This window comes from Streptomyces sp. NPDC025638, assembly GCF_055558775.1.
The window spans coordinates 1-56,302 of record NZ_JBVHLX010000003.1 but is presented as its reverse complement, the minus strand read 5'-3'; the positions used below and the strand labels follow the sequence as shown (position 1 = coordinate 56,302).

Annotated in this window: 47 protein-coding genes and 6 pseudogenes (1 of these 53 cut by a window edge); 28 read left to right on the top strand and 25 right to left on the bottom strand. The window is 70.5% G+C overall.

Annotated elements, in window-relative coordinates; translation table 11 throughout:
* Window positions 1-227: the 3' end of a Dyp-type peroxidase gene (locus tag ACZ4EG_RS08240; protein ID WP_467790023.1), read on the top strand. 730 nt of this gene lie to the left of the window's left edge; 227 of the gene's 957 nt are visible here — the last part of the coding sequence; the start codon falls outside the window, past its left edge; the stop codon is at window positions 225-227.
* Between the two features lie 58 nt (window positions 228-285).
* The gene (locus tag ACZ4EG_RS08235) at window positions 286-399 is read left to right on the top strand and encodes a hypothetical protein (RefSeq protein WP_467790022.1); all 114 of its coding nucleotides are present in this window, start codon (window positions 286-288) and stop codon (window positions 397-399) included.
* Between the two features lie 94 nt (window positions 400-493).
* Here the strand turns inward: ACZ4EG_RS08235 and ACZ4EG_RS08230 are convergent, their stop codons facing one another.
* Window positions 494-2,098, bottom strand: a complete 1,605-nt coding sequence (locus ACZ4EG_RS08230) for an adenosine deaminase family protein (protein WP_467790021.1) — start codon at window positions 2,096-2,098, stop codon at window positions 494-496.
* Between the two features lie 148 nt (window positions 2,099-2,246).
* Window positions 2,247-2,492, bottom strand: a complete 246-nt coding sequence (locus ACZ4EG_RS08225) for a hypothetical protein (protein WP_467790428.1) — start codon at window positions 2,490-2,492, stop codon at window positions 2,247-2,249.
* Between ACZ4EG_RS08225 and ACZ4EG_RS08220 the strand changes: the two are divergent.
* Window positions 2,383-2,800 (top strand): annotated as a pseudogene (locus tag ACZ4EG_RS08220) (carboxymuconolactone decarboxylase family protein). The gene ACZ4EG_RS08225 and the pseudogene ACZ4EG_RS08220 sit on opposite strands and share 110 nt — an antisense overlap.
* Window positions 2,801-2,840: 40 nt before the next feature.
* On the opposite strand, the gene ACZ4EG_RS08215 reads toward ACZ4EG_RS08220, so the two are convergent.
* A complete protein-coding gene (locus ACZ4EG_RS08215) occupies window positions 2,841-3,479 on the bottom strand; it encodes a TetR/AcrR family transcriptional regulator (protein WP_467790020.1) in 639 nt (212 codons plus the stop codon).
* A gap of 326 nt (window positions 3,480-3,805) precedes the next feature.
* Here ACZ4EG_RS08215 and ACZ4EG_RS08210 point away from each other — a divergent pair, with 326 nt between their 5' ends.
* The 3 genes from ACZ4EG_RS08210 (at window position 3,806) to ACZ4EG_RS08200 (ending at window position 6,516) form a co-directional block, all read left to right on the top strand.
* A complete protein-coding gene (locus ACZ4EG_RS08210) occupies window positions 3,806-3,955 on the top strand; it encodes a hypothetical protein (protein ID WP_453546696.1) in 150 nt (49 codons plus the stop codon).
* 278 nt (window positions 3,956-4,233) lie between these two features.
* Entirely contained in the window at window positions 4,234-5,931 is a 1,698-nt protein-coding gene (gene ctaD, locus ACZ4EG_RS08205; RefSeq protein ID WP_453546858.1) for an aa3-type cytochrome oxidase subunit I, read from the top strand.
* A gap of 3 nt (window positions 5,932-5,934) precedes the next feature.
* Window positions 5,935-6,516, top strand: coding sequence for a hypothetical protein (locus ACZ4EG_RS08200; RefSeq protein ID WP_467790019.1), 582 nt, complete (start codon window positions 5,935-5,937; stop codon window positions 6,514-6,516).
* A 36-nt stretch (window positions 6,517-6,552) separates the two neighbouring features.
* On the opposite strand, the pseudogene ACZ4EG_RS08195 reads toward ACZ4EG_RS08200, so the two are convergent.
* A pseudogene (locus tag ACZ4EG_RS08195) lies at window positions 6,553-7,109 on the bottom strand (membrane-associated oxidoreductase); the annotation flags it as partial.
* A gap of 69 nt (window positions 7,110-7,178) precedes the next feature.
* Window positions 7,179-7,430 carry a hypothetical protein gene (locus ACZ4EG_RS08190; protein WP_467790018.1) on the bottom strand — a complete coding sequence of 84 codons (252 nt, stop codon included), beginning with the start codon at window positions 7,428-7,430 and terminating at the stop codon, window positions 7,179-7,181.
* Window positions 7,431-7,742: 312 nt separating this feature from the next.
* Between ACZ4EG_RS08190 and ACZ4EG_RS08185 the strand changes: the two genes are divergently transcribed.
* Entirely contained in the window at window positions 7,743-8,186 is a 444-nt protein-coding gene (locus ACZ4EG_RS08185) for a VOC family protein (protein ID WP_467790017.1), read from the top strand.
* 76 nt (window positions 8,187-8,262) lie between these two features.
* Window positions 8,263-9,750, top strand: coding sequence for a dihydrolipoyl dehydrogenase family protein (locus tag ACZ4EG_RS08180; RefSeq protein ID WP_467790016.1), 1,488 nt, complete (start codon window positions 8,263-8,265; stop codon window positions 9,748-9,750).
* A gap of 73 nt (window positions 9,751-9,823) precedes the next feature.
* Here ACZ4EG_RS08180 and ACZ4EG_RS08175 read toward each other — a convergent pair.
* The 8 genes and pseudogenes from ACZ4EG_RS08175 to ACZ4EG_RS08140 all read right to left on the bottom strand — a co-directional run.
* Window positions 9,824-9,997, bottom strand: a pseudogene (locus tag ACZ4EG_RS08175) (TIM barrel protein); the annotation flags it as partial.
* Window positions 9,978-10,265: pseudogene (locus ACZ4EG_RS08170) on the bottom strand (Gfo/Idh/MocA family oxidoreductase); the annotation flags it as partial. The pseudogenes ACZ4EG_RS08175 and ACZ4EG_RS08170, both read right to left, overlap by 20 nt.
* Window positions 10,266-10,287: 22 nt before the next feature.
* Window positions 10,288-10,518 (bottom strand): MFS transporter, encoded by a 231-nt coding sequence (locus ACZ4EG_RS08165; protein ID WP_467790408.1) that lies wholly within the window; start codon window positions 10,516-10,518, stop codon window positions 10,288-10,290.
* A gap of 5 nt (window positions 10,519-10,523) precedes the next feature.
* A pseudogene (locus tag ACZ4EG_RS08160) lies at window positions 10,524-10,640 on the bottom strand (aldehyde dehydrogenase family protein); the annotation flags it as partial.
* A 63-nt stretch (window positions 10,641-10,703) separates the two neighbouring features.
* Window positions 10,704-12,791, bottom strand: coding sequence for an NAD-dependent DNA ligase LigA (ligA, locus tag ACZ4EG_RS08155; protein ID WP_467790015.1), 2,088 nt, complete (start codon window positions 12,789-12,791; stop codon window positions 10,704-10,706).
* A gap of 423 nt (window positions 12,792-13,214) precedes the next feature.
* A complete protein-coding gene (locus ACZ4EG_RS08150) occupies window positions 13,215-14,228 on the bottom strand; it encodes a VOC family protein (protein WP_467790014.1) in 1,014 nt (337 codons plus the stop codon).
* On the bottom strand, window positions 14,225-15,070 hold the full coding sequence (locus ACZ4EG_RS08145) for an alpha/beta fold hydrolase (protein ID WP_453546860.1): 846 nt from the start codon (window positions 15,068-15,070) through the stop codon (window positions 14,225-14,227). Before ACZ4EG_RS08145 ends, ACZ4EG_RS08150 begins: the two co-directional genes overlap by 4 nt.
* 35 nt (window positions 15,071-15,105) lie before the next feature.
* On the bottom strand, window positions 15,106-16,704 hold the full coding sequence (locus tag ACZ4EG_RS08140) for a bifunctional 3-(3-hydroxy-phenyl)propionate/3-hydroxycinnamic acid hydroxylase (RefSeq protein WP_467790013.1): 1,599 nt from the start codon (window positions 16,702-16,704) through the stop codon (window positions 15,106-15,108).
* Window positions 16,705-16,826: 122 nt separating this feature from the next.
* Between ACZ4EG_RS08140 and ACZ4EG_RS08135 the strand changes: the two genes are divergently transcribed.
* The 4 genes from ACZ4EG_RS08135 (at window position 16,827) to ACZ4EG_RS08120 (ending at window position 19,594) form a co-directional block, all read left to right on the top strand.
* The gene (locus tag ACZ4EG_RS08135) at window positions 16,827-17,462 is read left to right on the top strand and encodes a TetR/AcrR family transcriptional regulator (RefSeq protein ID WP_467790012.1); all 636 of its coding nucleotides are present in this window, start codon (window positions 16,827-16,829) and stop codon (window positions 17,460-17,462) included.
* Window positions 17,459-18,070, top strand: coding sequence for a 2-keto-4-pentenoate hydratase (locus tag ACZ4EG_RS08130; RefSeq protein WP_467790011.1), 612 nt, complete (start codon window positions 17,459-17,461; stop codon window positions 18,068-18,070). Before ACZ4EG_RS08135 ends, ACZ4EG_RS08130 begins: the two co-directional genes overlap by 4 nt.
* A 129-nt stretch (window positions 18,071-18,199) precedes the next feature.
* Window positions 18,200-18,643 carry a universal stress protein gene (locus ACZ4EG_RS08125; protein ID WP_453546717.1) on the top strand — a complete coding sequence of 148 codons (444 nt, stop codon included), beginning with the start codon at window positions 18,200-18,202 and terminating at the stop codon, window positions 18,641-18,643.
* Between the two features lie 87 nt (window positions 18,644-18,730).
* A complete protein-coding gene (locus ACZ4EG_RS08120) occupies window positions 18,731-19,594 on the top strand; it encodes a pyridoxamine 5'-phosphate oxidase family protein (protein ID WP_467790010.1) in 864 nt (287 codons plus the stop codon).
* An 11-nt stretch (window positions 19,595-19,605) separates the two neighbouring features.
* Here the strand turns inward: ACZ4EG_RS08120 and ACZ4EG_RS08115 are convergent, their stop codons facing one another.
* On the bottom strand, window positions 19,606-20,334 hold the full coding sequence (locus ACZ4EG_RS08115) for a CBS domain-containing protein (RefSeq protein ID WP_467790009.1): 729 nt from the start codon (window positions 20,332-20,334) through the stop codon (window positions 19,606-19,608).
* Between the two features lie 300 nt (window positions 20,335-20,634).
* On the opposite strand from ACZ4EG_RS08115, the gene ACZ4EG_RS08110 reads away from it, so the two are divergent.
* The 3 genes from ACZ4EG_RS08110 to ACZ4EG_RS08100 all read left to right on the top strand — a co-directional run bounded on the left by ACZ4EG_RS08110 (window position 20,635) and on the right by ACZ4EG_RS08100 (window position 23,542).
* The gene (locus ACZ4EG_RS08110; RefSeq protein ID WP_467790407.1) at window positions 20,635-21,537 is read left to right on the top strand and encodes a universal stress protein; all 903 of its coding nucleotides are present in this window, start codon (window positions 20,635-20,637) and stop codon (window positions 21,535-21,537) included.
* Window positions 21,538-21,583: 46 nt separating this feature from the next.
* A complete protein-coding gene (locus tag ACZ4EG_RS08105) occupies window positions 21,584-22,474 on the top strand; it encodes a universal stress protein (protein WP_467790008.1) in 891 nt (296 codons plus the stop codon).
* A gap of 66 nt (window positions 22,475-22,540) precedes the next feature.
* A complete protein-coding gene (locus tag ACZ4EG_RS08100) occupies window positions 22,541-23,542 on the top strand; it encodes an Acg family FMN-binding oxidoreductase (RefSeq protein WP_453546728.1) in 1,002 nt (333 codons plus the stop codon).
* Window positions 23,543-23,565: 23 nt separating this feature from the next.
* Here the strand turns inward: ACZ4EG_RS08100 and ACZ4EG_RS08095 are convergent, their stop codons facing one another.
* From ACZ4EG_RS08095 to ACZ4EG_RS08075, 5 genes are all read right to left on the bottom strand, one after another.
* The gene (locus tag ACZ4EG_RS08095) at window positions 23,566-24,546 is read right to left on the bottom strand and encodes a GerMN domain-containing protein (RefSeq protein ID WP_453546730.1); all 981 of its coding nucleotides are present in this window, start codon (window positions 24,544-24,546) and stop codon (window positions 23,566-23,568) included.
* Window positions 24,547-24,669: 123 nt separating this feature from the next.
* Complete coding sequence (locus tag ACZ4EG_RS08090) at window positions 24,670-27,120, bottom strand: SpoIIE family protein phosphatase (protein ID WP_467790007.1); 2,451 nt, start codon at window positions 27,118-27,120, stop codon at window positions 24,670-24,672.
* 160 nt (window positions 27,121-27,280) lie between these two features.
* Window positions 27,281-29,968 (bottom strand): bifunctional acetaldehyde-CoA/alcohol dehydrogenase, encoded by a 2,688-nt coding sequence (gene adhE, locus ACZ4EG_RS08085; RefSeq protein ID WP_467790006.1) that lies wholly within the window; start codon window positions 29,966-29,968, stop codon window positions 27,281-27,283.
* 181 nt (window positions 29,969-30,149) lie between these two features.
* On the bottom strand, window positions 30,150-30,551 hold the full coding sequence (locus ACZ4EG_RS08080; protein WP_467790005.1) for a hypothetical protein: 402 nt from the start codon (window positions 30,549-30,551) through the stop codon (window positions 30,150-30,152).
* A gap of 98 nt (window positions 30,552-30,649) precedes the next feature.
* Window positions 30,650-31,354, bottom strand: coding sequence for a response regulator (locus ACZ4EG_RS08075; protein ID WP_453546734.1), 705 nt, complete (start codon window positions 31,352-31,354; stop codon window positions 30,650-30,652).
* A 212-nt stretch (window positions 31,355-31,566) separates the two neighbouring features.
* Between ACZ4EG_RS08075 and pflB the strand changes: the two genes are divergently transcribed.
* From pflB to ACZ4EG_RS08030, 9 genes are all read left to right on the top strand, one after another.
* Window positions 31,567-33,825, top strand: coding sequence for a formate C-acetyltransferase (pflB, locus tag ACZ4EG_RS08070; protein WP_453546736.1), 2,259 nt, complete (start codon window positions 31,567-31,569; stop codon window positions 33,823-33,825).
* A 5-nt stretch (window positions 33,826-33,830) separates the two neighbouring features.
* Window positions 33,831-34,559: a pyruvate formate-lyase-activating protein gene (pflA, locus tag ACZ4EG_RS08065; RefSeq protein WP_467790004.1), complete on the top strand. Its 729-nt coding sequence runs from the start codon at window positions 33,831-33,833 to the stop codon at window positions 34,557-34,559.
* A gap of 175 nt (window positions 34,560-34,734) precedes the next feature.
* Window positions 34,735-35,640, top strand: coding sequence for a universal stress protein (locus tag ACZ4EG_RS08060; protein ID WP_467790003.1), 906 nt, complete (start codon window positions 34,735-34,737; stop codon window positions 35,638-35,640).
* Window positions 35,641-35,664: 24 nt separating this feature from the next.
* Window positions 35,665-36,687 carry an alcohol dehydrogenase AdhP gene (gene adhP / locus ACZ4EG_RS08055; protein ID WP_453546742.1) on the top strand — a complete coding sequence of 341 codons (1,023 nt, stop codon included), beginning with the start codon at window positions 35,665-35,667 and terminating at the stop codon, window positions 36,685-36,687.
* A 5-nt stretch (window positions 36,688-36,692) separates the two neighbouring features.
* The gene (locus ACZ4EG_RS08050) at window positions 36,693-37,565 is read left to right on the top strand and encodes a universal stress protein (RefSeq protein WP_467790406.1); all 873 of its coding nucleotides are present in this window, start codon (window positions 36,693-36,695) and stop codon (window positions 37,563-37,565) included.
* A gap of 69 nt (window positions 37,566-37,634) precedes the next feature.
* The gene (gap, locus tag ACZ4EG_RS08045; RefSeq protein ID WP_467790002.1) at window positions 37,635-38,648 is read left to right on the top strand and encodes a type I glyceraldehyde-3-phosphate dehydrogenase; all 1,014 of its coding nucleotides are present in this window, start codon (window positions 37,635-37,637) and stop codon (window positions 38,646-38,648) included.
* Window positions 38,649-38,772: 124 nt separating this feature from the next.
* Entirely contained in the window at window positions 38,773-41,469 is a 2,697-nt protein-coding gene (locus tag ACZ4EG_RS08040; protein ID WP_467790001.1) for a bifunctional acetate--CoA ligase family protein/GNAT family N-acetyltransferase, read from the top strand.
* Window positions 41,470-41,483: 14 nt separating this feature from the next.
* Window positions 41,484-42,212, top strand: coding sequence for a CBS domain-containing protein (locus ACZ4EG_RS08035; RefSeq protein ID WP_467790000.1), 729 nt, complete (start codon window positions 41,484-41,486; stop codon window positions 42,210-42,212).
* Between the two features lie 16 nt (window positions 42,213-42,228).
* Complete coding sequence (locus ACZ4EG_RS08030; RefSeq protein ID WP_453546750.1) at window positions 42,229-42,726, top strand: flavodoxin domain-containing protein; 498 nt, start codon at window positions 42,229-42,231, stop codon at window positions 42,724-42,726.
* Between the two features lie 51 nt (window positions 42,727-42,777).
* Here the strand turns inward: ACZ4EG_RS08030 and ppdK are convergent, their stop codons facing one another.
* Together ppdK and ACZ4EG_RS08020 are read right to left on the bottom strand one after the other, a co-directional pair.
* Window positions 42,778-45,465 carry a pyruvate, phosphate dikinase gene (gene ppdK, locus ACZ4EG_RS08025; RefSeq protein ID WP_467789999.1) on the bottom strand — a complete coding sequence of 896 codons (2,688 nt, stop codon included), beginning with the start codon at window positions 45,463-45,465 and terminating at the stop codon, window positions 42,778-42,780.
* 168 nt (window positions 45,466-45,633) lie between these two features.
* Window positions 45,634-46,299: a CBS domain-containing protein gene (locus ACZ4EG_RS08020; RefSeq protein ID WP_453546754.1), complete on the bottom strand. Its 666-nt coding sequence runs from the start codon at window positions 46,297-46,299 to the stop codon at window positions 45,634-45,636.
* Window positions 46,300-46,887: 588 nt separating this feature from the next.
* Here ACZ4EG_RS08020 and ACZ4EG_RS08015 point away from each other — a divergent pair.
* Together ACZ4EG_RS08015 and ACZ4EG_RS08010 are read left to right on the top strand one after the other, a co-directional pair.
* Window positions 46,888-47,097, top strand: a complete 210-nt coding sequence (locus ACZ4EG_RS08015) for a hypothetical protein (protein ID WP_453546756.1) — start codon at window positions 46,888-46,890, stop codon at window positions 47,095-47,097.
* A 166-nt stretch (window positions 47,098-47,263) separates the two neighbouring features.
* Window positions 47,264-48,139 carry a universal stress protein gene (locus ACZ4EG_RS08010; protein WP_467789998.1) on the top strand — a complete coding sequence of 292 codons (876 nt, stop codon included), beginning with the start codon at window positions 47,264-47,266 and terminating at the stop codon, window positions 48,137-48,139.
* Window positions 48,140-48,144: 5 nt separating this feature from the next.
* On the opposite strand, the gene ACZ4EG_RS08005 is transcribed toward ACZ4EG_RS08010, so the two are convergent.
* The 4 genes and pseudogenes from ACZ4EG_RS08005 to ACZ4EG_RS07990 all read right to left on the bottom strand — a co-directional run.
* Window positions 48,145-49,452 (bottom strand): sensor histidine kinase, encoded by a 1,308-nt coding sequence (locus ACZ4EG_RS08005; protein ID WP_467789997.1) that lies wholly within the window; start codon window positions 49,450-49,452, stop codon window positions 48,145-48,147.
* 7 nt (window positions 49,453-49,459) lie between these two features.
* The gene (locus ACZ4EG_RS08000) at window positions 49,460-50,113 is read right to left on the bottom strand and encodes a response regulator transcription factor (RefSeq protein WP_467789996.1); all 654 of its coding nucleotides are present in this window, start codon (window positions 50,111-50,113) and stop codon (window positions 49,460-49,462) included.
* 420 nt (window positions 50,114-50,533) lie between these two features.
* Complete coding sequence (locus ACZ4EG_RS07995) at window positions 50,534-52,816, bottom strand: helix-turn-helix transcriptional regulator (protein ID WP_467790405.1); 2,283 nt, start codon at window positions 52,814-52,816, stop codon at window positions 50,534-50,536.
* A 129-nt stretch (window positions 52,817-52,945) separates the two neighbouring features.
* Window positions 52,946-53,398 (bottom strand): annotated as a pseudogene (locus ACZ4EG_RS07990) (ATP-binding protein); the annotation flags it as partial.
* Between the two features lie 573 nt (window positions 53,399-53,971).
* Here ACZ4EG_RS07990 and ACZ4EG_RS07985 point away from each other — a divergent pair.
* A complete protein-coding gene (locus tag ACZ4EG_RS07985) occupies window positions 53,972-55,120 on the top strand; it encodes a ParB/RepB/Spo0J family partition protein (protein WP_467789995.1) in 1,149 nt (382 codons plus the stop codon).
* Between the two features lie 217 nt (window positions 55,121-55,337).
* Window positions 55,338-56,302, top strand: a 965-nt coding sequence (locus ACZ4EG_RS07980) for a condensation domain-containing protein (protein ID WP_467789994.1), incomplete at its 3' end; no start/stop codon positions are given.

Genomic DNA, 56,302 nt, shown 5'->3' with positions numbered 1-56,302 from the left:
TCGGGGAGGGTGAGTTCGGCACGTACTTCATCGGCTATGCCCGTACGCCCGACGTGACCGAAGAGATGCTCAGGCACATGTTCCTCGGCGACGGCGGAGCCAAGCACGACCGCATCCTCGACTATTCGACCGCGGTCACCGGATGCCTGTTCCACGTGCCCACGGTCACCTTCCTCGACGACCTTCCCGCGGCTCCCGTCACGGAAGCTGCGGAGGTGGTCGGGTGACCTGCGCCGAATCGCGTCACCGTGGGCTCTGTGGAATCGTGGGTGGTCGGAACGCAGGATGCTTTCTGATGCGCCGTATCCGTGGGAGGTGGCCATGTCCTCGAAGCGACGCCGGAAGAAGAAGTCCCGTCGTAAGCACGCCGCGAACCACGGGCGCCGTCCGCAGTGCTAGTGAAGCAGTGGCGGTGACAGGGTAGGGGTGGGCCGGGTGCACACCCGTCGGCGTGCACCCGTGTGGGGTGGGCGTGCACCCGTGTGGGTGGGCGTCAGGCGCCGTTGCGGCGGAATGCGCGTTCGAAGGACGCGAAGGCCGCCTCCTGGCGCCACTCGACTGCTGCCTTGGGGCTGGACGCGAGCAGGTCACGGCAGCGCCGGCTGGGCACGGGAGTGCCGAGCACGTCCCCCTGGCAGGCGGCGACGGGGCGGTAGCCGATGGCCGTCGGGTTGCCCCGCCACAGGCCGGCGCCGCGCAGGAAGGCGTACTGGACGGAGGCGCGGGCCAGGTCCTTGAGCTGGGGGTAGGACAGCGCGTAGGTGTCGTGGGCGTACTGGTATTCGTGGCTGATGTCGATGCGGGAGACGCCGGGGTCGTCGGTGGCCAGGACGACGGGGACGCCGTAGGCGCGATACGTCTGGAAGGGGTGCTCGGCGCCCTTGATGCCGAGGATCTGCGCGTTGCTGGAGAAGGGCACCTCGACGGCCACCTGGCGAGCGGCCATGGTGCGGGCGAGCGCCTGCCAGTCGTTCTCGTGGACGAAGTCGACGCCGTGCCCGATGCGCTCGGCGTGGGCGACGTTCACGGCCTCGTCGATGTGGAACGTGAGGTCTTCCGGTTTGACCAGGCCGGGCCGCAACTCACCGGCGTGCAGGGTGACATGGGCGTGCGGGTACTGGGTGCGGAGATAGGCGATCATGCGCATCTGGAGGCTGTAGTCGCGCAGCGCGATCTCCCCGTCCTCGGGCTGGACCAGGTTGATGGCGACGAACCGTCCGTCGCGCTCGGCCAGGCGCATGCCCAGGGCGATCTGGGTGAAGACCCGCTCGGGCGCGGTGCCGCGCGAGACCTGCGAGATCCACCGCACCGTCAGACGGCAGCCGGGCCTCGGGCGATCGGTGCCGCAGCGCTCCTCGGCGCGGAACTCGGCGTCGGCGTCGTCGGCCTCCTTGCGCGCGTCGGCGACCACCTTGTCGAGCTTGCCGGCCGCGACGAGCTTGCTGTGCAGGCGGGCGAGGTCGCTGTCCCAGCCGACCTCGGCGGCGAGCCGGCGGGCGCCGTCGGAGGCGGGGGTGACCATGGTCTCCAGGTAGAACTGGTTCTGATCCACGATGCCCTCGGCGACCTGGGCGAGCTGCTTGCCCCGATGGCTCCCGGTGACCGCGCCGAACTTGCCGAACGTGGCGAAGAAGTGGTCGTGGCCGCTCTGGTCGGGCGGGAAGTCCTGCATGGACCACGCCCTGATCACTGCCTGACGGAAGGCGGGGTCGGTGCGGGTGTCTGCGGCAGGGCGGGTGCCCGGTCCACAGGGCGGCTGCACGGCGGTCATCGTGGCTGTGTCGATGCACAGGCCCTCCTCGGCGGCGAGCTGGAGGAGGTACTCGGTCGCCACCGCGCCGGAGAGGTGGTTGTGCAGGTCCGCGCCCTTGGGCAGGTGCCGGAAGAAGTCCCGCTGCAGGCCGGGGTTGCCGTCGATGGAACGCAGGTAGGCGTCGGTACGGAACTCGCCGACCGTCACCGGCCGCGGCGGAGGCGGAAGGTCGACGCGTGCGGTGGTGGGCCGGGCGGCAGCGGGAGCGGCCGACAGCGGGGCAAGGAGCGCGGCCAGGGCGACCGTGCCCAGCCCGACGGGGAGAAGGGCCCGGTGCCGGTTCATGGTGGGGGGCGTTGGAGGGATCACCCCGGCATCATGACCAGCGCGGCGGCCGGATTCCGGTAGGACCAGGGGTGTTTGGGCCACAGTCACCCGGTAGGGGCGGCGCACGGAGGCGCATTGCCGGCCCGGCGTAGAGGGGAGACGCAGGTCACATCCGCTCGTGTCGCAACTGGGGGAGCTGTTCGGTCCAAGGGGTGTAGCCATCGACGACGACGCAGGAGTGAACCATGGAAGCTCGTCTGAACGTCATGGCCGACCCCGCCGCGGCCAAGGCCTTCAAGCACATCATCGCCGCGAGCAAGTCCCTCGCAAAGTCGACGCTGCCGGCCTCGACGCGTGAACTGGTCTCGCTCCGAGTCAGCCAGATCAACGGCTGCGCCGGATGCATCGACATGCACACCAAGGGGGGCCGCGCACGCGGGGGAGACGGCAGTGCGTCTCCACCTGGTCGCGGCCTGGCGGGAGGCCACGGTGTTCACCGAGGCCGAACGCGCCGCCCTGGAGCCGGCCGAGCAGGGCACCCGCATCGCCGACGCGGCCGGTGGTGTCACCGACGAGGCCTGGGAGAACGCCGCCAAGCACTACGACGAGGACCAGCTCGCCGCCCTGGTGACCCAGATCGCCCTCATCAACGCCTTCAACCGCGGCAACGTCATCACCCAGCAGCCCGCCGGTGACTACCAGGTCGGCCAGGTGCACTGACCGGCACACCATGGCCGCCGGTGTCGTCCGGCACCGGCGGTCATCTGTGCGGCTGCGTCCTCGCCGTCATCAGGGCCGCCGCGTCGTGGAGCAGCCGCGCGTGCAGCTCGAACAGCGCGACCAGGTCGACGGCGTCGCCCTTGATCTCCCGGTGCACGAACAGGCCGTCGGCGCCGGCGATGGCGTAGACGGTGAGGGTCTGCACGTCGTCCTGGTCCAGGTCCGGGAACAGGGTCGCGAGCACTTCGGCAATCCTCTGGTGGGCGATGCCCCGCACCTGGAGGAACACGGCCCGGCCACGCGGCTCGGTGGGCCGCCGCTCCAGGGCGAGCATCAGGCCGAGGCGCAGGAAGTCCCGGGCGTCGACCAGTGACTTGGCCACGTTCGCCGCCATGGCAGTGGCCCGCTCCAGCGGCGTGCCCGTCTCTTCGCCGGGCAGTTCCACGGCCGTCAGCCAGGTCTCGAAGCTCCGCTCGATGACTGCGGCGATCAGGTCGTCCTTGTCCTTGAAGTGCCAGTAGATCGAGCTCGCCGGCAGGCCGCACTTGGCGCTGACCGCCGCGATCGAGGTGCCCTCGTAGCCGCGCTCGCCCGCGATCTCGACGGCGGCGTCGAGGATACGGCGGCGGGACTCCACACCGTTGGCGCGCTGCTTCCGCCCCGTATGCCCCCTGGTCATGTGCGCGCCTCTCCGATCCGTGCGGTGCCCTTGACCGTCGTAGGACGGCCACCTGCTGATCAAGCGCCCAGCCTAGTTGGAGCAGCCGCTACAGCAGGAGCGGGGCTCGGCTCAGCCGGCGATGGGGTCGACGAGATCGAGGTCGGGCAGTTCGAGCGAGCAGAGTCGCGCGGCCTCGTCGGCGGGGATGCCGAACTGCCGTAGCAGACCGCAGGCGACCAGGTCCGCGGACTTGGCGTCGTCGCGGTCGGGCTGTGTGCAGCAGCGAGCCCAGTGCGAGTGCGGCGCCTGCCGTCACCGCCAGTGCGAGGTAGGAGGTCACCGGGGTGAGCGTCGACGCCGAGTCCGGGACGGTGACGGTCACCGTGACGCTCCGTGCCCCGGCAGCGGCCGGCGTCATGGCCGAGGTGGAGCGCGGGGTCGGCCATTTCGCGGTGCCCTGCCGCATCGTCACCCGGCACCGAGGTGACGACTGACGTACCGCAATGCGCGGTCGACAACTCACGACGGAGCCCTGCGAATCGGGCAGTGCGCCGATAACGTCGTAAACGTTGGTAGGTTGCCTCTCCGTTCTCCAGAAGTGGGCCACCTGGCCCTAGTCGCCGACGGTTCTGGGACTGTTCGGCCCTATCCGGCCCCGGCACCCCTCCGACGATCATGAGGCGGCGGCCGGGAAGGCCCGGTACCCACCCGCACTGTGGCACTTCCCGGTCGCCTTCACATGACACGAGGAGGGCACCGTCCGGTGGGCGAGATGCAGGAACAGCAATTGGAGACGTTGCGGCCGGCGGCCGCGCCGGTCTCCACGGCCGGAGTCATATCCGGGGACACGGAGCAGACGGCCGGCCGGCGGTCGACGTGGGCGGAGTGGCTGACGACCACCGACCACAAGAAGATCGGGACGATGTACCTGGTGACCGCCTTCGTGTTCTTCATCGTCGGCGGTGTGATGGCACTGCTGATGCGCGCCGAACTGGCCCGCCCCGGCCTGCAGGTGATGACGAACGAGCAGTTCAACCAGGCGTTCACCATGCACGGCTCGATCATGCTGCTGATGTTCGCGATGCCGCTGTTCACCGGCTTCGCGAACTGGATCATGCCGCTCCAGATCGGCGCCCCGGACGTTGCCTTCCCGCGCCTGAACATGCTCGCCTACTGGCTCTTCCTGTTCGGCTCGTCGATCGCGGCGTTCGGCTTCCTCACCCCGGGCGGAGCGGCCGACTTCGGGTGGTTCCTGTACGCGCCGCTGTCGGACGCCGTGCACTCGCCGGGCCTCGGCGCGGATCTGTGGATCATGGGCGTCGCGCTGTCCGGGTTCGGATCGATCGCCGGTGCGGTCAACTTCATCACGACGATCATCTGCATGCGCGCACCCGGCATGACGATGTTCCGTATGCCGATCTTCGTGTGGAACGTGCTGCTGACCGCGCTGCTGATCCTGATCGTGTTCCCGGTGCTGGCCGCGGCGCTGTTCGCGCTGGAGTGCGACCGCAAGTTCGGCAGTCACATCTTCGACGCGGCCAATGGCGGGGCACTGCTGTGGCAACACCTCTTCTGGTTCTTCGGCCATCCAGAGGTGTACATCCTGGCGTTGCCGTTCTTCGGCATCGTCTCCGAGGTCATCCCGGTCTTCTCCCGCAAGCCGATGTTCGGCTACCTGGGACTGATCGCCGCGACGATCGCGATCGCGGGTCTCTCGGTGACGGTGTGGGCCCACCACATGTATGTCACCGGCGGTGTGCTGCTGCCGTTCTTCTCCTTCATGACCTTCCTGATAGCCGTGCCGACCGGGGTGAAGTTCTTCAACTGGATCGGCACCATGTGGAAGGGCTCGCTGTCCTTCGAGACACCGATGCTGTGGACCACCGGCTTCCTGATCACATTCCTCTTCGGCGGCCTGACGGGCGTGATCCTGGCGTCACCGCCACTGGACTTCCACCTCTCCGACTCGTACTTCGTCGTCGCCCACTTCCACTACACGGTCTTCGGTACGGTCGTGTACGCGATGTTCGCCGGCTTCCACTTCTGGTGGCCGAAGATGACGGGCAAGATGCTCGACGAACGCCTCGGCAAGATCACCTTCTGGACGCTCACCGTAGGATTCCACGGCACGTTCCTGGTCCAGCACTGGCTGGGGGCCGAGGGCATGCCGCGCCGTTACGCGGACTATCTCGCGGCCGACGGGTTCACCGCCCTGAACACGATCTCCACGATCAGCTCGTTCGTGCTGGGCCTGTCGATCCTGCCGTTCTTCTACAACGTCTGGAAGACCGCCAAGTACGGCAAGCCGGTCGACGTCGACGACCCGTGGGGCTACGGCCGCTCGCTGGAGTGGGCGACCTCCTGCCCGCCGCCGCGCCACAACTTCGTCCGGCTTCCGCAGATTCGCAGCGAGTCCCCGGCGTTCGACCTGAACCACCCGGAGATCGCCGCTTTCGAGGCGGCGAGGTAGGCCATGCCACAAGCCGTCCTCGCCATGGGAGTCGCAGTCACCACCGCGTCCGGCTGTGTCTGGTACGTACCGGCACTCGCCGACCTGCGCGCCGGCGCCGACCGGCCCGTCTCCCGGCGCAGTGCCGCCGCGGCCTGCCTCATCGGCTGGGGCACAGCAGGGTGCGTCGCGGTGCTGTTTCTCGTCGCCGAGGGATGGTGGATTCCGTCCGTCGTGGCCGCGCTGGGCATCGCGGTCACGGCGGTCCTGCGGATACGCGCGGCCGTGCAACGGCGCCGGGAGCGGCACGAGGTCGCGCGCCAGTGGACGGAGCTGCGTCACGATCAGCCCCCGCCCGACCCCGGTCGTGCCCGAAAGGCCGTTGCCGTCCTCATCGGCTGCGGGCTGACGGCGGCTTCGGTCCCCGTCTGCCGCTGGGCGGTCGCGAGCCCCGGGGCCGGCACGGGCTGGTGGGCGCTGGCCGCCGTGCCGTCCACGATCGGTCTGTCCCTCGTCATCGCGGTCACGTACATGCACGTGGTCCGGCGTCCTTCGGGGACTTCACCCACCCTCGTCGGGAGGGACCGCCGACCACCGCGCCGATGACGTCACGGCTCTCACGGGTGCCGGCTGCTCCGCGTCTCACTGGCGGCTGATGGTCCGGGTCATGCCGGCGACGACCGTCGTGGCAAGGATCCAGCCGGCAATCACGAGGGCGTAGGACAGTGTCCGGTACCAGCCGTCCGGAGCGAAGGCGCCCTCCTGCCCGAAGGAGATCACGGGGAGCAACAGGTCGAGGGTGAAGAACACCGGGTTGAAGTGCGGTGCCTCGGACGCCTTGAGAGGACGGGGATGGTGCAGGGCGTAGGCGACCGACCCGACCGTCAGCAGGGACAGCAGCCACGCGCCCGCGAGGAGGGGGCGGTAACCGTAGCCGACGGTTGCTTCCTGGAGGTGGCCCAGGCGCGGGCGTACCAGGGCAGGGTGCCACGGTGCCTGCGTAACTCGGCGAGTTGGACGACACGAGCACCGTGGTCGTCGCCGACGCGGCGGTAAGCGGCCGTCAACTGCTCGTAGGCATGGGGGAGATAGCCATCGCCGTCCCTGCGCAGCATGGGCGGGCGGCGCTCGGCGGGTTCGTGCGGGGACAGGGTGCTGTAGCCGAGGTTGTTGAGGAGCACCTCGCCCGGTACGACCTCCGCAGTCGGTATCCGTAGAGGTCGGGAGCCGCTTCGAAGTAGCAGTGCTCAGCCGGACGGGCTGGTCGATCACCCCGATGCGAGATTCGGTGTCCCGGTGACGCGGACGCCGCGGATTCTGAGCGCGGCGATCTGCCCGTCCTCCTGCGGCGTACTCACCAGCAGTGCCTTCAGCACCGACGCACGGATGGTCCGCTGGGGCCCCCAGTCCGCTCCGGCGCCGGGATCCTCGCCCTCCGCCGCTCGGAAGCCCACTGTTTCGCCGCGGGAATACGCCCTCCGCACCTGTTCCTCGGCCGGCGCCAAGTCGTCGAAGTCCATCAGCGGGGACTTTGACTTGACGCGTCGCCCTTGTCAACTGGTTTCTGATGTAAAGGAATTGAGCACGCGGACCAGCGACGGCACCCGCGCAACCGAAGGAGCCGCGCAGGGCCCGGACGTGTGTGTGTCGCCGGGCCGACGCCGCGGGCCGGCCTGCCCGGGGACCCCCGGTGGGTACAGGCCCCCGCCCGCACCGCTCGCCGGACAGGTCGACCCGCGCGACAATGAGCAGGTGTCGTGGTGCCCGGTGCGACCCACGCTGCGCGGGCTTCGGCAGGCCCAGCCGCCGCGTGTCCAAGGGAGCGGTCATCGATGGACATGAAGTTCGAGGTCGTGGTGATTCCGGTCGCCGACGTCGACCGGGCCAAGGGCTTCTATCAAGCGCTCGGATGGCGTCTCGACGCCGATTTCCCCGGCGAGGACGGCTTCCGGGTCGTGCAGTTCACCCCGCCCGGCTCGCAGGCGTCGGTCATCTTCGGCCAGGGCGTCACCGCGGCGGAACCGGGTTCCCTGCAGAACCTTTATCTCGTCGTCACCGACATCGACGCGGCCCGCGCCGAACTCGTCGACCGCGGGGCGGATGTGTCCGAGGTGTTCCACGACGCCGGCGGGATCTTCCATCACAGCGGATCCGAGAAGCGCGTAGCCGGCCGCGCACCGGCACCGGGCGACTACGGCTCGTTCGCCACGTTCAGTGACCCCGACGGCAACACCTGGTTCCTGCAGGAGGTCAAGACCAAGGCACCCGGACGTTGACCGTGCCCACGACAGAGGTCCCGCAGTGTACGGGCCGGGGAGCGGAACCGCCTGCGGAGGACGCCGGAGGAGCTACATGAGTGCAGCCGTGGACCCCGACCGGACCGAATGGGACGTGATCGTTCTGGGCGCCGCCGCCGCCGGGGAGAACGCCGCCCAGTACGCCACGCAGTTCTCGGGCCTGGACGCGGTGCTGGTCGAGGCGGAACTCGTCGGCGGTGAGTGCTCGTACTGGGCGTGCATGCCCAGCAAGGCGCTGCTGCGGCCCGGCGAGATGCTGGAGAACTCCCGGCACGTGCCGGGGGTGGCCTCCCTGATCGCCCGACGCGGGCTGGACGTGTCCGCGGTCCTTGCCCGCCGGGACCGGGTCGTCAACGGACTCGACGACAGCTCGCAGGTCCAGTGGGCCCTGAACACCGGCATCGACGTGATCCGCGGCTACGGACGGCTCGACGGTGAGCGCACCCTGCGGGTCACCGCTGCCGGTGGCGACGAGCGCACCCTGACCGCACGGCACGCCGTGGTGATCGACACCGGCTCGTGCACGGCGGTGCCGCCCCTTCCCGGTCTGGCCGACGCCCGGGCCTGGACCTCGCGCGACGTCACCAATCTGCACGAGGTGCCGCGCAGCGTGGTGATCCTGGGCGGCGGTGTGGTCGCCTGCGAGTCCGCCACCTGGCTGCAGTCCCTCGGCGTCGAGGTGACCGTCGTCTACCGCGGTACGGGTCTGATCCGACGCGTCGAGCCCTTCGCCGGCCGGATGGTCGCGGACCGGCTGCGGGAGGCCGGGGTGAAGCTGGTCCCCGGCCGGTCGGTGAGCTCGGTGTCCCGGAAGAACCCGCGGGACACGGGAGTCGGCATGGTGCACGGCGGACCGGTCACCGTGGTGCTCGACGACAACGGCGAGATCACGGCGGACGAACTGGTGCTCGCCACCGGACGCACCCCCAACACCCAGGACATCGGGCTGTCCACCGTCGGTCTGCCCGACGGCGGCTTCCTCACCGTCGACGACGAACAGGCCGTACAGGGCGTGGACGGTCAGTGGCTCTATGCCATCGGTGACATCTGTGGGCGCGCGCTGCTCACGCACATGGGCAAGTACCAGGCGCGGATCGCCGGTGAGGTGATCGCGGCGCGCGCCGAGGGACGCATGCACGCCGACCCGCTGACCACCGCGGACGGTCACCGCGGCAATCCGCAAGTGACGTTCACCGAACCGGAGGTGGGCTCGGCGGGCCTGACCGAGCAGCAGGCCCGTGCGGCGGGCCTCGACGTCGAGACCGTCGAGTACGACATGGCCGGCCTCGCCGGCACGTACGTGATGCGCGAGGACTATGTCGGCCGCGCCAAACTGGTCGTCGACCGGGCCACGGACACCATCGTGGGGGCGACCTTCGTGGGGTCCGGCATCGCGGACCTCGTGCACTCCGCGACGGTGGCCATCGTGGCGCGCGTACCGCTGTCCGTGCTGTGGCACGTCGTCCCGAGCTATCCCACGGCCGCCGAGGTCTGGCTGCGCCTGCTGGAGGGACTGCGCGCCCAACGCCACGCCGCGTCGTGACGGCCGGCCCACGGCAACCGGGCATCACTGTGGTGTCCGCCCTCGGCGAGGACGGACACCACGGTCAGTACCGCTAGGCGGCGGGGAGTTCCTTGGTGATGCGGTCGAGCATGAACGCCGAGGAGTCGTGGGCGCGTTCCTCCCACGCGAAGACGCACGCGGTGGCGACGCCGTCGAAGCCCAGCTCGCGCAGCGTGCCGAGGAACGCGTCCCAGTCGACCTCGCCCTGGCCGATGTCCAGGTGCCGGCCTGCCGGCCGCGACGGTGTTCAGGACGTGCTCGGCGTGGGTGGGCCTTTAGGAGGTGACGAGGACGGCGTCCACGTCGGGCGAGGCGATCAGATCGGCCCCGGTGGGAAGGGCGGTGGCGCCGACCCGGGCGGCGACCTCGGTGGCCCGGGCCGCGTCGATGTCGGTCACGGCGGTGACGGTCGGCCCGGTGACGACCTCGGTCAGGCGTCGTATGTGGTCCTGGCCGATCATTCCGGCGCCGATGACGCCTACACGTACGGTCATGGTCGTATTCCTTCGAACGAGGTCAGGAGAAGCGCGCCCGGAGTTCGGCTTCGAGGGTTTCGAGGGTGCGGCCCTTGGTCTCGGGGACGGAGAGCTTGACGAAGGTGAACGAGAGCAGGCCCGCCACCACGAAGAGGAAGAACGTGTTGGAGACCCCGATGCCGGAGACCAGGGACGGGAAGACCATGACGGCGAGCGCGGAGACCTCGCTCAGTTCGGCCTCGGCCCGCTGCTGGGACCGGACCTGCTTCAGGACCTCTTGCCGTGCTCGGCGGAGATGATCCGGGCCAATTGCTCCTCGTGCTCGACGAGCAGCTGCCGGAAGGCGAACATGACCCGCGTGCGCCGGGTCAGCGAGGACTCCGACCAGGTCTGTCAGGACGTTCCGACAAGGCGCCCCGAGAGGGGGGCGCCGACAGACAGGGGCGGGCGTCGAGGTCAGTCGAGGTGGTCGGCGACCAGTACGGCGAACTCGTCGGGTGTGGCGAGGCGGATGCCGAGGTCTTCGGCCTTGGCCCGCTTGGAACCGGCGTTTTCGCCGGCGACCACCAGACCGGTCTTCTTGGAGACGCTGGAGGACGAACGGCCGCCCGCCCGCTCGATGAGTTCATTCATCTGGTTGCGGCTCAGCCGCTCCAGCGGCCCGGTCATCGCGCCGGTGACCACGACTGTCATCCCGGCGAGCGGGCCGGCGGCGGGAGCGTCGGTCGTGGCGCCGGTCTCCGTGTCGGCTTCGGCGCTCGGCGGGGGAGTGGCGCCGGGTTCGGTCATGTTCACCCCGGCCGCGGCGAGCTTGTCGATCAGCGGGGCGAGTTCGGCCAGTTCGGCGACGATGGACGGCGCCTTCTCGGTGCCGATGCCCTCGACCTGTTGCAGCGCGTCGGCGTCGACGGTGCGGATGTTGTCCATGGTGGCGAAGTGCCGGGCGATGCGTCGCGACATGGACCGGCCCGTGCCGCGGACGCCGAGTGCGCACAGTACCCGGGACAGCGGCCGCGTCCTGGCCGTGGCCAGGGCGGCCAGCAGGTTGTCGGTGCTCGTCTCGCCCATGCGGTCCAGCGCGAGGAGCTGGTCGCGGGTGAGCGTGAACAGGTCGGCGAGATCGCCGACCAGACCGGCCTCGACGAGCTGCACGATGCGGGTGGTGCCAAGGCCTTCGATGTCGAGCTGGTCGCGGCCCACGGCGTAGGAGAGGGCGGCGACGAGGTGACAGTTGCGGCCCTGTTCGCAGCGCCAGCGTTCCTGGCTGGTGTCGATCCCCGATCCGCAGCGCGGACACGCCTCGGGGAACGCGATCGGCTGCTCGGCGCCGGTGCGCAGCTGGGCGACAGGGGCTTCGACGCGGGGGATCACGTCGCCGGCGCGGTGGACCATGACGTGGTCGCCCAGGCGCAGATCACGGCGCGTGATGTCGGCCGGGTTGTGGAGCGTCGCGTAGGTGATGGTGGAGCCGTCGATCTCCACCGGTTCCAGGACGGCGCGCGGGGCGATGATGCCGGTGCGGCCCACGTTCCACTCCACCTCCAGCAGCCGGGTGATCTTCTCGACGGCGGGCAGCTTGTAGGCGATCGCCCAGCGTGGGGCCCGCGAACCGTTTCCGGCGGCCTCCTGATCGGCGGCCAGATCGGCCTTGATGACGATGCCGTCGATACCGAAGGGCAGTTGGGCGCGCAGGGCGGCGATCTCCTGTACGCGGACCAGCACCTCGTCGGTGGTGGTGGCCGTGGTGCCGGGTACCGCGGTGCCGGCGGTGGTGTGCACACCGAGCGTGGCGGCCAGCGCCATCAGCTCACTGTGAGCGAGGCCGTCCAGCCGTGTGGCGAAAGCGGGGTCGGTGTCGGGCAGCGGCAGCAGGCCGTAGCCGAAGAACGTCATCGCCACCGCGTAGGCGCGGTCCTTGGCGCGCAGCGTGCCTGCCGCCGCGTTGCGGGCGTTGGCGAACGGCTGCCCGCCGTGCGCGGTGCGCGCCGTGTTGGCCTCCTCGAACTGCGCACCGGTCATGAGGACTTCGCCCCGCACCTCCACGCTGACCGGTTCGGACAAGGTGGCGGGCAGCCCCTCGATGGTGCCTATCGCGTGCGAGACGTCTTCGCCGGCCGTCCCGTCGCCACGGGTGATCAGCCGGGTCAGCCGGCCCTGGGTGTAGCGGGCCGCGACGGCAAGTCCGTCGAGCTTCGGCTCGACGCTGAATCGTTCCGCCTCATGGCCGATCCGGCGCGCCAGTGAGGCGGCCCACGCGGCGAACTGCTCCGGCGAGAACACGTTGTCCAGGCTCAGCATCGCCACCGTGTGGAGCACATCGCCCTCGGCCGCACCACCGGCGACCTTCCCGGTCGGTGAATCGGGCAGCACCTGGTCGGGATGCTCGGACTCCCACGCGGCGATGCCCCGTACGAGCTTGTCGTAGGCGTCGTCGTCCAGAGGCGAGGTGCCGCCCGCGTAGTAGGCGGCAGCGGCCTTCACCGCGTCCTCGACCGCCTGCGCGTAGGCGGCGGCATCAGCGATCTGCGCAATCGGTGTCGTCATGCCGGTCATCCTGCCTGCCACCACTGACAATGCCCCCGGAACTCACCACGTTCCTCTTCCCCACCACTTGGGAGGCAGTGGGTCCGCCGGGGCCGAGGTCGGCTGATCCGGGTGCAGTCCGAGCCGTCGTAGGGCATCCGCGCGGATGCGGACGGCGATCGTGCCGTACCAGTGCCCGTCGGGCCGCTTTCCGCACATGTGGTCGATCCGCACGTCCGGCCCGGGAAAGGGCCACCAGTCGATGCCCCGGTCCCGCAGTCAATCGGCCACGAGCCGCGTCGGGCGTGGGCAGCCGGTGACGTTCTCGTAGCTGGACAAGGTGACCCACTCGGAGGTGTCTTCGGACATGTGTGCATCATGCTGCACGGCCATGGCGGGGGACAGTGAATTACCCGGACCCGCCAGGCAGCGCGAGGGAACCGATCAGTCGTCGGGGATGCCGGTGCCGCTCAGGGCGGGGACGGTGTTCTCCGGGTGGGTGAGTGAGCGGGCCGCGAGACGGAACTGGTCGAGTCTGTCGATGATCGTGCGGCCGACGGGGGTGTGGCCCCAGATGCTGATGCCCTGGTGGGTGGTGGGCTGCCAGGTGCTCTCGTCGACGACGATCGGGTTCCAGCCGACTTCCCACTCGAAGCCCGAAGGGGTGCGGGCGTAGTAGGAGAGTTCCTTGTCATTGGTGTGCCGGCCCACGGACAGGGCCATGTCGAAGCCGAGTTCGTGCACCCGCTGATAGCTGCGGGCGAGGTCGTCGAGCGTGGCGACCTGGACGTTGAGGTGCTGGACCCGGGTGCGGACGGGATCGATGGGCAGGCCGCGGACGGCCGCGACGGCGATGGAGTGGTGGCGCTCGTTGACGCGCAGGAAGCGGATCTTGAGCTTGACGCCGCTGATGGTCTCGTCGATGTAGTCGGTGAGGCGGGCGTCGAAGACCGTGTTGAAGTAGCCGCGCAGCTGCGTCGGTCTGGTGGATGTGATCGCGACGTGGCCCATGCCGGAGTCGCCCGTGACGAAACCGGAGGCCGTCATGCGCAGCGGTTCCGATGACAACCGGGGCGTGGTGTAGATCTCCTGGGTGATGCCCTTGGGGCCGGGGAATCGCAGCAGGCGTTCGACGCCGCGCAGGGCGGCCTCCTCGGCGGTGCCCTCGACGCAGGGGACGCCGTGGGCGCGGACCCGGGCTTCGATCTGCTCGAAGGCGGTGTGGTCGTCCACGTGCCAGCCGGTCGTCACGACGTCCTCGGCCGGGCCACGCCGGAGCAGGAAACGGCACTCATGCTCGTCCAGGCGGAAGCGCATGACACCGGAGTCGAACTCGTCGTGGTGCATGCCGATGGCGTCGGTGCCGAAGCGGCGCCAGTCGGAGAAGTGATGGGTCTCGATGACGAGGTAGCCGAGATGGACCGCGCCGAAGACCGAGGGCGTACCTGGTGGGTTCATCGCCGGCCCGCCAGGAAGTCGGCGCAGAGCCGGTTGAAGAGCTCCGCGCGTTCGAACTGCACCCAGTGACCGGTGTTGGCGACCAGGTACAGGTCGCAGTTGGGCATGCGCTCGGCCAGGGTGCGGCCGCCTCCGGGCCGGTTGACCTTGTCCGCGGCGCCCCACAGCACCAGCGTGGGGACGGGCAGCCGGGACAGGCGGTCGTCGCGGGTGAAATCCATCTTCCACAGGGTGCGCAGGGCGTTCGGGCCGGACGGACGGCGCAGCGGCGGGGCGGCGACGACCTCCGGGTCGATGCTGTCCCGGTAACGCGCGTCGATGACGCTGTCCGGTACGTCGGCGGCGTTGAAGACGAGGTAGTTGCGGATGAACCTCTCCAGCTTCAGCCGCGAAGGGCCGTCCCCGGAGTAGTAGTTGAGCAGGCTGGTGAGACCCGGGGTGGGCAGGGCGCGGGTGGTGCCGACGCCGCCGGGGCCCATGAGGACCATGCGGTCGACCCGGTCGGGGGTGTCCAGGGCGAGACGCAGGGCGCAGGAGCCACCGTAGGAGTTGCCCACCAAGTGAGCCTTGTCCAGGCCGAGTTGATCCATTACGCCGCGAATTCCGTCGGCGAGGTGGCCGAACGGGTCGGTGCCGCCGACCCCCTTGGTGCTGCGGCCGTAGCCCGGCAGGTCGGGGACGATGACCCGGTACTCCTTGGCCAACGAGGCGATGTTGCGGGCGTAGTTGGAGACGCCGGAGGCTCCCGGGCCGCCGCCGTGCAGCAGCAGGAGGGGCGGGCCGTCGCCGGTCTCCGCGACGAAGATCTTCTTGCCCGCTGCGTCGAGCAGCGACTCCCGCATCGGCGGAAGTTCGGTGTGCGTGGTCACGGTGGTCCTCACGAGGTGATCGAGGTGGTCGGGCGCGGTGCCGGGTCGAACCCAGCCGGGGGCGGGGGTAGTTGGGCGCCGGTGGACGCTGCCGCGTAGACGTAGGCGTCCGGTCGCAGGGCGAGGGTGGTCACCCGCCGCTCGTTCATCCAGGGCAGCAGGACGCCGTCGCTGTCGACGACCGTGCCCTCGGCAGGCCGGGAGCCGACGGGGGTGACGGTGAGCGCATCGACACCGAGGCGCTCCCACGCGGGCTGCGCCACGGCGAAGCCGCCGTGCAGGAGCAGCCACCGGCCGCCGAGCACATCGTCCAGGCGGACGCGGTTGCCATCGGGTCCGGTCACCCGGGGCTGCGGTATCTGGTGCCCGGACGCCTTGGTGCGCGGCCGCGCCTGCAGGCCCTGGGCGTACTGCGCAACGGGTATCCAGCTCGACTCCTGCAGCCAGTTGCCGAAGCCGGGGAGGCGGTCGAGGGTCCGCAGGGCGGTGTTGCGGATCCGGGTGACCGGGATCCGTCGTTCGGTGATCATCCGCCCGACGAACACCGCCCGCCTGGTGACTTCCTTGACGTGCGGCTTCCGTTCGGCCTCGTAACTGTCGAGCACCGCCTCGGGCAGCTCGCCCCGCAGCACCGCGTCGAGCTTCCAGCACAGGTTGGCCACGTCCCGTACCCCGGCGGCCATGCCCTGCCCGATCCACGGCGGCATCGCGTGGGCGGCGTCGCCGGCGAGGAAGACCCGGCCCACCCGGAAGCGGGCGGCGAAGCGGACGTGGTGGCTGTAGACGGTGGCGCGCAGCACCTCGATGTTGTCCCGCCCGATGCCGTACCGGGACACCAGCTCGTACACCGCATCATCGGTGACCAGGTAGTTTTCGTCGTCGCCCGGCAGGATCGGGAACTCCCAGCGGTGGTGACCGAGCGGGGTCGGGCAGTCCACGGCCGGCCGGGCCGGATCGCAGCGGAAGCGCAGCTTGTCGTGGTCGGGCCAGGGCTTGAGCATCTCGGTGTCGACGACCACCCAGCGGTCCTCGTACGTCCGCCCCTCGTAGCCCACGTTCAGCTGGGCGCGGGTGAGGCTGGAGCCGCCGTCGGCCGCGATGACGTAGGCCGCACGCAGCCGCCGTACGGAGTCGTCGGCGTCGATCACGGTGAGCTCGACGCCGTCAGCGTCCTGGCGCATCCGCAGGCACTCGTGCCGCAGCAGCACCTCCACATCGGGGTAGCGGTCGACCCCGTCACGCAGGACCTGCTCCAGCGCCGGCTGGTAGATGAACATCTGCGGCGGGTGCCCATGGCCGCGCGGGACGGGGCGCACCCGGACGAACGGGCGGCCGCTCGCGCCGACGAAGTCCAGGGGGCACTCGGCCAGCATGTCCTGCTTCAGCCGCTCGGCCAGGCCGATGCGCTGCCAGATCCGTACGACCTCTTCGTCGGTGGAGATGGCCCGCGCGCGAGAGAAGACCTCCGCGTCGCGCTCCACCACCACGACCCTGAGGCCCATGGCTCCCAGCAGGTTGGCCGCGGTCACTCCCGTCGGCCCGTAACCGATCACCGCAACGTCATACGCGCTGTTCCCGGCTCTGTCCCTCGCGTTGATCCGGCTCACCGAGCCACCTCACTGTCGTCCCTGTCGGCTCTTGCTGTAGTGATCATTCCAATTGGAACGGTCGCTACGTTAAGCTCGGTGCCGGAGACGGTCAAGAGCAGGTACGACGGGAGGGCCAACCGATGACCAGGCCGCAGACGACGCGCAAGAAGCGCGCCAACGGCGTGGAGTCACGGCAGCGGATCCTCGACGCCGCCGTGGAGATCGCCGGAGAACGTGGCTACGAGGGCACCTCGATCGCGGCGGTCAGCGCCAAGTGCGGCCTGCCCGCCAGCTCGATCTACTGGCACTTCAAGGACAAGGACGACCTGATCGCCGCGGTCATCGAGCGGAGCTTCGACACCTGGCTGACGGCCGTCGTACTGCCGGGTGAGGAGACCGGCACGCCGCTGGAGCGGGCCACCGTCATGGCGGCGAACGTGGCGAGGTCACTGGTCGACGCCCCGGACTTTCTGCGCCTCGGACTGATGCTCGCCCTGGAGCGGCGCCCCGTCGAACCCCGGGGCCGGACCGTGTTTCTCCAGGTCCGCACCATCGCCCGCGAGAAGATCATCGAGATGATCCGGACCCTCGCCCCGGACCTGGACGAGAACGACGCACACACCCTCGCGGACTACGCGGTCGCCGGGGCCGACGGTCTTTTCATCAAGCGGGAGATCAGCGGCGGCGACGCGTTCGACCTCGTGGCGATGTTCGAACTCCATGCGCGCCTGATCTACGAGGCGGCCCTGCGCATGACCGTGCGGAGCGAAGAATGAGCCTGACGGCCCGACAACGCGAAGACGCTGCCGCACTGTTGCGCCGGGCCGAGCACCGTGCGGCACCGATCGAGCCGCTGTCGGCCCTGCTGCCCGGCCTCGACCTGGCCGACGCCTACGCCGTCCAGCGGCACAACATCGCCCGCCGCCAGGCCGACGGAGCCACCGTCGTCGGTCACAAGATCGGCCTCACCTCGACCGCGATGCAGCAACTCCCCGGCGTCACCGAGCCCGACTTCGGCCATCTGCTGGACGACATGGTCCACCGGGACGGCGCGCCTGTCTTCGCACGCCATTACTGCCGGCCCCGCATCGAACCGGAGATCTGCTTTTGGCTCTCCCGCCCCCTGCGCGGCCCGGGCGTCACCGGTGACGACGTAGTGGCCGCCACCGACGCGGTCGCCCCGGCCCTGGAGATCGTCGACAGCCGCATTCGCGACTGGAACATCACCCTGGTGGACACGGTCGCCGACAACGCGAGTTCCGGAGGCCTTGTCCATGGCCCCTGGACACCCGTCGGCGAGGCACCCGACCTCACCTGCGTCACCGTCCGACTGGCGCGTACGGCGGCTCTGGGGCTGTCCCGTGTTCTGCGCGGGGGTGGCTGAGCGGCTCCGCCACCGTACCGAGCAGAAGCCCTGCCGGCACCCGTATGCCATGCCCCGGCCCTCTCCTCGTGGCGCGCCGGGAAAGAGTGGCGCAGCGTGGAGGGTAGGACCACAGAAGAGGTGAGACACATGGACACCGATGCCTCGAAGCCTCGAGTCGTCGTGGGCGTCGACGGGTCGCCGTCCTCGAACGACGCGCTGCGGTGGGCCGTCCGCTACGCCGGCCTCATCGGCGCCGACGTCGACGTCGTGTCCGCGTGGGACCTGCCGGGCGGGCGCGTGTGGATGGCCCCGGCCATCGACGCCACCCTCGACGAGGAGAACGCCCGGCGAGGGTTTGCCCAGGAGCTGAGGGACGTGCTCGGTGACGAGGCCGCCGACGCCGTCAGGAGCCACCTGGTGCAGGGCAACCCCGTCGACGTGCTGCTCAGGGCGGCCGAGGGCGCAGAGGTCCTGGTCGTCGGCAGCCATGGGCGGGGCGGCTTCGCACGGGCCCTGCTCGGCTCCGTCAGCCAGCATGTCGCACAGCACGCCAACTGCCCTGTCGTGATCATCCGCGAGGGAGTCTCGTGACGCACGGGCAGAGCGTTCCGTCCGTGCGGCGGTGTGCTGCCCATGGCACGTTGGATACAGCGGCACTGTGCGGAAAGGGCGGCGGTCATGCGAGCACACCTCGGCGATCTACTCGTCATCGAAAGTCCGACGACCGGCGCCGCCAGACGTGACGGCGAGATCGTCGGACTCCACCACGAGGACGGAACACCTCCCTACGACGTGCGCTGGTCGGGCACCGATGAGGTGACGCTCGTGTTTCCCGGGCCCGACGCTCATATCCGGCACATCGAGTACGAGTCCGGTCGCGTCCAGCCGGGGCGCGGACCCAACCCCGGTGACATCGGACGACGCGTGGCCGCCGAACGCAGGCGGCAGGGGATGAGCCGGACCGAAACGGCCCGCCGCGCCGCGATGGCGCCCGACTATCTGGCCTACCTGGAGGAACACCCGGCCGACCCGACCCTGGCCACCCTGATCCGCCTGGCCGCCGCGCTGGGCACCAGCGTCGAAGCCCTGCGCGGGGGCGGCATGGATCTACCTCCCGGCCGGGGCATGGCGCTGCTGCACCCTCAGTTGCTGCAGCTCAGCCCCGACGAATGCCGCGCCCGGCTTTCCACCCACGGCATCGGACGGATCGCGGTGACGACACCCGACGGCCCGGCGGTCGTCCCGGTCAACTACGTGGTCGTCGACGACGTGATCGTCTTTCGCACGGCGCCCGACTCGGTGCCCGCGGCGGCCGTGGGGAAGGAGGTCGCCTTCGAGGTCGACCATGTGGACGACGCCCTGAGCCGGGGCTGGAGCGTGCTCGCCGTCGGCCCGGCCCAGGTGGTCACGGACCCCGGCACCGTACGGCGGCTCAGCGAGAGCGCCTGCACCGACTCATGGGCCGGCGGCCGGCGTGACATGTGGGTGTCGATCCAGCCGGCGCGGCTCACAGGCCGTCGTATCGGTACCGCCGGTATGTGAGCCGCCGCGCTTCACAGCTTGCGCAGCCAGTCGTCGGCCAGGCCGTGCAGGGCCTGTTCGGCGGGCTGGAGCCGGGTGTCGTCGAGTCGGTAGGTCAGCTGGTCGACGACGTCCACGACACCGTCGACGCGGCGTGTCATGCCGACCGCGATGGGGATGTCGCTGCGCCGTTCCATCCGGCCGCTGAGGGTGACCACACCGTTGAGGGCGGTGGCCTCGATGGTGTGCGGGGCGAGCCAGAGCGTGTTGACGAAGACCTCCTGGCGCACGTCGCGCTGGATCGCACTGTCGCTGCGCAGGAAGACCTGCAGCAGGTCGCGGCGGGTGACGATACCGACGAGCCGGTCCTCCTCGTCGACGACGGGCAGCCGCTCGATGCGGTGCTCGGTCATCAGCCGTGCCGCCTCGGGAACGGTCGCGTCGGCCCGCACGGTGATCGCGGGGGCGGACATCGTCCCGCCGGCCGTGCGCGCCCGGCTCTTGGCGGCGCGTTCCCGTACGGAGTGGCTGAGGCGGTGTGCCAGGGCGGCGAAGGTGCCGTGGGACTCGGTCGGATGCGTCTGGTGGAGCATGAGATCGGTCTCGGAGATGACGCCGACGACCTTGTGGTCGTCGTCGATCACCGGGAGCCCGCTGATGCGGTGCTCGCCGAGCAGCCGGACGACTTCCTTGAAGGGCGTGCCGTGGACCGCCGTGACGACGTCGACGGTCATGAGGGCGCCGATCTTCGTGGCCTTCATGGCTGAGCCTCCTGTCTGCCGTCAGCCAACGGAGCCTGTACCCACGCGTCCTGGATGACGGTCGTCGCGAACTCCCCGCGAGGGGCTTCGTCTTCAGCCTCCGGCGTCGGCCGTCGAGCGCACATGGGCTGAGCGGGCACGGCGCCGGGCCGAGCGGCCCTCAGGACGCCTCCGCTCGGCCGTCGAGCCCAGGACGTGGGCCGGATGGTCCCGGGTGAGGCCCTGGCGGCCCCTGGCCGCCCGGTGACGGTGAGGTGAGGCTGGTAGTGCGAACCTGACCCAACACCTGGAGTTGTCATGATGCTTCCGCCCGTGGTCGTAGGGGTGGACGGATCCCCCGAAAGCCTTGCCGCCGCACAATGGGCGGCCCGCGAGTCCGTACGCAGCGACCGTTCGCTGCGTCTGGTCCATGCCTGGAACCGCCACCCGCGCCCGCGGGACGGCGAGATCGAGAACGCCGCACGGAGGCATCTCGCACGCCGTGTCCTGCGTGAGGCGGAGGACGGGGTGCGTGCCGCGTGTCCCGAGGTCCGGCTGTACGACGAACTGGTCGAGGGTCCGCCGGTCGAGCGGCTGCGGGAGGCGGCCGAGGGGGCCGAGCTGCTGGTGCTGGGGTCGCGGGGGCTGAGCGGTTTCACCGGGTTCCTGGTGGGTTCGGTGGCGGCGGGGGTGGTCGCCCGGGCAACGCGGCCGGTGGTACTGGTGCGGGCCGGCGAGGACACCGCTGACGAGCATCTGCCGGCCCCGGACGGCAGCGCCTCGACGACGACCGGTCACCGGGACGTGGTGCTGGGTATCGACCTGAGCGAGCCGTGCGACGAGGTCATCGAGTTCGCCTTCGAGGCGGCCCGGCTGCGGCGGGCCCGGCTGCGGGCGGTGCACGCCTGGCAGCCGCCGGGGCCGCTGGGCCGGGGCGAGGGCGACATCGGGCTGGTCGACGATCCGCAGCGGGCCGAGGAGTGGCTCGGCTTCCTCAAGGCGGTGCTGGAGGTGTGGCGCGACAAGTATCCCGAGGTGGAGGTCCTGGAGACGGTGGTGGAGGACAAGCCCGCCAACGCGCTGCTGCGCGCGGCGACCGGGGCGAGCCTCCTGGTCGTGGGACATCACCTCGCGCAGCGGCGGATCGGCCCGCGCACCGGGCCCACGACCCACTCCGCCATCCAGCACGTCTACTGCCCCGTGGCCGTCGTGCCCTACTGGTGAAGGCGCGCGAGGACCACACCACGGAACCGGTGAGGAGGTGGAGGTCATGACGAGGCCGGTGGTGGCCGGAGTGGACGGTTCACGGGAGAGCCTCGCCGCGGCCGACTGGGCGGCCAGGGAGGCGCTGCGCCGAGGGCTGCCGCTGCGACTGGTGCACGCCTGGGAAGGGCTGCCCGAGGACGACCGCGATGCGGGCCTGCCCGAGGTGCGGGCACCGCAGTACCACGCACGACGCGTGCTGCGCGCGGCACTGGACCGGCTGAACGAGCGCTACCCACAGCTCTACATGGCCGCCGAACCGGTACGCAGGCAGCCCGGTCCCGCGCTGATCGCCGAGGCGGAGGACGCCGAGCTGCTGGTGATCGGCAGCCAGGGCCTCGCCGGCGTCGGCGGGCTCCTGTCCGGCTCGGTCGCCATGGCCACCGTGGCCCACGCCGAGCGACCCGTCGTCCTCGTGCGGGCCGGTGAGACGCCGGCGGACGAGCATCTGCCGGACGGCTCGTGCAGGGCGTCCACGCGTACGCCGTACCGTGACGTCGTCGCGGCGGTGGACGGGCCGTGCGACGACCTCCTGGACTTCGCCTTCCGTGCCGCCGAACTCCGGTGGGCGTCGCTGGAGGCCGTGCACGCCTGGCATGTGCCGCTCGGCCGGATCGGCCCGGGCAACGGGGAACGTGACCGCATCCGGGAGGAGGCGGCACGCGAGCTCACGGCACTGCTCGCGCCGTGGCGCGCGAAGTACCCCTCCGTGCGGGTCCGGGAGACGCTCCACGAGGGCCGCGCCGTCCATGTGGTCGCGCGGGCCGCCGAAAGTGCCGGGCTGCTGGTGGTGGGCCGGCGCAGGCGCCGTGTCGCCGTCGGGTCGCACACCGGGCCCGTGGCCCACGCACTCATCCGCCATGTGCACCGGCCGGTCGCGCTCGTGCCGCACGACTGACGAGGCAACCGGGCCGGTGCGATGGCGTACATAAGGGTACATAGCTGGAGAAGGGCGTTACAGGTCATGTCCGTCGGCTGCACACACTCCCGTTACGCGTCCGGCTATCTGGTCCGGGCGGCCGTCTCCGCGCCTTCGGTGTACAACACCCAGCCGTGGGCCTTCGTCATGGACGACGACGGCAAGGGCCTCGAACTGCACGCGGACCCGGCGCGACGCCTCCTGGTCCGCGATCCCCACGGCCGTGAAATGGTCGTCAGTTGCGGCGCGGCGCTCTTCAACGTCCGACTGGCCATGCGGCACCTGGGGTTCAACCCGGTCGTCGAGACCTTCCCCTGCCCCGCCGACCCCACATACCTCGCCCGGGTGATGTGGGGCGCGTATGTCCGTCCGGGCCTAGACGAGCAGGATCTGTTCGAAGCACTGCGCCTGAGGCACAGCGCACGCGGACCGTTCCTGCCGGACCCGCTGCCCGCCACGCTCGCCGATGAGCTGGGCCGAGAGGCCAGGCGGGAGGGCGCCACGCTGCACTGGATCGACGACAGCGCAGGCCGGCGGGAGCTGTCCCAGATGGTCCGGGCCGCCGAGGACGTCCACAGGACGGATCCGGCGCATGCCGCCGAGCAGGCCGGGTGGACCTGGCGACTCGCCCGGGCGCGCCGTGACGGCATTCCGGTCGGTACGGATGTGCACCACCCGGACTGCGTCCCGTTCGCCGGACGGGACTACGCCGACCTCACCCGGATGTTCCCCACACCTCCGCGGCGCTGGACCGGACGCTCGGGACGGGTGGCCGTGCTCAGCACGGACCGCGACGACCGCTCGGCCTGGCTGCGGGCCGGCCAGGCACTCGAACGGGTCCTGCTGCATGCCGCCGCCCAGGACGTGATGGCGGCCTTCCACACCCAGCCATTGGAGATCGACCCGCTGCGTGTGCGGATCCGGCGGACACTGAGCGGGGGCGCGTTCCCGCAGATGATCCTCCGGCTGGGGTATGTGCCCTACGTACGCTCTCTGCCGCGGCGCCCGGTGACCGACGTACTCGCCTGGGAAGCGCGGACCCCCTGACCCTGCCCCCGTGGACTCCTCCTTCAGCGGTTCACGGTCAGCGGCACCGTGTCGACGGTGACGGGCCTGCCGTCCTTCGGTGAGACGTAGTACGCGGTGAGCAGGCCGGGTCCGGAGCGCACCGCCTTGTAGGGGAACGACACGTCGAAGGTCCCACGCGTCCCCGTGCCGGACGTGGCCCGGACCAGCACGTCGGCAGCGGTACGCCCGGAGGCGTCGGTCAGCTTCAGCCGGAACTCGGCCTCGAAGGTGTCGGCGCTTCCCCGCACCCGCAGGGGGCTGTTGACACCCTCACCGATGAGCGGGGACTCGACCAGCACGGCGGGCGAGACGTCCTCGAAGTCCGCCCGTCCCACCGGTCCGTTGAGGACGATGCCTTCGCCGCCGAAGGACGAGACAGGCTTGCCGTCGAGCTCGAAGCGGACCTTGTCGATGCTGGGGTAGCGGGTCACGGTGAACACGACCTGGGCCAGCCGCGCCCGCAGCGAGAGGGCGCCTTTGCCGTCGTCGTACCTGCTGGAGAGGTCCACGGTCGCGACATGGTCGTGGACCGCGATCGAGTTCAGGGCCGTGCCCGACGGTATGGCCGTGGTGCGGTGATGCAGGCGTTCGTAGCGGTTGGGGCCGGCCAGGAGCGCGCGGACGGCCCCGGTGGCCGTGGCGGGGGCGGTCACGGTGCGCGGGGCGGGCGACATGTGCTCGCCGTTCAGGAAGTACACGCTCGTCGAGACCTGGTGTTCGGTGGCCCTCGGCGAGCCGCTTCCCGAAGCGCGGGGAGCCGTCGGCGACGGGCTGGCAGTCCCGGACGGAGCCGGTGTGCCCGAGGTCCCGCCCGACGTTCCTGATCCGACGGTGGACTGTCCGGGGCGTGTCGAAGCCTCCGGCCCGGCCGTACCGCCTCCCGTGCCGCAGGCGCCGACGGTGAGAAGCGGCAGGGTCAGTGCCGCGGTGAGCATCAGCGGGCGGCGCCCACGGGGGCGCGAGGCCGGGGTTTCGCTGTTCATGGCTGCCTCCTCCGACGCTCTCAGCAAAGCGCGTCGGGCGGCGGGCTCACAGGGACCGGACGGCACCGGTTTGGGGCCGAACGGCGGGCCGGGGAGGGTCGTTCGACGGTGGCGGTGCCGACGTCATGCCCGCTTGCCGGGAAGTTCGATCTCCGCCCAGATGGTCTTCCCGTTCGTATGGTGCCGTGTGCCCCAGCGCTCGGCGAACTGGGCGACGAGCAGCAGGCCGCGGCCGCCCTCGTCGAAGGTGCGGGCGCGTCGCAGGTGCGGGGCGGTGCTGGTGCCGTCGGACACCTCGCAGATGAGGGTGCTGTCGCGGATCAGACGCAGCTGGATGGGCGACTGCCCGTAGCGGATCGCGTTCGTGACGAGCTCGCTGACCACCAGCTCGGCCGTGAAGGCCACATCCGGCAGATGCCACGCGGTCAGCCGGGCCAGGACCTCCGCGCGGGCACCCGGGACCGCGGCCGGGTCGGAGGGCAGGTCCCAGGTGGCCACCTGACTCGCGTCGAGGGCCCGGGTACGGGCGACCAGCAGGGCGACGTCGTCCTGCGGCTGTGCGGGGAGCAGGGTGTGGATCACGCTGTCGCAGACGGCCTCCAGCGATTCGGCGGGCCGCTCAAGACACCTGCGCAGCAGCGCGAGGCCCGTGCCCAGGTCGTGCTCGCGGCCTTGGACCAGGCCGTCGGTGTAGAGGGCGAGGAGGCTGCCCGGGGGCAGTTCCCACTCGACGGTTTCGAAGGGCAGCCCGCCCACACCCAGCGGTGGGCCGGGAGGCAGCTCGACCAGGTCGGCCGTGCCGTCCGTCGTGACGACGGCGGGCGGCGGGTGGCCCGCGGAGGCGGCCGCACACCGGCGCGAGACCGGGTCGTAGATCACGTACAGGCAGGTGGCGACGAAATCGGTGGGCATCTCCAGCTCGGACGCGTCCTCCTCGCTGCTGTCCTGTTGTGCCGCGATGTGGGTGACCAGGTCGTCGAGATGCGTGAGGAGTTCGTCGGCGGGAAGGTCGACGTCGGCCAGCGTGCGTACCGCGGTCCGCAGGCGCCCCATGGTCGCGGAGGCCTGCAGGCCGTGTCCCACCACGTCACCGACGACCAGTGCGACCCGGGCGCCCGACAGCGGGATCACGTCGAACCAGTCCCCGCCCAGCCCCGCGCGCGTTCGGGCCGGAAGGTAGCGGTACGCCACCTCGACCGCTTCCTGAGCGGCAAGCCGGCGGGGGAGCAGGCTGCGCTGCAGGGCCAGGGCGGTGTTGCGTTCGAGGGTGTAGCGGCGGGCGTTGTCCACGGCCACGGCGGCCCGTGCGCCGATCTCTTCGGCGAGGAGGAGGTCGTCCTCCTCGAAGGGGTGCTGGCGCCGATGGCGGACGAGGACCGCCACACCGAGGGTGATCCCGCGGGCACGCAGCGGAATGACCATGAGCGAGTGGATGCCGAACGCGCGGACGATCCCCGCCCGCTCGGGATCTGCCTCCTGCCAGGTCCTGACGGCTTCGTCGATGGTGCGGTGCAGCGAGGCCCGGCCGGTGGCCAGACAGCGGACGGGCGGCGCGGACTCCGGGTATTCGTCCACGTCCCCCGGCCGGATCACCGCCTCGGGCACACCGGGCAGGACGGACTGCTGCGCCACCCGGCGCAGGGCGACGGTGCCCGAGAAGGAGGGTGTCGGCTCGATGCCGCGGAAGAGGCCGTCCAGCAGGTCGATGGTGACGAAGTCGGCGAGCCGGCCCACCGCCACGTCGGCCATCTCCTGAGCCGTCCGCGTCACGTCCAGCGTGCTGCCCACCTGTGCGCTGACGTCGTTCAACAGCGCGAGCCGCTCCCGGGCCATGTGCTGCTCGGTGACGTCCAGCGCGGACAGTTCCACGTGCCGTACCTGCCCCGCCGGGGTCCTGAGCGGGGACACGGTGATGGACCACACCCGCTCGCGGGCCTGTGGCCGGGTCTTGCCGCGCACATGAAACCGTTCGGGTTCTCCGGTCACGAACACGCGCCGCATGCCGTCCTCGACCGAGCGGCAGATGTGGGGCGGCAGGAGGTCGGTGACACGCCGACCGCGCATCTGCTCCTCGCTCAGACCGAGCTCGCGTATGGCGCCGGCGGTCGCTCGCACCGCCCGCAGGGTGGAGTCGTACACCATCACCGGCAGATGGCACTGCGCGAACGCTTCCTCCGCCGTCGCCAGGTCCGACGGCACCTGCTCCGGCGGTGTCGCCACGACGAGCTGCTGGGAACGGCCCTTGCCGTCGAAGGACGGGTAGGCGTGCAGTCGCACTTCCACGTGCCGGCCGTCCCGGTGGCGGAGCAGGGTCGTCCTGCTCTGGCCGCCGAGAGCGGCGTGAAGGCCTTTCTCGACGTCGGCGCCCGAGCCCAGCAGACGGTGCACGGGGCGGCCCACGACCTCCTGGCGCGGGTAGCCGAGCAGACGCTCCGCACCCGCGCTCCAGTCGGTGACGATCCCCTGCGCGTCGACGACCGCGGTGGCTGGGGCGGCAGCCTCCGGGAGCGCTTCGGAGCCGCTGCCGCGTGGGGTGGCACCGTGCATGTCGATCATCGCCCAATCTGCCCCCATGGACACCCTGACCGCGGGGAGAACGCGGCGGCCGAGGCCACCGGGCGCACGCATGGCCGGCCTCTCCGCGTTCGGCCCCGTCATCCCACTTCTACCGTCCTTCCGCCGAGCCCGCGCGCCGTGCACGGGCCCGGCCGTCCATCACGGCAGGTGGATCCCCTCAGGCGGGGGTCTTGCGGCCCCGGCCCGTGTCCGGCCGGTTCCGTACGGCGCCGTAGTACGCGGTGCGCATGATGTCCTGCATGTCGTCGAGCATCGGCATCCGCGGGTTGGCGGGTGCGCACTGGTCCTCGTACGCGTTCAGGGCCTGCTGGGGCAGGGCGTCGAGGAAGGCGCGTTCGTCGATGCCGAGGGCCTGGAACGACGGCTCGATGCCCACGGCGTCCCGGAGCCGTTCCACCGCGGCGGCCAGCGACTGCACCCCCTCCTGCGGGGTGCCGGCGGGCAGCCCGAGGGTGCGGGCGATGTCCTGGAAGCGTTCGGGGGCGCGGTAGCTCTCGTACTTGGGCCAGCCGGTGAGCTTCGTGGGGACCGTGCCGTTGTAGCGGATGACATGCGGCAGGAGGACCGCGTTGGTGCGGCCGTGCGCGATGTGGAAGCTGGCGCCGAGGGTGTGCGACATGGCGTGGACGATGCCGAGGAAGGCATTGCCGAAGGCCATGCCGGCGATGGTGCCGGCGTTGTGCATCTTCTCCCGCGCGTCGGGGCGGCCCGTGCGGTCGTTCACCGCCGCTTCGATGTTCTCGAAGACGAGCCGGATCGCGTGCAGGGCCAGGCCGTCGGTGAAGTCGTTCGCGTACACGGACACATACGTCTCGATGGCGTGGGTGAGCGCGTCGAACCCGCTGTCGGCGGCCAGTGCGGGCGGCAGCTCCGTCGTGAGCAGCGGGTCCACGATGGCGACGCTGGGCGTCAGCGCGTAGTCGGCCAGCGGGTACTTCTTGCCGGTGGCCGGGTCGGAGATCACCGCGAAGGGGGTGACCTCGGCGCCGGTGCCCGACGTGGTGGGGATGCAGACCAGGCGGGCCCGGGCCCCCAGCACCGGGAAGCGGAAGGCGCGCTTGCGGATGTCGGAGAACTTCTGCCGCATGTCGGCGAAGTCGATGTCCGGGTGCTCGTACAGCAGCCACATCACCTTGGCGGCGTCCATCGGCGAGCCGCCGCCCAGCGCGATGATCGTGTCCGGGCGGAAGTCGTGCATCAGGCGGGCGCCCTGCCGGACGGATTCGATGCTCGGCTCCGGTTCCACGTTGTCGATGACCTGGAGCGTCGTCGGCTCGTGGCGCCGCTGGAGGACGCGGGTGACACGGTCGACGAAGCCGAGGCGGGTCATGGTGGCGTCCGTGACGATCGTGACGCGGTGCACATCCGGCATGGAGGCCAGATAGCGAATGGACTGCGGCTCGAAATAGATCTTCGGGGGCACCTTGAACCACTGCAGATTGTTGCGGCGCGCGCCGACCCGCTTGATGTTCAGCAGCTGGGCGGCGGAGACGTTGTTGGACACCGACGTGTGGCCCCATGAGCCACAGCCGAGGGTGAGCGACGGCAGCAGGTTGTTGTAGATGCCGCCTATGGCGCCCTGCGAGGACGGGGAGTTGACGATGATCCGTACGGTCTTCAGCCGCCTGCCGTAGGCCTCGGCGATCGTCCGGTCCTCCGTGTGGATGACGGCGCTGTGGCCCTGCCCGTGGAAGGCGACCATGTCGGCGGCGAGGTCGAAGCCCTGTGCCTGCGAGCCCGCGCGCAGCACGGCGAGCACCGGGCAGAGCTTCTCGCGGGTCAACGGCTCGTCCGGACCGACGTGTTCGGCCTGGACGAGGATCAGCGAGGTGTCGGCGGGCACGGTGAAGCCGGCCTGTTCGGCGATCCACACCGGGCTCTGGCCGACGGCCGCGGCGTTGACCTTGGGTTCGCACCCCGAGTTCGCGGCCTGGCCGGGGAACAGGAACGCCTCCAGCTTCGCCTTCTCCTCGGCGGTCGCCAGATGGGCGTGCAGGGTGCGGAACTCGGCCAGTGCCGCGTCGTAGATCTCCTCGTCCAGGATGACGGCTTGTTCGGAGGCGCAGATCATGCCGTTGTCGAAGGACTTCGACAGCACCAGGTCATTGACGGCCCGGCGCAGCTTCGCGCTCCGGTGCACATAGGCGGGGACGTTGCCCGCGCCGACGCCGAGAGCCGGCTTGCCCGCCGAGTAGGCGGCCCTGACCATGGCGTTGCCGCCGGTGGCGAGGATCAGGGAGACACCGGGGTGGTGCATCAGGACGCTGGTCGCCTCCACCGACGGGGTCTCGATCCACTGGATGCAGTGCTCCGGCGCGCCGGCGGCGATGGCCGCGTCCCGTACGATCCGCGCCGCCTCGCTGCTGCACCGCTGCGCCGAGGGGTGGAAGGCGAAGACGACCGGGTTGCGTGTCTTCAGCGCCATCAGGGCCTTGAAGACGGTGGTGGAGGTCGGGTTGGTGACCGGCGTGATCGCGCAGACCACGCCGACGGGTTCGGCCACCTCGGTCATGTCCTCGATGTCGTCACGGGCGATCACACCGACGGTCTTCATGGGCGCGATGCTGTGCGTGACGTGCTCGCACGCGAACATGTTCTTGGCCGCCTTGTCCTCGAAGACGCCGCGCCCCGTCTCCTCGACCGCGAGGCGGGCCAGTGCCGTGTGCTGGTCCAGGGCGGCGACCGAGGCCTTCTTGACGATGTGGTCGATCTGCTCCTGCGTGAAGGCCTCGTAGTCGGCCAGCGCCTTGAGTCCCTGTGTGACCAACTGGTCCACGGCGATGGCGATGTCGGACGGCGCCCCGGCGGTGGCCGTGGCCTCGATTCCGGCGTCGTGACGGGTCATTGGGATACGCCTCCGTTGACGAGAGCCGGCAGGTCGGCCGGCAGTGCATACGAGAGCGGCACCGAGAACCGGGTGTCGCTCGTACTCCCCACCTTCTTGCGGCCGGGCCCGCCGCTCCCAGATGCCGATGGTCCCTGTCGGGGGCTGACCGGCACGGCGGGCCACGGCCGTTGGGGTGCCCCTACTGGTGCGATCCGTCGTCGGCCCGGCCGCCGCGCCACGGCGGCGGGGCCGACGACCTGCGTGCCCCCTCCTTGCGGTGCAGGAACCGATTCACCTGGCCGCGCAGCCGGTCCGCCAAAGAGTCCGCCAGTTCATGTGCCGTCGCCTCCCGGGCGTGCACGACGACGAGGGTGTTCCCCACCACGAGCTCCGCCCCGGCGAACCAGGGCTGCTCGGCGTGGTGCGCCACCGCCTTGACGACCCTCAGGGCGCCGCGGACGGCCGGCACCCCGGGGCGGCCGAGGACCGCGTCGACCTTGGCCCGCAGATACGCGAGTTCTTCCTCGCCCACCTCGCCTTCCGTGCGCACCCGCAGGTCGGTGGTGGTGCTGACGTGAGTGCCGATGTCCTTGGCAGTCATGGGATCCGCTCCTTGAGATCGTTGGGCAGATCCAGACTTCTGCGAGCACCCTCTGCGGTACAGGGCTGTCAGGCCCTAGGGGTGGGGCCATCGGGCCTTCACCGCTGAGGCGGACGGTCCTGGGAATCCGGTTGTTCCAGGTGCGAGGCGAGGACCGCGGCCTGCACGCGGCGCTGTACGCCCAGCTTGGCCAGCATCCGTGAGATGTGGTTCTTGACCGTCTTCTCCGACAGATAGAGCTTCCTGCCGATCTCGCGGTTGGTCAGGCCCTCGCCGATCAGGGCGAGGATCTCCCGCTCGCGCGGCGACAGGCTCGCCAGCTCGGCCGGCATGGCCGGAGTGCCCACGGGGTCGGTGCGCAGGGAGCGCATCAGGCGGGCCGTGGTCGCGGGGTCCAGCATCGACTGGCCCGAGGCGACGGTGCGCACCGCCGAGATCAGGTCCGAGCCCTTGATCTGCTTGAGGACATAGCCCGAGGCCCCGGCCATGATCGCGTCCAGCAGCGCGTCCTCGTCGTCGAACGAGGTCAGCATCAGACATGTGAGCTCCGGCATCTGGCTGCGCAGCTCCCGGCAGACCGTGATGCCGTCGCCGTCGGGGAGACGGACGTCGAGGACGGCGACGTGCGGCCGCAGGGCGGGGCCTCGGGCGAGTGCCTGCTGGACGGTGCCGGCGTCACCGACGACCGAGATGTCGGGCTCGGCGTCGAGCAGGTCGGTCAGGCCGCGCCGTACGACCTCGTGGTCGTCGACCAGGAACACGCGGATCGGGTCCTGCTCCGTGAACGTGCGTGTCTGCGTCATGACGACCCCTTGTTCCCCGGACGAAGAACGACAAACCGCCGGCCTCCATGACGATCATCGCCTGCCCGGTCCCTGTGTACCGGTCCATATGTACCAGAGCCGATGGGCCCACCGGCGCACCCGGATGTGTCCCTGTCGGCACTCCCCGTGATCGTCACGAGCGACAAGGATCCGAAGTACAAGGAAGCGCCTAGGCGAGGAGAGAACCGACGATGACCGCAACCATGCCAGTCGGGAACCGCACGACGGACGCCTGGCACGGCTTCACGGGCACCCACTGGCGCGAGGGGATCGACGTACGCGACTTCGTACAGGCCAACTACACCCCGTACGAGGGCGACGCCCGCTTCCTGAGCGGTCCCACCGACCGCACGCGCGCCGTCTGGACCAAGGTGAGCGCACTCTTCCCGGAGGAGCGGCGCCGGGGCATCCTCGATGTCGACACCGCCATCCCGTCGACCATCACCTCGCACGCGCCCGGCTACATCGACCGGGAGCGCGAGCTGATCGTCGGCCTGCAGACGGACGCACCCCTGAAGCGGGCGATCATGCCCAATGGCGGGCTGCGGATGGTGGAGAACGGCCTCAAGGCGTACGGCTACGAGCCCGACCCCTTCGTGACCAAGGTCTTCGGCAGCTACCGCAAGACCCACAACGACGGCGTCTTCGACGCCTACACACCGGAGATGCGCGCCGCTCGCAAGGCCGCCGTCATCACCGGCCTCCCGGACGCCTACGGACGCGGCCGGATCATCGGCGACTACCGGCGCGTGGCGCTCTACGGCACCGACCGGCTGATCGCGGCCAAGCAGGCCGAAAAGGCGCGGCTGGACGGCGAGCCGTCGACCGAGCACATCATCCGCGACCGTGAGGAGCTCGCCGAGCAGATCAAGGCGCTGGGCGAGCTGACCCGTATGGCGGCGACATACGGCTGCGACGTCTCCCGCCCCGCCACCACCGCGCACGAGGCCGTCCAGTGGCTGTACCTCGCGTACCTGGCCGCGGTGAAGGAGCAGAACGGCGCCGCCATGTCGCTGGGCCGCACCTCGACCTTCCTGGACGTCTTCCTGCAGCGGGACCTGGACGAGGGGATCATCGACGAGACACGCGCCCAGGAGCTGGTCGACGACTTCGTCATCAAGCTGCGGATCGTGCGCTTCCTGCGCACGCCCGAGTACGACGCCCTGTTCTCCGGCGACCCCACCTGGGTGACCGAGTCCATCGGCGGCATCGGCACGGACGGCCGCCCGCTGGTCACCCGCACCTCGTTCCGCTTCCTGCAGACCCTGTACAACCTGGGGCCCGCACCCGAGCCGAACCTGACCGTGCTGTGGTCGCCCCGGCTCCCGTCCGGGTTCAAGAGGTTCTGCGGTCAGGTCTCGGTCGACACCAGCGCCGTCCAGTACGAGTCCGACGAGCTGATGCGCCCGTGCACCGGCGACGACACCGCGATCGCCTGCTGTGTCTCGGCCATGGCGGTGGGCCGGCAGATGCAGTTCTTCGGGGCGCGGGTCAACCTCGCCAAGGCACTCCTGTACGCGATCAACGGCGGCCGGGACGAGATGACCGGCGAACAGATCGCCCCCGCGGCGCCCGCGCTGACGGGTGAGTACCTGGACTACGAGGAACTGGCCGCGGCGTACGACCGGATGCTCGAATGGCTGGCACGGACGTACGTCAACGCCCTCAACGTCATCCACTACATGCACGACAAGTACGCCTACGAGCGCCTTGAGATGGCCCTCCACGACTACCCCGTGCACCGCTTCATGGCCTGTGGCATCGCCGGTCTGTCCGTCGCCGCCGACAGCCTCTCCGCCGTCAAGTACGCGCGTGTGAAGGTCGTCCGGGACGCCACCGGACTGGCGGTGGACTACGAGGTCGAGGGCGACTACCCGGCGTACGGGAACAACGACGACCGCGCCGACACGCTCGCCGTCGACCTGGTCGATTCGTTCATGGCGAAGGTGCGCAAGCACCCCACCTACCGCAACGCCGAACACACCCAGTCGGTCCTCACCATCACCTCCAACGTCGTCTACGGCAAGCACACCGGCAACACCCCCGACGGGCGGCGCGCCGGACAGCCCTTCGCACCCGGCGCCAACCCGATGAACGGCCGCGACCGGCACGGAGTGGCCGCGTCCGCGCTCTCGGTCGCCAAGCTGCCGTACGAGCACGCCCGCGACGGCATCTCGCTGACCACGACCATCACCCCGGAGGGACTGGGCCACCGCCCGGAGGAACGCGCCGGGAACCTGGTCGGCATCCTCGACGCCTACACGGCGGCCGGCGGCTTCCACATGAACGTGAACGTCCTGGACCGCGCCAAGCTCGAGGACGCCATGGAACACCCGGAGAACTATCCGGACCTGACCATCCGCGTCTCGGGATACGCCGTGAACTTCGTCCGCCTGACCCGTGAGCAGCAGCTCGACGTGATCAGCCGTACCTTCCACGGATCGCTGTGAACACGATGACGAAAGGCCGGATCCACTCCTGGGACCTGTCCACCGGCGTGGACGGTCCCGGGACCCGGTTCGTCCTCTTCTTCAGCGGCTGCCCGCTGCGCTGCCTGTACTGCGCCAACCCGGACACCTGGCACATGCGCGACGGCAGGGAGGTCACGGTCGACGAGGTGATGGCCGAGATCGAGAAGTACCGGCCCTTCGTCACCACGGCCGGCGGCGGAGTGACCCTCACCGGCGGCGAACCGCTCCTCCAGTCGGCCTTCGCCGGGGCGGTGCTCCGGCGCTGCAAGGAGGCCGGACTGCACACCGCCCTCGACACCTCCGGCTTCCTCGGCGCCCGAGCCACCGACGAACTCCTCGCGGACGTCGACCTGGTCCTGCTGGACATCAAGTCCTTCGACGTCAACACGTACCGAAAGCTGACCGGAGGTGAACTCTCACCCACCCTGAACTTCGCCACCCGCCTCGACCGGCTCGGCATCCCGATGTGGATCCGCTACGTCCTGGTCCCCGGCTGGACCGACGCACCGGATCCCATCGACGGCCTGGCCCACTTCGTCGCCGGGCTCCCCGCCGTCCAGCGCGTCGACATCCTCCCGTTCCACAAACTCGGCGCCGCGAAGTACGGCTCGCTCGGCATTCCCTTCCCCCTCAAGGACGCTCCCCGGCCGTCCGCCGAACTGATCGAGCGGGTGCGAGAGCAGTTCCGCGCTCAGGGGCTGGCGGCCCACTGACCTGCCGTGGCCTGCGGAGTTCGACAACAGGCCTTGGACACAGGGACGTTCAGCCCAACAGTCACCGACCTTCGGCATCCGGCGCAACTCCCCGCGGAGCGCCAGAGTGAGGTGTGTCAGGCAACAGCCGAACACGACTCCGGAACCGGATCCCTTGCGCCAGAAGGTGGAGATCATGCCCCGCACCGTCACCGTAGGTCTCGACGGCTCGCCCGAAAGCCGTGCCGCGGCCGAATGGGCAGCCCGGGAAGCCAAGTTGCTCGATCTGCCGCTGAAGATCGTCCATGTCTGGGAGCCCGTCCCCGAGCCCATGGCACAGGCCCCGCTGCTCGGGACCGAGACCCACCAGCACTGGACCGAACGCATTCCTCGCGAGTCGGCCGACGGTCTGCGCCTGCGCCACCCCGGCGTCGAGGTCACCAGCGAGCAGCTCTCCGGCAGCCCCGGCGAGGCGCTGTCCGAGGCGGCGAAGACCGCCGAACTGCTCGTCCTCGGCTCGCGACGCCTCGGCGGCATCGGCGGCTTCATGGTCGGCTCCGTCGGACTGAGCGTCGTCGCCCACGCCGAGCAGCCCGTCGTGCTGGTCAGAGCGGCGGAACAGGCCGCCGACGAGCACGAGATGGACCCGGCGGGCATCCCGTCCGCCGCGACACCCTTCCGGCCCGTGGTCCTGGGCCTCGACACCGACCACCCCGACGAGACACTGATCCGGTTCGCCTTCGACGCCGCCGTACGCCGCGGCACGTCCCTGCGCGTCGTGCACGCCTGGTACCCGCCGCCGTACTACGCGTACGGCACACCGGCCAATCCCGCCCTCAACGAGGCGCTGGCCCTGAACGACGCCCAGACCCTGACCGTGGCCCTGCGCCCCTGGCGGCAGAAGTACCCGGACGTCGAGGTCACCGAGGAGTCCCGGTACGGCAGCCCCGCCGTGCACCTCGTCGAGGCCTCGCAGGCGGCCTCGATGGTGGTTGTGGGCCGGCGGATCCGCCGCAGCCCCCTTGGCGCGCACATCGGCCACGTCACGCACGCCGTCCTGCACCACTCCACCGCCCCCGTCGCCGTCGTGGCCCACGGCTGACCCACTTGCTGAGGAGCAGACGTCATGAAGGCAGCGGTTGTACGGGCCTTTGGTGAGCCCCTGGTGATCGAGGAACGTCCGGACCCGGAGCCGGGTGTCGGTCAGGTGCGGGTCCGGGTGGAGGCCTCCGGGCTGTGCCACACCGACATCCACGCGGCGCACGGTGACTGGCCGGTCCGGCCGAACCCGCCGTTCGTGCCCGGGCACGAGGGTGTGGGTGTGGTGGAGGCGCTCGGCGAGGGCGTCACGCACCTGAGCGTGGGGGACCGGGTGGCGGTCCCCTGGCTGGGGTGGGCGTGCGGGCGGTGCGAGCACTGCCTGTCCGGCTGGGAGACGCTGTGCGAGCGGCAGGTCAACACCGGGTACGGCTGTGACGGCGGGTACGCGGAGAAGATGCTGGCCTGGGCGGACTTCGCGCAGCCGGTGCCGCCGGGCATCAGCGCGGTGGAGGCGGCCCCGCTGACCTGTGCCGGCGTGACCACCTACAAGGCGCTCAAGGTCGCGCAGGTGCGGCCGGCGCAGCTGGTGGCTGTCTCCGGGATCGGCGGGCTGGGGCATCTGGCGGTGCAGTACGCGAAGATCGCCGGCGCGCAGGTGGCCGCGATCGACGTCACGGACGACAAGCTGGAGCTCGCCGCCGAGCTGGGCGCGGACCTGGTCATCGACGCCCGCACGGACGACGTGGGCAAGGTGCTCAAGCGGTACGGCGGCGCGCATGCGGCACTCGCGCTGGCCGTGAACGACGCCGCGTTCGAGGCCGTCAACGCGGGCCTGCGGCGCGGCGGGCGGCTGGTGATGGTGGCGCTGCCCGCGCACGGCACGGTGCGCGTTCCGATCTTCGACACGGTGCTGAACGGGACGTCCGTGATCGGTTCGATCGTGGGCACCCGGCAGGACCTGGCCGAGGTGTTCCAGCTGCACGCGGCCGGGCGGACACGGGTGATCTGCGAGACCCGTCCGCTGTCCTCGGTCAACGAATCCATCGACGAGGTGCTGCGCGGGCAGGTCAAGGCACGGATCGTGTTCGATCTCGGGGCGGGGCGGTGAGCGCGATGGACCTGCCGCTGGTCGTAGGGGTCGACGGGTCGGAGCCCAGTCTGCGGGCCGTGGACTGGGCGGCCGACGAGGCCGCACTGCGCGGGGTGCCGCTGCGGCTGGTGTACGCCTCGCTGTGGGAGCGCTACGAGGGCACCTCGCTCGCGCAGGAAGTGGGCAGGCCGTCCGAGCAGGTGATCGCCGAGGACATCGTCGCCGCGGCCGCCCGCCGCGCGGCGCTGCGCCAGACCGGCGTGAAGATCTCCACCGACGTCCTGCCCGAAGAACCCGAATACGCACTCGTACGCGAGAGCCGTAACGCGTCCGCGCTGGTGATGGGCACCCGGGGCCGCAGCGGCATGGTCGAGATGCTGCTCGGTTCGGTCAGCCTGACCGTGGCCGCATACGCCCACTGCCCGGTCATCGTGCTCCGCGGCAGCCACGACAATCAGGCCCGTTCCGCAACGCACGGCCGGATCGCGGTGGGCGTCGGCGACAAGGCGGCCGACTCCGCGGCGGTGCGCTTCGCCCTGCGGGAGGCCGAACTGCGCGGCGTCGAGCTGGAAGCCGTACGCGCCTGGCGGTGCCCGGCGCACGAGACGACCGACCACCCGCTGCTGGCCGGAGAACCCGCCCGACTGCACGAGGAACGGGCCGTGGAAACGCTGGAGGAGGCGCTGCGGGACGCGCCGGAGCACGTACGACTGCGCCCGCACGCCGTCGAGGGCCACGCCCGCCGTGTCCTGCTGGCCGCCTCCCACCGTGCCGACCTGCTGGTCGTCGGCGCCCGGCGCCACCCGGACCACCTCGGGCTGCAACTCGGCCGTGTGGCCCACGGAGTCCTGCATCACGCGGCCTGCCCCGTCGTCGTCGTACCCGAGCAGCCCTGACCGACGCCGAGGTCACCGACCGGAGCTGGAACGCCTGAACACCCCTGACGCCGAAAGGAACCCACCACCATGACCGTACGCGTCGGCATCAACGGATTCGGCCGCATCGGCCGCACCTACCTGCGCGCGGCACTCGACCGCGCGGAAGCGGGCACCCAGGACGTCGAGGTCGTCGCGATCAACGACATCACCTCGCCCGCCACCCTCGCCCACCTGCTCGAGTACGACTCCACGTTCGGGCACATCGGACGCGACGTCACTCACGACGACAGCTCGATCACCGTCGACGGCCGGCGCATCGCCGTCACCGCCGAGCGCGACCCGGCCGCCCTGCACTGGTCCGACTACGGCGCCGGCATCGTGATCGAGTCCACCGGACGCTTCCGCGACCGCGACTCCGCCGCCCTGCACCTCAAGGGCGGAGCCCACACCGTGCTGCTGTCGGCACCGGGCAAGGGCGTGGACGCCACCATCGTCATGGGCGTCAACGACGCCAACTACGACCGCCACCGCGACCGGATCGTCTCCGCCGCCTCCTGCACCACCAACTGCGTCGCCCCCATGGTCAAGGTCCTCGACGACGCCTTCGGCATCGAACGCGGCGTGATGACCACGATCCACGGCTACACCAACGACCAGTCCCTCCTCGACGGCCCGCACAAGGACCTGCGCCGGGCGCGCTCGGCGGCCCTGAGCATCATCCCGACCAGCACGGGCGCCGCACGCGCCGTGGGCCTGGTGGTGCCGGAACTGGCCGGGGCGCTGGACGGGATCGCGGTCCGTGTGCCCGTCGAGGACGGCTCACTGACCGACCTCGCGGTGGTGCTGAACCGCGAGGCGACCGTCGACGAGATCAACGCCGCGTTCGACGCGGCCGCCGAGGGCCCCCTCAACGGCATCCTGCGCGTCTCGAAGGCCCCGATCGTCTCCCGCGACGTCATCGGCGACCCCTCGTCCTGCGTCTTCGACCCGGCCCTGACCCAGGCCAACGGAACCCTGGCCAAGATCTTCGGCTGGTACGACAACGAGTGGGGCTACACCAACCGGCTCCTCGACCTCACGGCCCTCGTGGCCGACGAGTGACCGGCTCCGGGGCGGAGCACACATCAGGGCCGATCGGCCCACACTCCGCCCCGGACAGCCCATGGGATCACACGCCACCCCACCGGATGCTCGAAGTGGCAACCGGTTTTGGAGGAGACCCGCGATGAGGGACCACCTGCTCGACCGACCGCCCGCCCACGCGCTGCTCGCGGACGGGACCACCGTGTGCATCCGGCCTGTCACGCCCGAAGACCACGACCAGTTGGAAGGGCTCTACGAGCAGATGTCCCCGGAGAACCTCCGTCTGAGGTTCTTCGTAGCGAGCCGCCGGTCGGCCGCCATGGCCGCCGACCGGGCCTGCGCCCCCGCTCGTCCCGGCTACCGGGCCCTGCTGGCCGAGGCGAAGGAACAGGTGCTCGGCCTCGCCGAATACGACACCGGCGGGCAGGAGGGCGGCCCGGCGGAGATCTCCATCGCGGTCGCCGACGGACTGCACCACCGCGGAGTGGGAACCCTGCTCGTCGAACACCTGGTCTCCGCGGCCCGCGCCGACGGCATCACCACCTTCACGGCCGACGCGCTGAGCGAGAACAACAAGGTGCTCCGGCTCTTCGCCGACCTCGGCCTGCGCACCGTCCGCCGCTACGAGGGACCGGAAGTGCGCTGCACCATCCATCTCGACGAGGACGACACCTACCTCTCCGCGGTCGAGGCCCGCGGCCGGTCGGCCGACGTGGCCAGCCTCGAACCGCTGCTGCGCCCCGACGTGGTCGCCGTCGTCGGCGCCGGACGCAGGCCCGGCTCGGTGGGCCGGGCGATCCTGCACCATCTGCACTCCGGCGGCTTCACGCGCCGCCTGTTCGCCGTGAACCCGAGTATGTCCTCGGTACTCGGCGTGCAGTGCTACCCGTCCATCAGCGCCCTGCCCAAGACCCCGGACCTCGTGGTCGTGGCGGTGCCGGCCGCGGCGGTCCCGGCCACCGCCGAGGAGTGCGGCGCAGCGGGCGTGCGCGCGCTCGTCGTCGTCACTGCGGGACTCGACCACGCCCAGGCGCAGGCACTGCTGGCCGCCTGCCGCAGCTACGGCATGCGCCTGGTCGGCCCCAACTGCCTGGGCATCTCCAACATGGACCCCGAGCTGCGTCTCGACGCGACGTTCGCGGCCGATCATCCGAGGCCCGGCACCGCGGGCGTCGCCGTGCAGTCCGGCGGGGTCGGCATCGCCCTGCTGGACGGGCTGTCCCGGCTCGGCATCGGCGTGTCGTCCTTCGTCTCGCTCGGCGACAAGTACGACGTCAGCGGCAACGATCTGCTGCAGTGGTGGGAGAGCGACTGCCGCACCGACCTCGCCCTGCTGCATCTGGAGTCCTTCGGCAACCCGCGGGCCTTCTCCCGCACAGCCCGCCGGGTCACCCGCCGCATGCCGGTGCTGACCGTGGACGCGGGCCGGTCGGTGGCCGGACGGCGCGCCGCGGCCTCGCACACCGCTGCCGCCGCCACCCCCACCATGACCCGCGGGGCCCTGTTCACCCAGGCCGGCATCACCGCCACCCGCTCGATCGGCGAACTCCTGGAGACAGCGGCCCTGTTGCACTCCCAGCCACTGCCCGAAGGGACCCGTGTCGCCATCGTCACCAACGCGGGCGGAGCCGGGGTGCTGGCCGCCGACGCCTGTGCGGAGGCGGGTCTCGCCCTGCCGTCGTTCACGCCCGCGATGACCGACGAACTGCTCGGCGTACTGCCCGAGGGAGCGGCCGTCGGCAACCCCGTCGACGCCACCGCCTCCGTCACCGAGGAACAGCTCACGCAATGCCTGGACCGGCTCATGCGGTACCCGGGCATCGACGCCGTGCTGGTCGCCCTCGTTCCCACGGCAGTCGCCGTCGCCACGGGTGACGATCTGGTGCGGGCCGTCACCGAGGCACCCGCACGCCGGGCGAAGCCGGTGGCCGTCGTACGCCTGGAGCAGGACCTGCCGGTCCGGCTGCTCACCGCCGTCGGCGGGGGCACCGTCCCCGCCTACGCCGAACCGCAGGCCGCGGCACGCGCGTTGGCCCACGCTGCGCATCGCGCGGCCTGGCTCGCCCGCCCCGCGGGCACCGTACCGACGCTCGACGACGTCGACTCCGAGCGGGCCCGCGCGATCGTCGACGCCCACCTGGCCGAGCACCCGGACGGCGGCTGGCTCGACCCGAACGTCTGCGCCGACCTCCTGGCCTGCTACGGCATCCCGCAGATCCCGTGGGCGTGGGCCGAGACCGAGGACGAGGCCGTCCGCGCCGCGGAGCGGCTGCACGGCGCCGACGGGCGGGTCGTGATGAAGGCTCACTGGCCGGGCCTGGTCCACAAGAGCGAGCAGCACGCCGTCCACCTGGATCTGCGGGGCGAGTTCCAGGTCCGGGCCGCGTTCCGGGACCTGCAGACGCGCTTCGCCGGCCTGCTGACCGGGGTGGTCGTGCAGCCCCTCGCCGACCGCGGCACCGAACTGTTCGCCGGTGTCGTCCAGGACCAGGTCTTCGGCCCGCTCGTCCTGTTCGGCCTCGGAGGCACGGCCACCGAGGTGCTGGCCGACCACGCGGCCCGGCTCGCCCCGCTCACCGACCACGACGTGCACGACCTGATCACATCCCCGCGCTGCGCGCCCCTGCTGTTCGGCTCGGCCGGCCATCGGCCGATCGACCTGGACGACCTGGAGCAGGTGCTCCTGCGGCTGTCCCGGATGGCGGCGGACCTGCCGCAGCTCGCCGAGGCCGACTTCAACCCGGTCCTGGCGACACCGGGCGGGGTCACCGTCCTCGACGCGCGTGTGCGACTGCTGCCCCGTGGACCCCAGGACCCCTATCTGCGCCGACTCCGCTGAGGAGGTAATCGGACATGAAGCACGACAAGGTCGGCTCCGTGATGACGACGGACGTCGTCCACGCCGAGTACGCCACCCCGTTCAAGGAGGTCGTGCGACTCATCGCGGACCACCGGATCAGCGGACTGCCGGTCGTCGACGAGGACGACAAGGTCATCGGCGTCATCTCCGAGACGGACCTTGTGGTGCGGCAGGCGGCCACACCCGGCCCTTACGAACCGACGCGCCGCGCGGGGCTCGCACAGTTGACCCGCGGCGCCCGCAGGCGGGCCGCCAAGGCGAAGGCCCGTACGGCCGGACGGCTGATGTCGAGGCCGCCCGTCACGGTGCACGCCGACGCCACCATCGCGGAAGCGGCCCGCACCATGGCCGAGCGGCATGTGGAACGGCTCCCCGTCCTCGACGAGGAGGACCGGCTGGTCGGCATCGTCACCCGGCGCGACCTGCTCCAGGTGTTCCTGCGCCCGGACCGGGAGATCCGCGACGAGGTGATCGACGACGTCCTGGGACGCATCCTGTGGCTGCCGGCCCGCAGCATCGACGTCGCGGTGACGCAAGGCGTCGTCACACTCACCGGCCACATGGAACACAAGTCCGCCACGGAGATCGCCGTCTCCATGACCCGCCAGATCGACGGCGTGGTCGACGTGGTCGACAAACTGACCTACCACCTGGACGACGCGCGCATACGCGCGGAACAGGCCCTGCACGACGCGGCCGACGACTGGCTGCGCGGACCGTGAAAGGAGGCGTGCCGCCATGACCGGCACCGTGTTGGTCACCTACGGAACGACGAACGGATCGACGGCGAGGATCGCCGAGACCATCGAGGACGTCCTGCGCAAGGCCGGCCTGACGACCGAGGTCCTTCCGGCCCGGTCCGTGGCGAGTGTGGAGCCGTACGACGCGGTCGTGGTCGGCGGCGGGCTGTACGCCGGCCGCTGGCAGAAGGACGCCCGCCGGTTCGTCCGCCGCCACCGCCGCGCACTCGCCGAGCGGCCCGTGTGGTTCTTCAGCAGCGGCCCGCTGGACGCCTCCGCCTCCGAGCGGGACATCCCGCCCGTGCCCGGAGTACGGCGCGCGATGACGCGGTTGGACGTCCGGGAACACATCACCTTCGGCGGCTGCCTCGAAGACGGCGCGAAGGGGCGGATGGCCGGGATGATCCTTCGCTCCGGAAAGGGGGGTGACTTCCGGGACTTCGCCGCGATCGAGGCGTGGGCGGCACATGTCGCCGACGAACTCGGCCGCACCTGATCACGGTCCGTGTCCTCGTCGTCACGTCGTGCCGCACGGCTGACGGCGCGGTCACCGGCTGTCGCTGCCGCCGGTCTCCGGCAGCGCGGCCCGGCCCGCCTCCAGACGGGCCACCGGTACCCGGAACGGCGAGCAGGAGACGTAGTCCAGTCCCGCGGTGTGGAAGAAGCGCACCGAGTCGGGGTCGCCGCCGTGCTCGCCGCATACGCCGATCTTCAGGCCGGGGCGGGCGGCCCGGCCCTCGTCGGCGGCGATACGGACCAGCCGGCCCACGCCGTCGCGGTCGATCGTCTCGAAGGGAGAGGCGGCGAAGATGCCCTTGTCGAGGTAGGCGGAGAAGAACGCCGCCTCGACGTCGTCGCGGGAGAAGCCCCAGGTGGTCTGGGTCAGATCGTTCGTGCCGAAGGAGAAGAACTCCGCCGCCTCGGCGATCCGGCCCGCGGTCAGCGCGGCCCGCGGCAGCTCGATCATGGTGCCGATCGGGCACGCGACGGGCACGCCGGACTCCTCGGCGACCTCGGCCAGCACCCGCTCCACCTCGGCGCGGGCGAGCCGGAGTTCCTCGACGGCCCCGACCAGAGGCACCATGATCTCCGCACGCGGGGAGCCGCCGGCCCGGGTGCGTTCCACGACCGCCTCGGCGATCGCCCGCACCTGCATGGCGACCAGACCGGGAACCACCAGACCCAGACGCACCCCGCGCAGGCCGAGCATCGGGTTCTCCTCGTGCATACGGTTCACCGCGTCCAGCAACTCCCTGTCGTGCAGGGCCGGTTGATCGCCGCGGGCCTCGGCGGCGGCGATACGGACGGCGAGTTCGGTGCGGTCGGGCAGGAACTCGTGCAGGGGCGGATCCAGCAGACGGATGGTGACCGGCAGCCCGTCCATCGCCGCCAGGATGCCGATGAAGTCCTGCCGCTGAAGGGGCAGAAGAGCCGCAAGCGCCCGCTCGCGCCCGGCGGCGTCGCGCGCGAGGATCATTTCCTCCACCAGCTTGCGCCGCTCGCCGAGGAACATGTGCTCGGTACGGCACAGTCCGATGCCCTGCGCGCCGAACCGGCGGGCGCGTGCCGCGTCCTCGGGGGTGTCGGCATTGGCCCGAACCTCCAGCCGCCGTACCGCGTCGGCCTGTTCCAGAGCGCGGGCGACCGCCGCGACCACGCCGTCCGACAGCTCGCCGGTCTCCAGATACCGCATCGCGGCGGAAGTGACCAGCGCGACGGCACCCGGGTACACCGCACCGGCGGAGCCGTCCACCGAGATGACCGTGCCCTCCTCGACGACCGTGCCGTCACGGGTGGTGAAGCGCCGTGCCCCGGTGTCCACGGCGAGTTCCTCAGCACCGCACACACAGACCTTGCCCATGCCGCGGGCGACGACAGCCGCGTGACTGGTCTTGCCGCCGCGGCTGGTCAGCACGGCCTGCGCGGCGACCATGCCGGGCAGGTCGTCGGGGGTCGTCTCCTGGCGTACGAGAACCACCTGCTCGCCGTCGGCCGCGCGCCGTACGGCCTCCGCGGAGTCGAAGACCGCCGCGCCGACCGCCGCGCCCGGAGAGGCGGGGATGCCGTGGGCGAGGGCGGTGCCGGTCGCGGCGGCGTCGAAGCGGGGAAACATCAGCCGCGCGAGCCCCTCGCCGCTCACCCGGTCGAGTGCCTCGTCCTGAGTGATGAGACCTTCCTCGACCAGCTCGGCCGCGATGGCGAACGAGGCCTCGGCGGTGCGTTTGCCGACCCGGGTCTGCAGCATCCACAGCCGGCCGCGCTCGATCGTGAACTCGATGTCGCACAGGTCCCGGTAGTGCCGCTCCAGGGTCCGCATATGGTCGCGCAGCTGCAGATACGCGCGCGGGTCGAGCCGTTCCAGCTCGGCCAGTGTCACGGTGTTGCGGATGCCGGCGACCACGTCCTCGCCCTGGGCGTCGGGCAGATAGTCGCCGTACAGGCCGGGGCGCCCGGTGGCCGGGTCTCGGGTGAAGGCGACGCCGCTGCCCGAGTCCGGGCCCAGGTTGCCGAACACCATGCGCTGCACGGTGACCGCGGTGCCCAGGTCGTCGGGGATGTGCTCACGCCGCCGGTAGAGCCGGGCGCGCTCGCCGTTCCAGGAGCGGAACACCGCGAGGATCGCCAGGCGCAGCTGTTCGACGGGGGACTGGGGGAAGTCCCGCCCCGTCTCCGCACGGACCAGGCGCTGGTACGCCTCCACGAGCCAGGCGAGGTCGCTCGCGTCCAGATGGACGTCGTCCGGGGCGTCGCGGGCTTCCTTGAGCCGCGTGATGGCCTCTTCGAACCGGGCCGCGTCGACACCCATCACGGTGCTGCCGAACATCTGGACGAGACGCCGGTAGGAGTCCCAGGCGAAACGATCACTGCCCGACGCCTTGGCCAGGCCCAGGACGGAGTCGTCGTTCAGGCCGATGTCCAGGACCGTCTCCATCATTCCGGGCATGGAGAAGCGTGCGCCGGAGCGCACGGACAGCAACAGCGGATCGTCCCGCTGCCCCAGCGACCGCCCGGCGGCGGCCTCCAGGGCGGACAGATGGCGGGACACCTCGTCCGCCATGCCCTCCGGCTCGACGCCGCTGGCCAGGAAGGCCCGGCAGGCCTCGGTGGTCACGGTGAAGCCAGGCGGTACCGGGAGCCCCAGCCGGGTCATCTCGGCGAGGTTCGCACCCTTGCCGCCCAGCAGGTCGGCCATGTCACGGCCGCCCTCGGCGAAGTCGTACACGTATCGGACCATGACACCGGTCTCCTCCGTCCGACTGTAGGCTCCGAGCACCTCGGCGTCGAACGGTCGACAGGGCACGGGCGGCACCCGCCCCACCCATCGACGCCCGCCAGATCCTCGATGCCCGGGTCGAGACGCCGCCGGGCCAGGTCCGAGTCCGTCACTCGTCGACGTATGTCATCACTGTGGGTCACTTCGCACGGACGCCGGAACGAGGTGGCAGCGGACGTCGACGACGCCCTCCACGGCACGCGCCAGCCGCTCGGCCACGCCGACCAGGGCGGTGCCGTCGACCCACCCCGTCAGGGTCACGACACCCTCGCTGACCTCGACCTGGATGTGATCCGCGGAGAGGGGGAACAGGCGCTCGACGACCTCCTGGCGTACCTCTTCGGTGAGTTCCTCGTCGCTGCGCAGGAACACCTTGAGCAGGTCGGCGCGGCTGACCACGCCTTCGAGCATGCCGATGTCGTTGATGACGGGCAGCCGCTTGACCTTGCGCTGGGCCATGATGCGCGCCGCCTCCGCCAGCGTGGCGTCGGCGTGCACGGTCACGGCCGGTGCGCTCATCAGCTCCTCGGCGGTCAGCCCGCCGGCCTTGGCCAGGTCGGCCAGCCGTTGCCGCTGGGTGAACCGGTCCGGGTCGCTGTCCCGGAACTCCTCCTTGGGGAGCAGATCGGCCTCGGACACGACGCCGATCACCCGGCCCTCGCCCTCCAGCACGGGAAGGGCACTGACCTTCCACTGCTCCATCAGCTCGACGACGTCCTTGAACGCGGCGTCGCGGCCGACGGCGACGACGGTGTGCGTCATCACATCGCTCACGGTGCGCGGGCTGTCGTACATGGTGTCCTCCTCGGAGGGTCGGGCGGGGTCGACAACTCCTCGTCGCTCGTGTCGACTTCGCAGATCGCAGACCGGGCGGTCCGGGCCGGGACGGCGGTCGTACGACGGCCTGCCGTTCCCCTCCGGAATGCCGTCCGCCCCCTGATTCCAGGGTCTGCCGGGCGGGGCCCGGGCACCACGGGCCGCTCGGGCACGGCAACGGGCCGTTCGGCCCCGTGGGGGCACGGTCCGGGCATGACAGGGCGGGAAGGACTCACCCGCTTCTCGCGGATCCTGATAGCGCGGTGCGCGACCGCCGCCGGCCGCTTCCCCGCGTCTGTGTCGGGTCCTTCCCGCCACCTCCAGCACACCACGGAAACGACCGCGCCACCAGGGCCGAACGGTCCCCACCTCAAAGATCAAGGCTGGGCGTCATGAGTCCTGTGCTGCTCCTTTCCCTGCGGGCCGCGTGGCTTACAGGGCCGTACGGCCCTGCGCGGCAAGGACGTCCCGGGCCCCGGTCCGGGACCGCTCGGCTCATGTGGCCCGCGCGTCAACGGAGTTGGCTGTGAGTGACGGAAACGACCCCGATGAGGGAGGGCGAGGACAGTGGGCACGAGCCTCACACCGGAGTTCTGGGAGCGCTTTTCGGTGCTGCTGGTCATGGCGGTGGGCATGACGGCGATCCTCACCGCGGTGTTCACCACGGCGTTCGACGCGCTCACCGTCCGTCTGCGCGGCCGCCGCCCGCCCGGCACGACGCCGCGGGCACCGCACCGGCCGGAACAGAACGACCACCGGATGTCCGCGCACTGCTGAGCGGCGGTCCCAGGCGAACGTGCGCCCCGCACAGCAGAGTGCGGGCATGGGCCGAATGTCCCAGGCAAGGGCCGGCCTGCCCCTCGTCATGGCCGACACCAGGTGCAACCGTGGAATCGGACCCCTGCTGCACGACGTGGCAGTCCGACGAAAGGCGGTGGGGACGATGACGTTTCCCCTGGTCGTAGGCGTCGACGGATCGGACGGGAGCCTGCTGGCGGTCGACTGGGCGGTGGACGAGGCCGCCCGCCGCGACGCTCCACTGCGGCTGGTCCATGCCTCCCGCTGGGAGCGCTACGAGACAGGCACGCCGTCGGACAACCTGGAACGTACCTCCGGGCGCGTGCTGGCCGAACACATCGTCGCCTCGGCGGCGGAGCGGGCCGCACGGCGCAACCCGGAGGTGAAGGCCACCAGCGACATCCTCCCCGACGACGCGGTGGACGCCCTGCTGCACGAGGGCAACAACGCCTCCGTCCTGGTGACCGGATCGCGCGGCCGCGGCGAACTGAAGGGGCTGCTCCTCGGCTCGGTCAGCCTGGCCGTGGCGGCCCGTGCGCAGTGCCCGGTGATCGTGGTCCGGGGCGACAGGGCGGGCCTGGCCGGCAGCCACGAGCGGATCCTGCTCGGCGCGGGGGACCCGGCCACCGGCGCGGAGGCCGTGCGGTTCGCCTTCCGCGAGGCCGAGGCACGCGGATGCACCCTGGACGTCGTCCGCGCCTGGCGCTGCCCCGCACACGAGAGCGCCGACCATGCCGCGCTCGCCGAGGAACCCGCCCGGCACCACGAGCAGCGGGCCTCGGCCCTGCTGGACGCGCTGCTGCACGACACCATGGCCGATCACCCGAACGTCAGGGTGCGCAGTGTGACGGTCGAGGGACCCGCTCACCGGGTCCTGGTGAACCGCTCGGCCGCCGCCGACCTTGTGATCGTGGGCGCCGAGCGCAGGCACGGCCGTGTCGGTCTCCAGATCGGCCGGGTGGGCCACGCCCTGCTGCACCACGCGGACTGCCCGGTGGCGATCGTGCCCCAGACGCTGTGACGTGCTCAGCCGCTCTCCGGCGTGCGTGCGAGGAGTGAATCGCCGGTGCGCGCGTTCGGCACATACGGCGGCTGGTGACCGCGAGGACCGTGGGACGCGCTCGCGCGTCGCAGCGGGAAGGCGGCCACCACGTACAAACCGCCTCCCGGGCGGGCGCGCGCGGTGAGGGTGGCGCCGTGCGCGCCCGCGATGGCTCGTACGATCGACAGGCCCAGACCGTGGTGGTCGTCGCCCGCGGTGCGGTGCAGCCGCTGGAACGGCTCGAACAGCCGGTCCACCTGCTCGGGGGAGATCTCCTGACCCGTGTTGGCGACGGACACCACCGCGCGTCCGTTCTCGACGGCTGTGCGCAACTCCAGGAGCCCGCCTGGAACGTTGTAGTCCACGGCGTTGTCCAACAGGTTGGCCACCAGGCGTTCGACGAGCGCGGAGTCCCCCGTGAGGGCTGCCGACTCGATCGACGCCTCAAGCCGCAGCCCCCGCCGCTCGATCTCCGGACGGAAGGTGTCCACCACCTGCCGGGTGAGTACCGCCAGGTCCAATCGCTCCTGGCGGTCCACGCCGCGCTCGCTGCTGGACAGGGTGAGCAGTGACTCCAGCAGGCGTGCCTGCTGCTTGCTGATCGTCAGGAGACGCTCGAAGTTCTCCCGGAACGAATCCAACGTGGCGTCGCGATCGATCAGCGACTCCTCCAGCAGCGCATGCTCCAGCGTGAGCGGTGTGCGCAACTCGTGTGCCGCGTTGGCGACGAAACGCTTGTGGGAGTCGAGCGCCGTCTCCAGCCGGCCGAGCAAACCGTCGACGGTGTCGGCGAGTTCGGTCAGCTCGTCGCGCGGGCCGCCGAAGGCCAGCCGCTCGTGCACGTTGCGTGCGGAGATGTGCCGGATGGTGGAGGTCATCGTGCGCAGCGGGCGCAGCACCCGCCCGGCCACCGCCCAGCCGAGCGCGATAGAGATCACCGTGGTGATGCCCAGCGCGATCCCCGACTGGACCAACAGGTCGTGCATCTGCGCCCCGTGCTGCCGGACCGACTGCTCGCCGAACTGCCGGGCCACGCCACCGATGTCCGGCGGCAGTCCCGGAGAGGGCTTGTCGGGGTCGCTGCCGGGGGATTGCGGCCCGGCGCTCTTCGACTCGACCGTGATGAAGCTGCTCGTGGCGTTGCTGACGAGCAGATAGGTGATCAGCAGCAGCACCGCACCCGAGAGGACGAAGAGGAACCCGTACAGCAGGGTCAGACGCAGCCGGATCCGCTTCGGGACCAGGAGGCGATACGCGGACTGCGGCAACCTGGTCAGGACTAACAGACGCATGGGCCCCTCAAATCCGGTAGCCGCCCCTGGGAACTGTCTCGATCAACGGCGGGTCGCCCAGCTTCGACCGCAGACGGTTGATCGTGGCCTTGACGGTCGTGGTGAACGGATCCGCCGCCTCGTCCCACACCCGTTCCAGCAGTTCCTCCGCCGATACGACCCGGCCGTCGGCGCCGAGCAGATACTCCAGGACGGCGAACTCCTTGGGGTTGAGCGGCAGCCGCCCGCCCGCCCGGGTGGCGATCCGCTGGGCGGGATCGAGCCGGAGCTCGCCGCGGACGAGGACCGTCGGCAGGGCCGTGTGCGGGCGTCGGGCGATCGCACGGATGCGCGCCACCAACTCGGCGTAGGCGAAGGGCTTGGGAAGATAGTCGTCCGCGCCGATGCTGAGCCCCTCGACCCGGTCGGCGATCGTGCTCGACGCGGTCAGCATCAGCACCCGGGCATGCTGTGGCTGCCGCACGAGCGCGCTGCAGACCTCGTCGCCGTGCACCTTGGGCAGGTCCCGGTCGAGGATCACGACGTCGTAGTCGATCAATGATGTGTGTTCGAGCGCGTCCATGCCGTTGTGGACGACGTCCACGGCCATGCCCTCGCGGCGCAGCACCCTGGCCACGGAATCGGCCAGTTCGACATGGTCCTCGGCCACCAGCACTCTCATCGCCCACCCCCGGCGAGTCGTGCCGCGACCGGTGGGACGGGGCGGTGGAGACAGATCACTCTGGGAAGAGTGCCCAACGCCTGGTCACAGACCGGTCACAGCGCTCGTTTCGCTATGTCGTGCGTTGTCGTGTTGGACCTTTTCGCCTCCAGACGATACCCGCCGGCCCGACGCCCGGGCCGGGAACATCCGGCTGGGCCGCGCCTCCCTGCTCGCGCCGGTCACGTTCAGCCGCCCCGAGGGCGGCTTCGGACCGCGGTGTGACCGGACGCCCCGTAGAAAGGGGTTCCGGTCGATCTCCCGTCCCGGCACCAGGAGGCTCACACAGTGGCTCAGGACAGGACCGGTGTGACGCACGCCCCGGCGAGCCCGCAGGTGCGGCGCGGAGTTCCCGCCGCGCCGCACCCTGGTGGCGAGGGCTCAACAGCGCACGCGTTCCCGGGCGTCGCTGACGCCGGCACCCGGCCGCTCGTCGCCGGTCCAGTGCGCGCCGTCCGCCTCCTCCGACTGCAATCGGGCTGCCAGGTCGGTGCGCCGGACCCTGAGCTTGCGGTAGACGCGGGTCAGATGCTGCTCGACCGTACTCATCGTGATGAACAGCTTGCTCGCGATCTGCCGGTTGGTGTGCCCGCGCGCGGCGAGCTTCGCCACACGGAGCTCGGCGTCGCTGAGTTGGCCGACGAGCTCGGGGTGGACGCCGCGTGTCCACGTCCGGTCGGCGAAGGAAGCCGCCGCCCGGTCGCCGTTCGCCGGACCTTCCGGTTCCGCCGGCTGTATGCCGCACTCGCGCGTCAGCTGCTGCGCCTGGCGCGCCAGCGTCCGCGATCCCCCTTCGTCCCCGAGATCCCGGTAGGCACCGGCCAGATCGTGCATCGCACGGGCCAGCTCCAGTCGGTGCCCCCGCTCCCGGAGGATCTCCACGGCCTCCCCGAGGAGGTTCGGCCGCTGCGGCGGCTCGACGGTGGCGGCGAGCATGCGCAGGGAGACGCCCCGCGTCCAGGGGCGCCCGGTGCCCACTCGGGAGAGCTGTTCCTGCGCCAGCGCACGAGCACGGCCGCCGTCCCCCAGCGACAGATAGACCTCGGCCGCGTCGGTCCGCCAGGGCACCAGCCCGGGCAGATCGAGATCCCAGCGGGACATCAGCTCCCCGCACGCATGGAAGTCGTCGAGCGCGGGGTAGGGGTGTCCGGCCGCAAGGCGGTACTGACCGCGTGCCCGGAGATAGAGCAGCCCGGCCGGGGTCTGGAACGCGGCCTCGGGCACGGGGATGCTGAGCTGCGCGGCCGCCTCGTCGAGTCGCCCCAGCGCCGTCTTTGCCTGCAGGAAGGATGCGACCGGCAGCGCGACCGCCGCCCCCCAGGCCTCCGGGGAGACCAGGGTGAGTGCGGTACGAGCCGCCTCCTCGGCCGCCTCCAGTCTGCCCAGCCTGATCTCGATGAGGGCCTTGACCGACGCGAACAGCGCCTGCCACATGGGGACTCGGCGTTCCGTGGCCTCCGTCAGGAACGTGTCGCACCAGAAGGCCGCTCGGATCAGGCCGTCGGCGAGCACGAGCGAGCCCAGGGCCGTCAGGACGGACGCCAGGACGTCGTCGTCCAGCCGGGCTCCCTGGAGTATCTGCTCCGTCCGGACCACCACGTCGTCGCTCGCCCTGCGGCCGAACACCGAGCCGAGCAGATCCCCGACTCGTCGCACCGTGCTCTGTGCCGGGGCCAGGGCCGGTGCGGAGCCCTGCGGAGGTCCCCCGGGTACGGCGGAGCGGACGGTGCCCCGCAGGCCCGGATACCCGTAGGCCATCCAGAGCCGGACGCGGTCGGACGACTGCGGTTCCCATGGCTCCGCCGGCGGTCCGGCCGGCGCGGTGCCGTGCCTGCCCAGGGTGTCGAAGACCGCGAGTGCCTCGTCCACCTGACCGAACCAGAGGAGGTAGCCGATCAGGGCGTGGGTGTGCCCGGCCGGGAGGCGGCCGGTGAGTGCGGCGGCGGTGAGTTCGGGCAGATGCGCGGCCGCGGCGGACGGGTTGACCCGCCAGCCCGCCCGGGCCAGCCCGATTCTGATCGCCAGCGCGTCTCGCTCGTCGGTGCAGATGTCGCGTGCCACGCGCAGACAGTCGAGGGCCAGGTCGACATCGTCCTCGGCCAGCGCCCGGTCCGCCGCCTCCAGCAGGGTGGGCAGCAGCCACGGAGCCTCACCGGGCTTGACCGCGGCGATCAGATGACGCGCCACGTCGGTCGCCGCGTTGCCGTGGTCGTGGAGCACCTGGGCCACACACGTCTCGACCTGGGAGCGCTGATCGGCATCCATGCTCTGCAGCACCGCGTCGCGGGCCGCCTCGTGCCGGAACCAGCCGGAGTGCAGCAGGCCCGTCTCGGCGAGCGCGCCCAGGTTGCGCTGGGCGGAGTCCGAGTCGATGCCGAGTACGTCGGCAAGCTCGGCCGGCGAAGCGTGCGGGCCCAGCACCGCCAGTGCGCACGCGGTGTTCCTGAGCGATGTGTCGATGCGGTACAGGCACGTCGTCACGGCCTGTTCGAAGAAGGCACCCGGCACCGGCTCGACGGCGCCCGCCCCGGCCGCAGTGCTGTAGTCGTCGATCAGCGACCGCAGCAGCAGCGGGTTGCCGCCGCTGATCCGATGGAAGTCCCTCCAGTGGAAGTCCCCGGGGAACGAGCGGGCCGGCCACTCGTCCCGGGCGGACTGGATCATCTCCGTCACTCCGCGCCACGAGAGGAGATCCAGCCGGATGCTCCGACAGCCGGGCAGTCGTAACAGCTCGGCCCGTGAGTGAAGATTTCCGGAAGGCACGCTGTTGCTCTCTCCGAGTACCACGAGTACCCGGCTGATCGCGATTCTCCGTGCCAGATAAAGCACGCACTCCATGGACTGTCCATCAGCATGATGACTGTCATCAATGGTCAGTACCAGTGGAGTTTTCTTGGCTTTCGCCAAAAGAATTCCGCACAGCCGCGAAATGACATCCGGTGATGCCTGCGGAGCGCCTGCCGCCAGTTCGAGCAACTCGGTCGTGCGCGCGTCCTCCGTCGCCGGCAGATTTGCGCCGAGGAGCAGTTGCTCCATTACACCCAGCGGTAGATCACGTTCCGCACTTGAGGCCGTGGCCTGGAGGAACAGCGCATCCGAAGCGGCGGCGCGCTCCCTGAAGCTGTGCAGCAGTGCCGTCTTCCCGCTTGTTGCCGGACCGCTGACAAACACCACTCCGCCGTGCCCCGCAATGCATGCGTCAAGCATGTCCTCCATGATTGTTAATTGTTTGTCGCGTTCAACCATCCTCATTTACGAGTCCCCCGTCGTAACCACCCTGACGCCTGATCGTCGGACAGCGATCCACGGAACCGAAGCCAGCTATCGGATTCGGCTATGTCTGACTCGATTCTGCCACAGCGAATAGACGACTACCACAAGGATACGACATGTGCCTGCTGCATAAATGCAGTTGGTGTCGGTCTGTTTGATGAGCGGATTGCATCGATCCGAATGGGGTCGTGGGCCTGCGGCACCATCACGCACGGTGAGCGGACGCCCGGCTCTACCCCGGTAGTCGCGCCCCATGCGGCACTCGTTCATCGTGCGTCTCGTCATGCTCAATGGAGGCCCCGATTGATCAGAAACGCCCCAGAGCCGATAGGGGCGGTAGGGGGGTACTCCGGCCAGTTGTGACTGGGGTACAAAAATCAAGTAATTGGAGATGTGTGCCAACAAGTGGGCTGAGCAGCAGCCTTCGGATTCAGCACGGCCGACGACGGGGCTGATGTGTCTTGTACACGTCATATTTGCGCCTGCCGGCGCAGTGGAGACGTGGACGGGCGCGGATGAATCCGAACGGGCAACGGGGAGCTGCAGTTGAAACCTGAGCACGCGCAATTCGATCAAAACACAGTCGTCGAGGTGGAGATCCGCTCGCTCTCGACGACCTACTCACCTCGCAGCTGCGGAACGGACCCGGAGCATGTGGAGGCACTGGTCGTGGCAGAGACGACCCTGCCCCCGATCATCGTGCACCGGGCCACGATGCGCGTCATCGACGGCCTGCACCGGTTGCGGGCCGCCGAACGGCGTGGTCAGGAAAAGATCGCGGTCCGATTCTTCGACGGCACCGAATCCGATGCCTTCGTGCTGGCAGTGGAATCCAACATCGCACACGGTCTCCCCCTGACGATGACGGACCGAAAACGCGCTGCCGGTCGCATTGTCACCTCCCACCCGCACTGGTCGGACCGGATGATCGCCTCGGTGACCGGCCTCGCCCCCGGAACCATCGCCGAGCTGCGCAGAAAATCACCGGGCGGACCGAACGCACAGTCGGGCCGGCTCGGCAAGGACGGCCGGGTCCGTCCACTCAACAGCACCGAGGGGCGCAGGCTCGCCAGCGAACTCATCGCCCAGGATCCAGGCCTGTCGCTACGTCAGATCGCCCGCGCGGCCGCGATATCGCCGGAGACCGCACGGGATGTCAGAAACCGAATGAGCCGCGGCGAAGATCCGCTGCGTATGTCAAGCCGCAGAAGAAACACGGAACAGGCATCCACAAACACACCGATCGCCCCCGGCACAACGACCGCAACCACCGCAACCACCGCAACCACCGCGACTCCCGCGCCGACCGACCGAACGCCGGTACAGAACCGCACCGCGGCCGTGGAACGCCTCAAGGCGGACCCGGCCCTGCGGTTCAGCGAGACCGGTCGCGCGCTGCTGCGGCTGCTCAACATCCATGCCATGAGCACTGAGGAGTGGCAAGAGATCATCGACAACGTCCCGTCGCACTGCGGCGGGATCGTGGCTGATCTGGCCAGTGAATGCGCGGGGATGTGGGCGGAACTCGTGCTCCGGGTGGAACGCAGGATGGCCGAAACACACAGCACGCCTCCGGCGCGTCCAAGCGTGGAACCCGGCCAGTTGGACACCGTGCCGACCAGGCGTGTCACCCGCCAGAGCCGGCACGGCGGGCCGCCGGAGCACAGATACTCCGAGCCGGAAATCCGGGCATAGGAATGCCGCGTAATCGACCGTAGGAAAGCTGTATCGAGCTGCGTGGAGCTGTACGGCCGGGCAGTCGACAGGAGCGGAGACAGAGTCGTCTCCGTATTCTTCGGCCGGTTCACACCCATGCCCAAAGCCGGATGACGTCATGGTCCGATTCTGAATTCCGCAGTAATTGGTAGCGGGTTGTCTTCTGTAGTGGGTTGTCTTCTATTGAAGGGGAACGATGAACGGCCACGCCGGTCACATCAATGTCGGTCAGCGCGTCGAAATATTCGGTGAGATCGACAGTGCAACCTTCGAGTTGGCGCTCAGGCAGGTCGTCACGCAGGCCATCGGTCCGGTCCCCGACTGGAACCTCCAGGCCGTCGACCTCACTGGCGAGAGCGACCCGCGCGGCGTCGCCGAGATGCTGATGCAGGCGGAACTGCAGCAGGTCAAGAACCCCGCCGGCAACCGGCTTTTCTCATTCGGCCTTTTCAAGATTTCCCAGGAACGCCATATCTGGTTTCACTGCTACAACCAGCTGCTGCTGGACTCCTCTGACTCTGGCTGCTTGCTGATCGCGCGCCGAGTCGCGGAGACCTACACGGACCTCCTTCGCCGGGAGCCCACCAACGCACCGACGCCCGCCTCGTGGAGCACCCCGAAGGAACAGGGCACCTTCCACGGGGGCCCCGAGCCCCACGCACATGACCCGCGGCCCGGTACCCCCGTCCTGCGGGAGACCGGCCTCGTACCGTCGGCCACGGTGGCAACGCTCCGTACGGCGACACCCCAAGGCGAGACACTCTGGTCCAGCCTCATCGTCGCGGCGGTCGCGTCCTTCATGAGCCGGACGACCGGATCGCGTGCGGATGTCGTCCCGTATGCGAGCATCACGCCGATCGATGAGGAACTCCGCTTCGGGGACAGCAGCTGCGTCGTGGATCACCTGCCGGTTCGACAGGTCCCGGAGTTCGCTGTGCGCGTGAGCGACTGGTCGATCGAGACCGGAGTACGGGTCACCGTGGACGCCAACTCCGACCGCTACGACGCCGACTGGGCCCGCGCGGCCCACCGCCACATCGTGGGCTTCCTGGAGCAGGTTGCTGCCGACCCGTGCCTTGGGCTCAGCGAGGTTGATGTGCTGGGTGTGGTGGAGCGGTCTGTGGTGGTGGGGGAGTGGAACGCCACAACGCGGTCGGTGTC

What these genes read in the sequence shown, in the direction of transcription:
- gap (WP_467790002.1), top strand. Translation starts at nt 37,635, where the DNA reads ATGACCGTACGCGTCGGCATCAACGGATTCGGCCGCATCGGCCGCACC.
- ACZ4EG_RS08005 (WP_467789997.1), bottom strand. Translation starts at nt 49,452, where the DNA reads ATGCGTCTGTTAGTCCTGACCAGGTTGCCGCAGTCCGCGTATCGCCTC.
- ACZ4EG_RS08060 (WP_467790003.1), top strand. Translation starts at nt 34,735, where the DNA reads ATGCCCCGCACCGTCACCGTAGGTCTCGACGGCTCGCCCGAAAGCCGT.
- ACZ4EG_RS08110 (WP_467790407.1), top strand. Translation starts at nt 20,635, where the DNA reads ATGCTTCCGCCCGTGGTCGTAGGGGTGGACGGATCCCCCGAAAGCCTT.
- ACZ4EG_RS08020 (WP_453546754.1), bottom strand. Translation starts at nt 46,299, where the DNA reads ATGTACGACAGCCCGCGCACCGTGAGCGATGTGATGACGCACACCGTC.
- ACZ4EG_RS08135 (WP_467790012.1), top strand. Translation starts at nt 16,827, where the DNA reads ATGACCAGGCCGCAGACGACGCGCAAGAAGCGCGCCAACGGCGTGGAG.
- ACZ4EG_RS08230 (WP_467790021.1), bottom strand. Translation starts at nt 2,098, where the DNA reads ATGAACCGGCACCGGGCCCTTCTCCCCGTCGGGCTGGGCACGGTCGCC.
- ACZ4EG_RS08145 (WP_453546860.1), bottom strand. Translation starts at nt 15,070, where the DNA reads ATGCGGGAGTCGCTGCTCGACGCAGCGGGCAAGAAGATCTTCGTCGCG.
- ACZ4EG_RS08225 (WP_467790428.1), bottom strand. Translation starts at nt 2,492, where the DNA reads ATGTCGATGCATCCGGCGCAGCCGTTGATCTGGCTGACTCGGAGCGAG.
- ACZ4EG_RS08040 (WP_467790001.1), top strand. Translation starts at nt 38,773, where the DNA reads ATGAGGGACCACCTGCTCGACCGACCGCCCGCCCACGCGCTGCTCGCG.
- ACZ4EG_RS08150 (WP_467790014.1), bottom strand. Translation starts at nt 14,228, where the DNA reads ATGAACCCACCAGGTACGCCCTCGGTCTTCGGCGCGGTCCATCTCGGC.
- ACZ4EG_RS08100 (WP_453546728.1), top strand. Translation starts at nt 22,541, where the DNA reads ATGTCCGTCGGCTGCACACACTCCCGTTACGCGTCCGGCTATCTGGTC.
- ACZ4EG_RS08185 (WP_467790017.1), top strand. Translation starts at nt 7,743, where the DNA reads ATGGACATGAAGTTCGAGGTCGTGGTGATTCCGGTCGCCGACGTCGAC.
- ACZ4EG_RS08000 (WP_467789996.1), bottom strand. Translation starts at nt 50,113, where the DNA reads ATGAGAGTGCTGGTGGCCGAGGACCATGTCGAACTGGCCGATTCCGTG.
- ACZ4EG_RS08215 (WP_467790020.1), bottom strand. Translation starts at nt 3,479, where the DNA reads ATGACCAGGGGGCATACGGGGCGGAAGCAGCGCGCCAACGGTGTGGAG.
- ACZ4EG_RS08105 (WP_467790008.1), top strand. Translation starts at nt 21,584, where the DNA reads ATGACGAGGCCGGTGGTGGCCGGAGTGGACGGTTCACGGGAGAGCCTC.
- adhE (WP_467790006.1), bottom strand. Translation starts at nt 29,968, where the DNA reads ATGACCCGTCACGACGCCGGAATCGAGGCCACGGCCACCGCCGGGGCG.
- ACZ4EG_RS08080 (WP_467790005.1), bottom strand. Translation starts at nt 30,551, where the DNA reads ATGACTGCCAAGGACATCGGCACTCACGTCAGCACCACCACCGACCTG.
- ACZ4EG_RS08075 (WP_453546734.1), bottom strand. Translation starts at nt 31,354, where the DNA reads ATGACGCAGACACGCACGTTCACGGAGCAGGACCCGATCCGCGTGTTC.
- ACZ4EG_RS08130 (WP_467790011.1), top strand. Translation starts at nt 17,459, where the DNA reads ATGAGCCTGACGGCCCGACAACGCGAAGACGCTGCCGCACTGTTGCGC.
- ppdK (WP_467789999.1), bottom strand. Translation starts at nt 45,465, where the DNA reads ATGGTCCGATACGTGTACGACTTCGCCGAGGGCGGCCGTGACATGGCC.
- ACZ4EG_RS08090 (WP_467790007.1), bottom strand. Translation starts at nt 27,120, where the DNA reads ATGGGGGCAGATTGGGCGATGATCGACATGCACGGTGCCACCCCACGC.
- ACZ4EG_RS08180 (WP_467790016.1), top strand. Translation starts at nt 8,263, where the DNA reads ATGAGTGCAGCCGTGGACCCCGACCGGACCGAATGGGACGTGATCGTT.
- ACZ4EG_RS08030 (WP_453546750.1), top strand. Translation starts at nt 42,229, where the DNA reads ATGACCGGCACCGTGTTGGTCACCTACGGAACGACGAACGGATCGACG.
- pflA (WP_467790004.1), top strand. Translation starts at nt 33,831, where the DNA reads ATGACGAAAGGCCGGATCCACTCCTGGGACCTGTCCACCGGCGTGGAC.
- ctaD (WP_453546858.1), top strand. Translation starts at nt 4,234, where the DNA reads ATGCAGGAACAGCAATTGGAGACGTTGCGGCCGGCGGCCGCGCCGGTC.
- ACZ4EG_RS08115 (WP_467790009.1), bottom strand. Translation starts at nt 20,334, where the DNA reads ATGAAGGCCACGAAGATCGGCGCCCTCATGACCGTCGACGTCGTCACG.
- ACZ4EG_RS08010 (WP_467789998.1), top strand. Translation starts at nt 47,264, where the DNA reads ATGACGTTTCCCCTGGTCGTAGGCGTCGACGGATCGGACGGGAGCCTG.
- pflB (WP_453546736.1), top strand. Translation starts at nt 31,567, where the DNA reads ATGACCGCAACCATGCCAGTCGGGAACCGCACGACGGACGCCTGGCAC.
- ACZ4EG_RS08050 (WP_467790406.1), top strand. Translation starts at nt 36,693, where the DNA reads ATGGACCTGCCGCTGGTCGTAGGGGTCGACGGGTCGGAGCCCAGTCTG.
- ACZ4EG_RS08235 (WP_467790022.1), top strand. Translation starts at nt 286, where the DNA reads ATGCTTTCTGATGCGCCGTATCCGTGGGAGGTGGCCATGTCCTCGAAG.
- ACZ4EG_RS08035 (WP_467790000.1), top strand. Translation starts at nt 41,484, where the DNA reads ATGAAGCACGACAAGGTCGGCTCCGTGATGACGACGGACGTCGTCCAC.
- ACZ4EG_RS08120 (WP_467790010.1), top strand. Translation starts at nt 18,731, where the DNA reads ATGCGAGCACACCTCGGCGATCTACTCGTCATCGAAAGTCCGACGACC.
- ACZ4EG_RS07995 (WP_467790405.1), bottom strand. Translation starts at nt 52,816, where the DNA reads ATGATCCAGTCCGCCCGGGACGAGTGGCCGGCCCGCTCGTTCCCCGGG.
- adhP (WP_453546742.1), top strand. Translation starts at nt 35,665, where the DNA reads ATGAAGGCAGCGGTTGTACGGGCCTTTGGTGAGCCCCTGGTGATCGAG.
- ACZ4EG_RS08200 (WP_467790019.1), top strand. Translation starts at nt 5,935, where the DNA reads ATGCCACAAGCCGTCCTCGCCATGGGAGTCGCAGTCACCACCGCGTCC.
- ACZ4EG_RS08095 (WP_453546730.1), bottom strand. Translation starts at nt 24,546, where the DNA reads ATGAACAGCGAAACCCCGGCCTCGCGCCCCCGTGGGCGCCGCCCGCTG.
- ACZ4EG_RS08190 (WP_467790018.1), bottom strand. Translation starts at nt 7,430, where the DNA reads ATGGACTTCGACGACTTGGCGCCGGCCGAGGAACAGGTGCGGAGGGCG.
- ACZ4EG_RS08125 (WP_453546717.1), top strand. Translation starts at nt 18,200, where the DNA reads ATGGACACCGATGCCTCGAAGCCTCGAGTCGTCGTGGGCGTCGACGGG.
- ligA (WP_467790015.1), bottom strand. Translation starts at nt 12,791, where the DNA reads ATGACGACACCGATTGCGCAGATCGCTGATGCCGCCGCCTACGCGCAG.